Source organism: Euzebya rosea (assembly GCF_003073135.1).
In the GTDB taxonomy this organism is placed as follows: domain Bacteria; phylum Actinomycetota; class Nitriliruptoria; order Euzebyales; family Euzebyaceae; genus Euzebya; species Euzebya rosea.
Genome location: NZ_PGDQ01000022.1, coordinates 1 through 57,671, shown reverse-complemented (window position 1 = coordinate 57,671; position 57,671 = coordinate 1). Strand labels below are relative to the sequence as shown.

The 57,671-nt window shown below is 70.7% G+C and carries 39 protein-coding genes (1 of these 39 running past the window's edge); 9 read left to right on the top strand and 30 right to left on the bottom strand.

Annotated features, from left to right (window positions below; all coding sequences use genetic code 11):
- The 3 genes from CUC05_RS22225 to CUC05_RS22215 form a co-directional block, all read left to right on the top strand.
- Nucleotides 1-89: the 3' portion of a flavodoxin family protein gene (locus CUC05_RS22225; RefSeq protein WP_108668340.1), read on the top strand. It extends 646 nt beyond the left edge of the window; only the last 89 of its 735 coding nucleotides appear in the window; its start codon lies beyond the left edge, outside the window; its stop codon occupies nt 87-89.
- Nucleotides 90-129: 40 nt separating this feature from the next.
- Nucleotides 130-1,347, top strand: coding sequence for a hypothetical protein (locus CUC05_RS22220; RefSeq protein ID WP_108668339.1), 1,218 nt, complete (start codon nt 130-132; stop codon nt 1,345-1,347).
- Between the two features lie 175 nt (nt 1,348-1,522).
- On the top strand, nt 1,523-4,141 hold the full coding sequence (locus tag CUC05_RS22215) for a cell wall-binding repeat-containing protein (RefSeq protein WP_108668338.1): 2,619 nt from the start codon (nt 1,523-1,525) through the stop codon (nt 4,139-4,141).
- Between the two features lie 72 nt (nt 4,142-4,213).
- On the opposite strand, the gene CUC05_RS22210 is transcribed toward CUC05_RS22215, so the two are convergent.
- The 13 genes from CUC05_RS22210 to CUC05_RS22155 all read right to left on the bottom strand — a co-directional run bounded on the left by CUC05_RS22210 (nt 4,214) and on the right by CUC05_RS22155 (nt 28,277).
- Entirely contained in the window at nt 4,214-5,533 is a 1,320-nt protein-coding gene (locus CUC05_RS22210) for a phenylacetate--CoA ligase family protein (protein ID WP_108668337.1), read from the bottom strand.
- Between the two features lie 13 nt (nt 5,534-5,546).
- Nucleotides 5,547-6,113 (bottom strand): hypothetical protein, encoded by a 567-nt coding sequence (locus tag CUC05_RS22205; RefSeq protein ID WP_108668336.1) that lies wholly within the window; start codon nt 6,111-6,113, stop codon nt 5,547-5,549.
- Nucleotides 6,110-7,891, bottom strand: coding sequence for a vWA domain-containing protein (locus CUC05_RS22200; protein ID WP_205712493.1), 1,782 nt, complete (start codon nt 7,889-7,891; stop codon nt 6,110-6,112). The genes CUC05_RS22205 and CUC05_RS22200 overlap by 4 nt, the downstream gene beginning before the upstream one ends.
- Nucleotides 7,888-8,895, bottom strand: coding sequence for a hypothetical protein (locus tag CUC05_RS22195; protein WP_108668335.1), 1,008 nt, complete (start codon nt 8,893-8,895; stop codon nt 7,888-7,890). Before CUC05_RS22195 ends, CUC05_RS22200 begins: the two co-directional genes overlap by 4 nt.
- Nucleotides 8,892-10,475 (bottom strand): AAA family ATPase, encoded by a 1,584-nt coding sequence (locus tag CUC05_RS22190; RefSeq protein ID WP_108668334.1) that lies wholly within the window; start codon nt 10,473-10,475, stop codon nt 8,892-8,894. The genes CUC05_RS22195 and CUC05_RS22190 overlap by 4 nt, the downstream gene beginning before the upstream one ends.
- A gap of 128 nt (nt 10,476-10,603) precedes the next feature.
- Nucleotides 10,604-10,759 carry a DUF6131 family protein gene (locus CUC05_RS25195; RefSeq protein ID WP_170128087.1) on the bottom strand — a complete coding sequence of 52 codons (156 nt, stop codon included), beginning with the start codon at nt 10,757-10,759 and terminating at the stop codon, nt 10,604-10,606.
- A 104-nt stretch (nt 10,760-10,863) separates the two neighbouring features.
- A complete protein-coding gene (locus tag CUC05_RS22185; RefSeq protein ID WP_108668333.1) occupies nt 10,864-11,760 on the bottom strand; it encodes an HpcH/HpaI aldolase/citrate lyase family protein in 897 nt (298 codons plus the stop codon).
- A gap of 1 nt (nt 11,761) precedes the next feature.
- Nucleotides 11,762-12,286, bottom strand: coding sequence for a type II toxin-antitoxin system PemK/MazF family toxin (locus CUC05_RS22180; RefSeq protein ID WP_108668332.1), 525 nt, complete (start codon nt 12,284-12,286; stop codon nt 11,762-11,764).
- Between the two features lie 112 nt (nt 12,287-12,398).
- Nucleotides 12,399-17,474 carry a cell wall-binding repeat-containing protein gene (locus CUC05_RS22175; protein ID WP_108668331.1) on the bottom strand — a complete coding sequence of 1,692 codons (5,076 nt, stop codon included), beginning with the start codon at nt 17,472-17,474 and terminating at the stop codon, nt 12,399-12,401.
- A gap of 168 nt (nt 17,475-17,642) precedes the next feature.
- The gene (locus tag CUC05_RS22170; protein ID WP_108668330.1) at nt 17,643-20,423 is read right to left on the bottom strand and encodes a hypothetical protein; all 2,781 of its coding nucleotides are present in this window, start codon (nt 20,421-20,423) and stop codon (nt 17,643-17,645) included.
- A 155-nt stretch (nt 20,424-20,578) separates the two neighbouring features.
- A complete protein-coding gene (locus CUC05_RS22165) occupies nt 20,579-23,368 on the bottom strand; it encodes a hypothetical protein (protein ID WP_157965885.1) in 2,790 nt (929 codons plus the stop codon).
- Between the two features lie 198 nt (nt 23,369-23,566).
- The gene (locus tag CUC05_RS22160) at nt 23,567-26,332 is read right to left on the bottom strand and encodes a hypothetical protein (protein ID WP_157965884.1); all 2,766 of its coding nucleotides are present in this window, start codon (nt 26,330-26,332) and stop codon (nt 23,567-23,569) included.
- Between the two features lie 133 nt (nt 26,333-26,465).
- Nucleotides 26,466-28,277 (bottom strand): hypothetical protein, encoded by a 1,812-nt coding sequence (locus CUC05_RS22155; RefSeq protein WP_157965883.1) that lies wholly within the window; start codon nt 28,275-28,277, stop codon nt 26,466-26,468.
- 130 nt (nt 28,278-28,407) lie between these two features.
- Between CUC05_RS22155 and aztB the strand changes: the two genes are divergently transcribed.
- From aztB to CUC05_RS22140, 3 genes are read left to right on the top strand one after another with little or no spacing between them, the layout of a single operon-like run.
- A complete protein-coding gene (gene aztB, locus CUC05_RS24970; protein ID WP_157965882.1) occupies nt 28,408-29,253 on the top strand; it encodes a zinc ABC transporter permease AztB in 846 nt (281 codons plus the stop codon).
- A 54-nt stretch (nt 29,254-29,307) separates the two neighbouring features.
- Nucleotides 29,308-29,940 carry a TetR/AcrR family transcriptional regulator gene (locus tag CUC05_RS22145; RefSeq protein ID WP_108668325.1) on the top strand — a complete coding sequence of 211 codons (633 nt, stop codon included), beginning with the start codon at nt 29,308-29,310 and terminating at the stop codon, nt 29,938-29,940.
- Between the two features lie 14 nt (nt 29,941-29,954).
- Complete coding sequence (locus CUC05_RS22140; RefSeq protein ID WP_170128088.1) at nt 29,955-31,094, top strand: acyl-CoA dehydrogenase family protein; 1,140 nt, start codon at nt 29,955-29,957, stop codon at nt 31,092-31,094.
- 12 nt (nt 31,095-31,106) lie between these two features.
- On the opposite strand, the gene CUC05_RS22135 is transcribed toward CUC05_RS22140, so the two are convergent.
- From CUC05_RS22135 to CUC05_RS22100, 8 genes are all read right to left on the bottom strand, one after another.
- A complete protein-coding gene (locus CUC05_RS22135) occupies nt 31,107-32,534 on the bottom strand; it encodes a response regulator (RefSeq protein ID WP_108668323.1) in 1,428 nt (475 codons plus the stop codon).
- Between the two features lie 71 nt (nt 32,535-32,605).
- The gene (serS, locus tag CUC05_RS22130; RefSeq protein WP_108668322.1) at nt 32,606-33,880 is read right to left on the bottom strand and encodes a serine--tRNA ligase; all 1,275 of its coding nucleotides are present in this window, start codon (nt 33,878-33,880) and stop codon (nt 32,606-32,608) included.
- Nucleotides 33,881-34,003: 123 nt separating this feature from the next.
- Entirely contained in the window at nt 34,004-35,611 is a 1,608-nt protein-coding gene (locus tag CUC05_RS22125) for a cell wall-binding repeat-containing protein (RefSeq protein WP_108668321.1), read from the bottom strand.
- 103 nt (nt 35,612-35,714) lie between these two features.
- Nucleotides 35,715-36,656 carry a mechanosensitive ion channel family protein gene (locus CUC05_RS22120; protein ID WP_108668320.1) on the bottom strand — a complete coding sequence of 314 codons (942 nt, stop codon included), beginning with the start codon at nt 36,654-36,656 and terminating at the stop codon, nt 35,715-35,717.
- 3 nt (nt 36,657-36,659) lie between these two features.
- Nucleotides 36,660-37,949 carry a murein hydrolase activator EnvC family protein gene (locus tag CUC05_RS22115; RefSeq protein ID WP_108668319.1) on the bottom strand — a complete coding sequence of 430 codons (1,290 nt, stop codon included), beginning with the start codon at nt 37,947-37,949 and terminating at the stop codon, nt 36,660-36,662.
- Between the two features lie 184 nt (nt 37,950-38,133).
- On the bottom strand, nt 38,134-39,048 hold the full coding sequence (gene pheA, locus CUC05_RS22110) for a prephenate dehydratase (RefSeq protein WP_157965881.1): 915 nt from the start codon (nt 39,046-39,048) through the stop codon (nt 38,134-38,136).
- Nucleotides 39,045-39,689 (bottom strand): DUF4446 family protein, encoded by a 645-nt coding sequence (locus tag CUC05_RS22105; RefSeq protein WP_157965880.1) that lies wholly within the window; start codon nt 39,687-39,689, stop codon nt 39,045-39,047. The genes pheA and CUC05_RS22105 overlap by 4 nt, the downstream gene beginning before the upstream one ends.
- Before the next feature lie 83 nt (nt 39,690-39,772).
- Nucleotides 39,773-41,524, bottom strand: a complete 1,752-nt coding sequence (locus tag CUC05_RS22100; RefSeq protein WP_108668316.1) for a cation:proton antiporter domain-containing protein — start codon at nt 41,522-41,524, stop codon at nt 39,773-39,775.
- Nucleotides 41,525-41,696: 172 nt separating this feature from the next.
- Between CUC05_RS22100 and CUC05_RS22095 the strand changes: the two genes are divergently transcribed.
- Nucleotides 41,697-45,068: a cell wall-binding repeat-containing protein gene (locus CUC05_RS22095; protein WP_157965879.1), complete on the top strand. Its 3,372-nt coding sequence runs from the start codon at nt 41,697-41,699 to the stop codon at nt 45,066-45,068.
- Between the two features lie 5 nt (nt 45,069-45,073).
- Here the strand turns inward: CUC05_RS22095 and CUC05_RS22090 are convergent, their stop codons facing one another.
- A complete protein-coding gene (locus CUC05_RS22090) occupies nt 45,074-45,355 on the bottom strand; it encodes a hypothetical protein (RefSeq protein WP_108668314.1) in 282 nt (93 codons plus the stop codon).
- Nucleotides 45,356-45,508: 153 nt separating this feature from the next.
- On the opposite strand from CUC05_RS22090, the gene CUC05_RS22085 reads away from it, so the two are divergent.
- On the top strand, nt 45,509-46,306 hold the full coding sequence (locus CUC05_RS22085; protein ID WP_108668357.1) for an NAD kinase: 798 nt from the start codon (nt 45,509-45,511) through the stop codon (nt 46,304-46,306).
- A 12-nt stretch (nt 46,307-46,318) separates the two neighbouring features.
- On the opposite strand, the gene CUC05_RS22080 is transcribed toward CUC05_RS22085, so the two are convergent.
- The 8 genes from CUC05_RS22080 to CUC05_RS22045 all read right to left on the bottom strand — a co-directional run bounded on the left by CUC05_RS22080 (nt 46,319) and on the right by CUC05_RS22045 (nt 55,567).
- Entirely contained in the window at nt 46,319-47,731 is a 1,413-nt protein-coding gene (locus CUC05_RS22080; protein ID WP_108668313.1) for an LVIVD repeat-containing protein, read from the bottom strand.
- A gap of 63 nt (nt 47,732-47,794) precedes the next feature.
- Entirely contained in the window at nt 47,795-48,109 is a 315-nt protein-coding gene (locus CUC05_RS22075) for a hypothetical protein (protein ID WP_108668312.1), read from the bottom strand.
- Between the two features lie 174 nt (nt 48,110-48,283).
- Complete coding sequence (locus CUC05_RS22070) at nt 48,284-49,573, bottom strand: Glu/Leu/Phe/Val family dehydrogenase (RefSeq protein WP_108668311.1); 1,290 nt, start codon at nt 49,571-49,573, stop codon at nt 48,284-48,286.
- A gap of 40 nt (nt 49,574-49,613) precedes the next feature.
- On the bottom strand, nt 49,614-51,095 hold the full coding sequence (locus CUC05_RS22065; protein ID WP_108668310.1) for an FHA domain-containing protein: 1,482 nt from the start codon (nt 51,093-51,095) through the stop codon (nt 49,614-49,616).
- Complete coding sequence (locus tag CUC05_RS22060; protein ID WP_108668309.1) at nt 51,092-51,913, bottom strand: serine/threonine-protein kinase; 822 nt, start codon at nt 51,911-51,913, stop codon at nt 51,092-51,094. Before CUC05_RS22060 ends, CUC05_RS22065 begins: the two co-directional genes overlap by 4 nt.
- Before the next feature lie 60 nt (nt 51,914-51,973).
- Nucleotides 51,974-52,429, bottom strand: coding sequence for a hypothetical protein (locus tag CUC05_RS22055; protein WP_108668308.1), 456 nt, complete (start codon nt 52,427-52,429; stop codon nt 51,974-51,976).
- Between the two features lie 13 nt (nt 52,430-52,442).
- Entirely contained in the window at nt 52,443-54,035 is a 1,593-nt protein-coding gene (locus CUC05_RS22050) for a hypothetical protein (protein WP_108668307.1), read from the bottom strand.
- A 122-nt stretch (nt 54,036-54,157) separates the two neighbouring features.
- Nucleotides 54,158-55,567, bottom strand: coding sequence for a cation:proton antiporter (locus CUC05_RS22045; RefSeq protein WP_170128086.1), 1,410 nt, complete (start codon nt 55,565-55,567; stop codon nt 54,158-54,160).
- Between the two features lie 153 nt (nt 55,568-55,720).
- Here CUC05_RS22045 and CUC05_RS22040 point away from each other — a divergent pair, with 153 nt between their 5' ends.
- Nucleotides 55,721-57,397: a hypothetical protein gene (locus CUC05_RS22040; protein ID WP_108668305.1), complete on the top strand. Its 1,677-nt coding sequence runs from the start codon at nt 55,721-55,723 to the stop codon at nt 57,395-57,397.
- The last annotated feature ends 274 nt before the right edge of the window (nt 57,398-57,671 follow it).

Below are 57,671 nucleotides of genomic sequence, written 5' to 3'. Positions count from 1 at the left end.
CCGGTGGCATCCCTGCGTACGGCAACCAGCAGTCGGCGTGGGCCGACGGCGAACGGTTCGGCTTCCCCGACAACCCCGAGTACCGCTGATCACCTGACCCTGCCCTTGCCGGCCGCGATACTGCCCCCCATGGGACACGGAATCGTGGTGGACACCGATGCGGGACCGATCAAGGTCGATGCGCGCGACGTCGCTGACTGGGAGGGGCGCGCGATCGGCGACCCCGACGACCCGGTCTGGCGGTCGATCGCCGAGCGGTACGTCGACGCGCACCCCCGCCCCTCCGCACGGTTCAGCGACGGCCAGCGTGTCGCCATCCTGCGATGCCTGGCGGCAGGCCCCGCCGACACCAAGTCGGTGCTGCGGGCCATGCGCCAGGTGGGCTGGGTCGGCGCCAGCGACCTGGAGAACCGTCTGCGTGACCTGCGGGCCACCGGCAAGCGGGGTGGTGACCATGCCGCCGCGCTGCCCGTGGTCAGCGACGGCGACGTGCACCGGCTGACCCAGCCGCTCCCGCTGCTGGACGACCTGCAGCGCACGGCGCTCGGGCACCTCAAGACCCTCGTCGCCCGCCAGCCGACCCCGCTGGTCGGCCACGCCATGCAGGTGCTCGACGGGCTGCTGCCGGGCGTGGGGGCCACGTCCGGGGCCGTCGGCAGCCGCACGATGCGCCTGGGCACGGCGGACATGCAGCGCTTCGAACGTGCACGGACGACCCGCACGCCGGTCACCGTGGAGTACCACTCGATGAACTCGGGCCGCACCAAGACCTACCTGCTGGTCCCCGTCACCTACGTGCCCACCGGCCCGGCGATGAAGGCCATCTGCGTGGAGGTCGACGACGACGGCACCCCGGGCGAGGAACGCCAGTTCGCCCTCGAGCGCATCCAGCGCGTCCGGGATGCGGACATGCCCCCGCTCGCCGAGCCGGTGCAGCTGCGCACCGAACCGCTGCACCTGGTCGTCATGCACGACCTCTACCGGATCATGGCCGATCGCAACCAGTTCAACATCAGCCAGTTCGAGGCGCGCGAGCTGCCGGACTCCGACCACTGGGAGGTCTACGGCGAGTTCCCCGTCGTCCTCGGCTGGGACGTGATGGAGCAGATGTGCGCCTGGGCAGGCAGCGTCGTGGTGTACCAGCCCCTCTGGCTGGTCAACGCGGTGATGCGTCGGCTGCAGGCCGGACTCGCGGCCATGCAGGACAGCGAGCTGCGGCTGGAGAAGCCCCGCCCGGGGGAGGCCTTCGACGACCTCGAGGACGCGCTGTACCGGGTCGAGCCGGACCCGGGTGTCGAGCGAGTCGGCCCGACCAAGCTCGCCCCTCCCCAGCAGCGGCTGCGCTGACCAACGGCGCGCTGACGAACGGGCGCTGACGCCCCCGGGACTGGTATCGGATGTGCACGCGGCACGTATCAGGTCCGATGTGCGAGGATCACGTATCGGCGACGGGCACGAGGGTTGCCCGTTTCCGGACGTCCTTGTCCGTGATCGCCGGTTTCGTACCCCGAGGGAGCCAGACATGTCTGCATCGTTGTTGTCCACGCGAGTCCGAGGCGTGGTGATCCTGTTGGCGGCCCTGCTGGTGCTGCCGCTGGCGATCCCCGCCGCCGCCGATGTCAGTGACACCATCTCGGTGATCAAGGAGGGCGAGACGCTCGACACCGTCGAGATCGTCTCCCGCCTGGCCGAGGCCACCTTCGACGGCCCCACCCAGCGGGTGCTCATCGGCCGCGAGGACCAGTTCGCCGACAACATGGCGAGCGCGGTCATGCAGGCCGAGGCGCCCCTGCTGCTCGTGCCCACGGAGGGTCCGATCTCCCAGCGCGTGCGCGACCTGCTGGCCACCTACGACCCGTCGGAGGTCGTGCTGCTCGGCGGCGAGGCGGCCCTGTCGGCCGATGTGGAGCGGGAGCTCGCCGCGGACTACCAGGTGACCCGTCGGTCGGGCCCCACCCGCTTCGAGACCGCCATCAACATCGCCGAGGTCGAGGCGCCCACCGCCAACACGGCCCTGCTCGCTCGTGGCTTCGCAGCCGAGGGCAGCACCGATGCGTCACAGGCGTTCGCGGACTCCCTCGCTGCCGGCGGGTGGGCCGCGGACGAGGGGTGGCCGATCCTGCTGACCCCCACCGACACCCTCCCGGGCAGCGTGCGGGCCTACCTCGAGCGGTCCTCCATCGACACGATGATGATCATGGGTGGCACTGCCGCGATCTCCGAGACCGTCGAGAACGAGCTCGAGGAGATGGGCATCGCCACGACCCGGGTCGCCGGCCCGACCCGCTTCGACACGGCCATCGCGGTCGCGGAGATGCGTGGCGTGGACAACGCCAGCGACGCCGGCCGGGTCATCCTCGTCGAGGGCCAGGCCGAGGACGCATGGGCCGGGGGCTTCGCCGCTGCCGCCCACTCCGCGGAGTTCGACGCCCCGATCGTGCTTGCCAACGGCGACGGCCTTCCGGGCTCCACGACGGACTTCCTGACCCCGCCCGGCGGGTTCGCCCAGACCGACTTCTTCGACAACGCGGTCCTGACCTGCGCGACGCTGCCGTCCACGTGCGAGCTCGCCCGTGTGACCCGGGGGCTGCCGCCACAGGCGGACGTCACCTTCACCCCGGCCAGCGGCGCCACCATCCCGGTCGGCAGCACCGTGGAGATCGCCATCGTCGGCGAGAACGCCGAGGCCGGCACCGCCACCGGTGACTGCATCGCCGACACCCCGGTGTCCGGCACCACCGACGTGGCCATCGCCGGTCCTCCGACGACGTCGTGCGTCGTGACCGTGACCCTCGACCTGCCCGGCGGGTCGACCCAGGTCGACACGGCCACCTACACCATCGTCCCCGCCGACGGCGGCATCCTGACCGCCAACCTCGGCGAGGCCTACGCCTACGTCCCCGGCCTCGAGGAGGTCCTGGTCACCATCGGCACCGACGACACGTTCCTCGTCGACGGGCAGCCGGCCAGCGAGGCGGTGTTCCTGCAGCAGGCCACCGTCGGTGACGTGGTCAGCAACAACGGCAGCGGGTTCGCGCAGGGGGGTGTCGAGCACTCCCTGGTCAACATCGACCCGCTGGACTACACCAGCGGCGTCGTCGGCAACGTGGACCTCATCGGCGGACAGGCCGACATCATCGAGCCCGTGTCGGGCGTGGAGCTTCGAACCTTCGACCTGCCCGGCGGGCTGTACACCGTCGACGGGGTGAACGCGCCGCTGTCCAGCCTCGAGGAGGACATCAACGAGGGTGACACCGTCGTCCTCGGTCAGACCGCGGCCGAGGTGCCGACCATCGACCTCACCAACGCCTCGGTGTCGGGCCCGGTCTTCGACTTCGCCACCTTCGACGGGTCCTTCGGCCTGCAGATGCGCATCGACTCGGGCGGGCTGCCGGACTCGCCGATGCTCGGCGACGTGCCCTTCCACAGCAGCGACCTGCGGTTCGAGGCCAACGACGGTCCGTCGTACGACTACGAGGTCGACGGCGTCGCCGCGGACTACTCCCAGTTCGACCTCGCGCTCAGCGAGGGCGACGTGCTGACCTACTCGCGGCAGGACGACGTCGAGGTCTTCAGCCTGGTCAACGCGATCGCGGCTGGTACCACCGGTCTGGCGACCCAGTTCTACGACCTCAGCGACGCGGGGCAGGTCGACCTCCTGGTTCCCGGCCAGGGCCCGGTCACGCGGACCATCGACCTGACCGGTGGCACGTACGTCGTGGACGGTGTGCTGTCGACGATCGGTGACCTGCAGGAGGCCTGGTCGCCCGGTGACCGGGTGACGGTCGTGCCGGCCTCCAGCGAGACGCCCCAGCGGGTCGAGCTGGTCAACCAGTTCCTGTCGGGCAGCCCGACCGACGTCCAGACGGCCGCGACGTCGCCGTCCTACGACGTGGTGACGGCCGACGGCACCGTGTACAACGACCTGCCGTACACCGGCGACCCGTTCCGGGACGGCGGTAGCGTCCAGAACCGCTACTACGTCGACGGCACCGAGGTCACGCCCGACGTGTTCGAGACCGCGCTGGCGGACGCCGATCCCGACGTCGCGACCATCGAGGTCAGGCGGGCCGGCGACGACCTGCCGGGGGGCGGGACCGTCGGCGTCGCCAACCAGCACCGCCTGGCGCCCACGGGCTGATCGGCAGCGGATCGTCGTTGGAGAGGGGCCGGCCCACGGGCCGGCCCCTCGTGCGTCCGGACTCCCCCGCGTTCAGTCCGTCGAGTAGGGCACGACCTTCGCACGGTCCGTCGGCACGGCGACGACGGCGATCGGGCTGCCCGGGAAGAGCTCGCCGAGGAGGGTCAGGGCGCGTGTGGCGTCGGGGCCGTCGGGGTCGTCGAGCCCGAGGATCAGCCCACCGTCGCCGTCCTGGTGGAGGGTGAGGCGTGGCAGCGCCAGGGGACGCAACGCCACGGTGACCGAATGGCTGTTGACCCGACCGCCGTCCAGGGTCCTGAACACCACGACGGGCCTGCCCTCGACGTCGTCCAGCACGGGTGCGGTCGCGTCCGGCGTCCAGCGGAGGGTCGCCCGGTCCCCGGTGCGGTAGCGGACCAGCGGCAGGGCACGGTTCATCCCGCCGGTCAGCACGATCTCACCCTGTTCGCCCTCCGCTGTCGGCGATCCGTCCGGCCGCAGGGTCTCCACGAACAGTCGTGGCTGCACCAGCCGGTGGGGTCCACCCGCGGTCGTCGACACCGCGACCGGTCCCGTCTCGGTCAGCGACAGCACGTCCAGCACCGGTGCGCCGAACCGTGTCTCCAGCCGTTCGCGCAGCCCCGCCGACAGCGCCGACGCCGTCGACACCAGCAGCTGTGGGTGGATGGACGGATCGAGCTCCAGCAGCACGTCGAAGGCCACCGGGTCGCCGGTGATCACCCGGGGGTCGTGGTCGGCGAGGAACGTGCCGATGTCGGCGGGTGTTCGCCAGCGATCGGCGTGCAGGGAGATCTGGGCCGTCAGGGTCCCGGTGGTCGAGGACCACGACGGGATGACGTAGCCCCCGACCTCCTGGCTGATGACGGTGACCCAGTCGAGGTGGTCCGGCCTGAGGTCGACGTCGACGATCCAGGAGGCGGCATGGCGCAGCAGCGGGTAGTAGGAGGCGGTGGTGACCGGGTGGCTGGGGACCGTCATCGGTGCGCTGGCCGTCCCGGAGGTCGAGTAGGCCAGCAGCTCGTCCAGGGCGATGTCGTCGGGGACGTGGGCGGCGGGGTCGGCGGCCAGGTCGGATCGGCTCGTCGGGGTGATGTCGCCGAGGTTCGGCGGCCGGGGTCCGCGTCGGGCGAGGGCGGGGACGTGGCCCCAGATCCGCTCGAGCCACGGGTCCAGCCACGCCGGCTGCCGGCCGGGGTGCCACGCCGGGGGGTGCGTCCTGACGAGGGCGGCGAAGGCCTGCACCTCGCGTCGCATCGCCGGGGTCAGGCGATCCTCCCGCGGGTGGGTCCAAATCGGGGAGCCGGGCGCTTCGACGAGCGTCCGGTAGGCCTCGGCCCCTGACGGGGTGATGTGGTCGGGCAGGGTGCTCATCGGCGACGACACCTCATTCCCTGGTGGCCTTGGCGGCGGCTTCCTGCGCCCGCTTGCGGGCCAGCGCCTGCCGGACCTTCGCGGTGTGCGCTTCGGCGGCGCGGGCCTCGGCGATGACGCGCAGCCGCGTGGCGGTGTCCAGCGTCGCCAGCCGGTCGGCGGCCTGGGTCTCGGTCTCACCGGCGGGGACCACACCGGCCGCGCGCAGCAGCAGCCGGGCCAGCTCCTCCCGTCGATCGTCCTCCCCGACGAAGTCCTCGGCACGCACGTGTTCGGCGACGGTGTGCAGGTCCCCGCCGAGCAGGCGCAGGACGGCGTGGGTGCTGGTGATCGCGCCGACCTGCGGATCGGCCACCAGCCAGGCGACGACGGCGCAGGTCCGCAGCCACCCCACCTGCGCCTCGGACGGGCGTTGCGGCGTCAGCGCGTCCAGCCACTCCTCCGACAGCGGTTCGTGTCCCAGGTCGGCCAGCACGTCGGAGAGGACCGCCGCGACGTCGACGGGGCCGAGGAAGGCCGAGGGGGTTTCGGCCAGCCGCCTGGTCAGGCGCTGGACGGGCGGCCCGGCTGCGGGGCTCACGCCGGCGTCCCGGCGTAGGTGGCCCGGGCGAAGCGTCGCGCGAAGGCGACAAGGCCCTCGAGGTCGTCGACCTCCTCGATCGTCCAGCCCAGGTCGCGGGCCTCGTCGATCCCGGCGGGACGGCCGAACAGCTCCAGCACCCATGTCCCGCCGCCGCGGGCCCGACGAAGCGCGGTTGCCTGTACCTCGCGCCCCGGGGTGCCCTCCTCGTCGTCGTTGAAGATCGTGGTCACCCCGTCATCGGAGACGACCAGGATGTGGGCGGGTCGGTCGTCGTCCCGCCGGTTTCGGTAGGTGTCGCGCAGGACGTGGAGGGGGAACGCGGTGCCCCCACCGATGTGCCCGAGGACCACCCTGAGGATCGCGTCGCGGTCCTCGGTGAACCCGTCGGTGGTCTGGAACTGCTGGGCGCCGCTCCACAGGGTGGCCTGGACCCGGGCACCGGCTCGCAGCGCCGAGAGGACCAGCACGGTGCCGGCCAGCGCCGGGTAGGACAGGCGTTGCTGGGGGTTGGGCATCGAGCCGGACGAGTCGATGTAGATGTCGAGGTCGACCGGTACGGGGGCCGGCGGCGCCATGTCGTCGACCCCGTGGACGCGCTGCACCGTGGTCACGCCCGGGATGACCGTGGGGCTGGTCAGGACCGTCTGCAGCCAGTCGATGTCGGCGAGCGGTTCGCCGGGCGTCCACGGTTCGAAGCCCTCCGGCAGGACCTCGCCGGGCGTCGTGTCGGGACGGGTGGGGAACGGGACGAGGTGGCGCTGGGCCAGCTCGCGGTAGTAGCGGACGGCCACCTCGTGGCCGGTCAGGTCCATCCCGAGGGCCCGGAGGATCTCGCCGTACTCGAACGGTTCGCGGTGCTGGCCGGCGGAGGCGGTGCTGCCCGGGTCGACCCGCGGCGGTCCGGTGACGTCGGCCGGGGCCGTGGCGTCGCTCGTGGTTCGGCCGAGGCCGTTGAGGGCGGGGTCCAGCGCCGGGTGGATGGCACCGGCCTCCTCCTCCGGGTCGGGGGCGGCCAGCCCCGGGGGGATCCGTGCACCGGCACCGGCGGTGGTGGCGTCGTCCCATACCCCTGCGGGGTCGAGCGAGCCGTCGCCGTCGGCCTCGAGGTAGCCGAAGCAGAGTGCGGCGAACCGGCCGGCGCCGTCCGCCCACTGGCTGGCGTAGCTGCGGACCAGGCGGGCACAGAGCTGGGCATCACCCTCGATGCGCGACGCCAACGGCGTGCCGGGGTCGGCGTCGGTCAGCGTGCCGCCCTGCAGCGCCCAGAGGATCTCGTAGGTCCGCAGGTACATCCGCCACAGGGGCGTCGGTGTCGACCTGCTCGCCGCGGCGATGGCCCGGTACAGCTCGTGGACGGCGAGCCCCCGGTCGCGCTGCAGGCGGTCGTTGATCAGCAGGTCGGCGTAGAGGTTGGCCAGCATCGGCGCGGTGTGCTCGACCCCGGGGAGCGCCACTCGCATGCGTGCGATCACCCGGGCGGAGGTGGTGACCGACGCCGGCGCGGCGATGTGGTGGCCGATCTCGTGGCCGAGGACCTCCAGGGGTCGGTCGGCCAGCCCGAGGGCGACGATCCGCTGCAGGTCGACGACGACGGACTGGTCGGCCAGCCTGATCATGGCGAAGCTGTCGCGCAGCCCCTCCCGCCGGGCCGCCGACGAGGTGGTGCACAGGGTCGGGGGGCGCAGCCTGGTGAAGCGGCTCCACAGCCCGAGCGCGTCGGACCAGCGGTCCTGCCATGCCTCCACCAGCTCGGTGGGGACCGCACGACCCCTCACGCCGACACCCTGTCGGTCCGGCCCGTGACGGCGATCCGGTGGCTGGCCGAGGTGGTGACGGCGAACGTGTCGTCGGTGGCGGCGAGCGAGGTGACCCGCGGGATGGGCGTGGGGGGCCAGTGGTCGACCCTGCCGGGACCGACGGGGACGGTGCCGTGGGAGGCGCGCAGGAGGGTGGTGCCGAACGCGTCGGCGTGCATCCGCCAGACCCCGTCGTCGGGGCCGCCGGTGGCGTGGATGGCGCCGTGCTGGTCGACCCACACGCGGGGCGGTCGGGTGAAGGGCCCCCCGAACCCGACGAAGCCCCCGACGGGACGCCCGACCACGTACCCGTGGTCGTCCCGGTCAGCGGGGGCCGGCGGGCGGGACCAGCGGTCGGTCGGTGTCCACGACGCGAGGTCGACCTCGTCCAGGCCGACGGCCATTGCAACCACCGAGGGCGGGAGCCCATCGATCGCCGCCAGGGCGGTGTCGCGCTGGTGCGCCATGCCGCAGGTCCACGCCGCCACCCGCCCGGCTGCCAGCCACGGACCGACGCCGGCCATCCCCTCCCCCGCCAGCCTCGCGCCGAGGGCACCGATCCGGTCGACCCACCCCGCGACGTCGACCCCGGGCGTCGCGGCCACCGACAACGTCGCGTTGGTCACCGACCCGAGCACACGGACGGGGTCGGCGGCGACCAGACCGGCCATCTCCGGCAGTCGCGCCCAGACGGCTGCCACCGGTTCCTCGGCTGCGTCGCCTCCGCGGCCGACGACCTCCACGCCCCGGCTGGTCAGCGTCAGCGCCGCCCGGTAGGCGGCCTCCACCGTCGGGCCGACCGCGGTGTGGTCGACCCGGTCCACCGCTTCGGCAAGGGCGTCGACCGGTCCCCGCAGGGCGTCGGTGAACGCCTCCTCGGCGAAGCCGCCACCGAGCAGCCGGGCCTCGACGGCCAGGGCGTTGAACCGGTCGCGCCGATCCCTCAGCACGGTCCCGAGCGCCGACCCGACCGCCGACGTCACCCCCGCCACCGCAGCCAGGCCAGGTAGTTGGTGTAGCGCTGATGCAGGTACTTCAGCGCCAGGACGTCGTCGTAGACCGTCCCGTAGAGCTTCTTGCCCCTGGCCCACGACGCCAGCAGGCCCTCGATGCGGGTCAGCCGCTCGCGGGTGACCGACTCGGTCAGCCCGTCGATGCCGGCGTCGAACTCCGCGAGGAGGGCCGACACCGGATCGTCCTCGTCGCGACCCTGCCGGTCGAAGTCCGCGCACGACAGGTCGAACAGCCGCCGGATCCAGCCGACGCGGTCCGCCCGCAGCGCCGCGTTTCCCTCGGCCTCGAAGAACGGCGCGTCGAGGTCCGGCACCAGCCGGTCGTGCAGCACGAACCCGAGCACGTGGCGGACGTCGTCGAGCTGCACCGCCGCCATCCCCCGGAACCACGCCATCGCCTTGGCGAACGTCATGATCGTCATCAGCGCGCGGACCGACAGGCCGTTGAGGGTCTGCACGCCGAGGTCGGCCAGCCGGTCGGTGCCGGTGTCGTCGTCCAGCAGGTGCCGCTCGATGCCGGCCAGGCGGATGGTGTCCTTGGTCTGGTACTCCAGGACCGTGGCGGCGGACTCGGCGAACTCGAACTGGCTGGCGAAGAACTCCAGGCGACGGCGGATGCCCTCGGGGATCGGCACGGCCAGGATCTCCGCGTGCATGCGGTCCTGCTCGTCGCTGGTGAAGACCAGCTGCTCGGGAACCACCTCCGCTGGCCGGTAGCCGGCCTCGATCCGGTCCAGCAGCGCACCGAGGAACCGCGGGTTGAACGCCAGCGCCTTGACGGTCACGTCGATGCGGTCGCGAAGCGCCTCGATGACCTTGTAGGTCCCTCCGCCGGCGTCGTCGTTGGCGGTCAGGAACCACGCCCCCTCGGGGCATTCCTTGACCTGGTCCAGCATCTCGGCGTACCCGTCGCCCATCAACGTCAGCAGCGCCGACTGGGTTCGGGTCGGGATGCGGTTGTACTCGTCGACGATCCGCACCCGCATGTCCAGCCACGACCGCCAGGCGATGCGGATGTCGGCGGTGGAGGTGGCGCTGACGAGGTCGGCCGGCAGCGGGTTGCCGAGCAGGTCGGCGATGGTCATCTGCGGGTGGCCGTGCTGCATGCCGCGACGGACGTCGGTCAGCGAGTGCCCCGCGAGCACCCCGAGCAGGGTGGCCGTGGCGGTCTTTCCCCGGCCGGGGCCCCCGACCAGCAGGCATCGGGCGCGGACGGCGAAGTTGAGCAGCGGCAGCAGCACGAAGGAGGAGTAGCTCTGCCCGCTCGGCAGCGTGACCTCCGTGGCGGACTCACCGAACCGCCAGGACGGCGAGGGTCCGTCGTGGAAGTCCAGGTCGTAGTGCGGGCTGATGACGGCCCGGTTGACGATCCAGAAGTAGGCCTGGCGGAGCTTCTCGTCCAGCGGCAGCGTGCCGGCGTCCCCGGTGGCCTCCACCGGCAACGGCCCGTCGGTGTAGAGGTCGGCGACGTCGAAGGCCCGGCCGTCGGGACGCGCCCGGCGGGGGTTCGTCGGTGCCTGGGCGACGTGCTGCAGCCGTGTCCGGTCCATGGGTGCGACACGCTAACGCACGCCGCGGCCCGGAGGTGCGGGTCCGGACATGACGCGGCCCCGACCGCAGATGCGGTCGGGGCCGAAGCCGTGCGGGGGCGCTGGATCGTGTCCGCGCCGCGCCCGTCCTAGTAGTAGTGGGCCCGCCCACCGATGGCGTGGCCGAGGCGGCCAGCCAGGAACAGGACCACACCGACGACCAGCAGGATCGTACCGATGGTGGTCAGGATCGGGATACCGGCGAGGACGCCGATCAGCAGCAGGATGATGCCGAGGGTAATCACTTGATACACCTCTTTCGTTCGGGGAACTGTCAGGACCGGTCTGCTGCATGGGATGCCCCGTGCGTACGCCACTCAAACAACCCGGACTGACACCGACTAACCAGTCACTCCGGTCGAGCGCCCTCGATGCGGTCGACGAGCCGGACGATCGCACGTGCCCGCTGCACCAGTCCGGGGTCCAGCAGCTCGTCGTCGACCATCAGCAGGCCCGAGCGGTGCACCTCGGCCTCCCCGAGGCTGGCGACGATCTGGCGCGCCCAGTTCCGGGCCGCTCGGTCGGGGGTGAAGACGTCGTTGACGGGACCGACCTGTGAGGGGTGGATCACGGACTTGCCGAAGAAGCCCAGGGACTTGGCCCGCTTGGCGCTGGCCACCAGGCCAGCGACATCGTCGATGTGACCGAACACGCTGTCGATCGGCATGCCCTTCCCGGTGGCCCGCGAGACCATGACGATGTGGGAGCGGACGTGCAGCGTCGCCAGGTCGTCGTTGCCCGAGGCGGAGATGTCGGCGACGAAGTCACTGGCCCCGAACGCGGCCCGACGGGTCCGGGTCGTGGCCTCGAGGACGGGCCCCAGCAGCATCGCCCCCGACGCCGTCTCAACGGTCGGGTAGAAGCCGATCGTGCCCGACGCCATGCCGGCCGCGGCCTCCAGCTCCACCACCAGGGCATCCAAGCTGCGGACCTCGTCGACGGACTGCACCTTCGGCAGCCGCAGCGCGGTCACGCCGGGCTGGACCACCGCGCGCACGTCGTCGATGTCGAACCCGTCGGCCCAGCGGTTGACCCGCACGTGCACGTCGCACGTGGCCCCGCCCGCGCGGTCGGCCACGAAGTCGGCGACCGCACCTCGAGCAGCGACCTTGTCCTCCGGCGCCACGGAGTCCTCGAGGTCGAGGATGACGGCGTCGGCCTCGGAGGCGATCGCCCGCGCCATGGCGCGCGGCTTCGTCCCGGACGCGTAGAGGTACGTCCGGTGCAGTCCGGGTTCGGTACTCACCTCAGTAGGCCTCCCACGCGGCGACCACGTCGTCGAAGCGGTCCTTGTCCAGCACCGCACCCTCGCGACGGATCGCGTCGGGATCCAGCCGCAGCAACCGATCGAGCTTGATCCACGACGGACGTCCGCGGCTGTCCCAAGGGCCCGTCCCCAGCGGATGGTGATGGCGGTCGTCGTGTGCCCGCGAGGTCAGCGCCAGGGCGGCCACGTCGTCCTCGATGTGGCCGATGACCAGCAGGGGACGGTCCTTGCCCTGCGTCGGGTCGTCCTCGTAGGGCACCCAGGCCCAGACGACCTCGCCCGGGTCGGCGTCGTCGTCGCGGGCGGGGGCGTAGGCGACCCTCGGCCTGGCGGTGGCGGTGTCGACCTCACCGCGCCGTGCATCGACGTGCGGTGACGGCGAGGGAGCATGCGCGTGGGCACCAGGTGTGCGCGCAGCGTCGCGGCGGTCCCGGGCCGCCTTCCGCAGGGCCGGGACGACCACGTCCCGGGCGATCCGTACCAGTCGCTTCAGTCGTGGATCCATCTCGCCAACCGTACCGTCCGGGCCCCTCGGGTGGCGGGGACGAGGACCTGCCGGTGGCGCCCTGTCCCCGGACACGCCGAGGAGGGATCGCTGCGACGCGTGCGGTCCGGCCCTAGTCCGCTGTTGGCGGTGCCGCGTCGTCCAGCGCCGCCCTGACGTCGTCGCTGACCGCGACGGGCCCGCCGGCGAGCATCAGCCCACGGAGGCCGGAGGAGGACGACAGCAGGTCGACGACGACATCGGGAACGACCGACCGCGGCGTCAGCACGAGCGGGCTCCCGTGGCGGGCCGCGATGGGTCCGGCAGCCAGCGCGTCAGGCGAGGTCACGCCGTCACCGTCGCCCGAGGCGACCAGCGGGCGGCGCATGTCGAGCTGGCCACCGGCGGCCAGCTGGCCAGCAAGGGCAACCGCCGTCTCGTAGCGGGTGAGGCCCGCGACGCGGTCGACGGCGAACCCGGCAGCCCGGAGCGCCTCGGCGACGGCGTCGTCGATCGCCGCAGTCCCACCCACGATGGTCACGTCGGTGATCCCCAGCTCCAGGAGGGCGCCGAGCGCTTCCTCGGCCAGGCGGTCGGGGTGGGTCAGCAGGATCGGCCGGCCCAGTGCGGCCGCAGGGGCGCTGGCTGCCAGGGCGTCAGCGAAGTTGACGGCCGTGGCCAGGTAGGCGTGGTCGTCGACGGACCCGGTCCGCGTGGCGATCGCCGCAGCGGTGTGGAATCGCGTCGGCCCGTCGACACGCACGACGTCGATGCCCATCGTGCCGAGGGTCGAGGCGACCCCGTCGGACACCGCTGCGGTGCCACCGGCCAGGACGACCTGGTCGACGTCGAGCCGCTCGAGCTCGAGGAGCGTCGTGGTGGGGAGGTCGTCGGTCCGGGTCAGCAGCACCGGTCCGCCGACCTGGGCCGCGAGGGTGGCGGCGGCAAGCGCGTCGGGGTAGTCGTCAGCGCGGGCCAGCACCGCGGCGCCCGCGGAGGCGAACTGCGTCTGCGACAACCCTGCAGCGGTGGCGAAGCGATCCGGTGTGATCGCCGGGTCCGGGCCGTAGACCCGCAGGGTGGCCCCGTCGGCTTCCTCGAGGCCGAAGGTGCCGACCGTCACGAAGGACGCCCCTGCGGACTCGCGTCCCACGCGGGTGCCGAGCTCGTCGTGTGCACCGGTGTCGTGGAGTCGACTGATGGCGACGCGCTCGACGACGGCCTCCGCGAGGAGGTTCTCGACCCCCCGCACGCTGGCCTCGACGTACCCGTCGAAGGCATCGATGGTGGTGAAGTCGTCGTCGTCGGCGACGAGCGCGAGCTGGTACAGCGATGTCACCGACTGGAACCCGTCCACGGGCACGGTCTCGCGTCGCACGATGCGGCCATAGGCCGCCTCGCCGATGACGCCAGCCGGGACGATCACGGCGAAGCGCCCGTCGCAGGACAGGACACCGCCCCCGTCGGGGGTCACGTTCGGCGCTGCCGGGAACGGGCAGTCGACCTCGATCCCCGAACCCGGCGGATAGCCGGTGCCACCGTCGGTCCCGTCGCCGTCGGGGCCGGCCCCCAGCGTCACGCTCACCGCACGCGGCTCGCTGCGGAGTCCACCGGAGCCGACGACGGTCACGGTGTAGGTGTGCAGGCCTGGCGCGAGGTCGGCGTCGGCGAAGAAGCGCTCCCCGCGGGGCAGGACGGTGACGACCTCCCCGTCACGCGCGACCTCGTACCCGGCCACCATGGCAGCCGGGTTGCGCTCGTCGACGAAGGACAGGTTCGCGCCCCCCGCGGCGTTGGGTCCCGCGACCAGGCCGGTGACGGGGAAGATCGTGCGCAGGTCGACCGACAGCTGACCGGCCACGAGGGGCCGTCCGTCCGGGGCGGCCCAGCCGCCGTCGCCGGTGTACTGCACGATCGTCGAGCCGCTCTGCAGCTCGTCGTTGAGGGAGAGGGTGATGAGGGTGCCGTCGGCCGTCGTGGTGCGGACACCCGGGCCGTTCAGCAACCTGAACCCGGCGGGTCCGTCGGCGGTCGTGGTCACCGGTTCGGACGTGCGCACGGTGATGGTCGACAGGCCGTCGGTCTCTGCACTCAGCAGTCGTGGCAGGGCGGTCAGGCTGGCGTTCTCGTAGTCACCGACGTTGCCCGCGACGTCGGTGCCACGACCCCGGATGACGACGCCACCCATGGTCGCGAGGTCGACGGAGTCGGGGATCGTCCAGGTGTAGGAGCCGGAGCGGCCGTCCTCGCTGCTCGGCCCGTGGTTGGCCGGCGTGATCGGTCGTTCGTCCCCGTCGGCGTCGATCCACACGAGGTCGACGTCGACGACCCGTTCGTCGAAGGCGTAGAGGATCTCGATCTCGGTCGCGCCGGCGTCGTAGCCGGCGACCAGCGACACGAGCTCCGGCGGCAGGGAGTCCTCGACGATGGAGAACGTGGCAGGTGCCTCGGCCTCGTTGCCGTTCGGGTCGATGACCTCGACCCGGAAGCCGTTCTCGGTGTTGGCGTGCAGCGGGACGGTGAAGCGGAAGCGCCCGTCGGTCCCTGCGGTCCCCTCGAACAGCGCGCGGTCCTGCTGCTGGGCGAACACCATCGGCGCGGTCCGGAACACGCGGTAGGTGTTCGGCAGCGCCGAGCCGTCCGTCGTCCCGTTCAGGGTCCACGTGTAGGGGCACCCCTCGACGGGCTGGCCCGACTCCGTGCCGGTGGTGCAGTCCGTCCCGTCGGGCGCATCGGCGGCGGTGCTGACCGGTCCGGCCGGCACGCCGCTGATGGTCGGGTCGGCGGGCAGGAAGTGCTCCTCCGCGATGGTGTTGCCGGGCAGCAGGATCCGCTCGTCCCCTGCGCCCCGGAGGCTCCCGAGGCTCTGGTCGAAGGCGATCCGTGGCGTGGCGTTGGGGTCGCCCGGTGTCGACGGGAACGGCTGCACGAACGTCAGGGTGACGACCGAGCCGGCGCGGTTGGCCGACAGCGGGGTGCGGTCCGGGGTGTCGGTCTCGCCGGGCTGCTCGATCCCGTCGCTGGCAGCCCAGTCGAGGGCGATCGTGCTGCCGGCCAGGTCGACGCCGAACTCCAGCTCCACCCGCACGTCGCCGGTCCTGTTGGCGACGAGCTCGACGCGGTCGGGCCCGATGGTGCCGGCGAGGACCTCGACGGCGCCCTCCGCCACGTTGCCCGCGTTGCCGGCGAGGTCGTGTGCCTGCACCTCCACGAACAGGTCGCCGGCGTACCCCTCCGGCACCGGCACCTCGAACGACGACCGGTTGGCGGTGGTGTGGGTCTCCGTCGACCCGTCCGCGAACGTCACGACGACGTCCACGCGGTCGTGGTTGGCCTCGGTCAGGTCGTAGTCCAGGCGCAACGGCTGCCCTTGCGGATGCTCCTCCTGGGGGTCGCCGCCGAAGAGGCCACCGATGCCGCTGCTGGGAGGCGGCGGATAGGTCAGGTCGAGGACGGGGGCCGTGGCGTCGTGCACGATCTCACCCGACAGCGCCGCGCTGCTCGTCTGGCCGAAGATGTCCCGGGCGCGGGCGGAGAACCGGTACAGCCCGTCGGCGCCCAGCGGCATGTCGACCGACCAGCTGCGGTCCGCGGCGACCTCAGCGGTGTCGGTTACGCTGCCGCCGACCTGCTCGACGGCGACCTCGGTGATGGTGCTGGCGTCCTGCGCTGGCCGGAGCGTGCCGGACACGGTGACCTGCTCGGCCGCGATGTACCGCGGGTCGCCTGACGGCTGCTGGACGATGGGCGGCAGGATGTCCGGCAGCTGTCCGCCGAGGGGGCGGGTGAACTGCTCGAGCGCGTTGGTGGCCTTGTCCCGGTACCGGGTGTCGGTGGGCGACCAGGACACCGAGGCCGCGGCGTTGACCGGGGCGGAAGCGGTCAGCCGTCGTGTTGCCCCCGTGCCCGTGGCGGTGACGGCCTGGTCCAGGATCCGCCACCGTCCGGCGTTGCCGTCGGGCGTGACCGGCTCGGACAGGGTCACGACGACCGTGTTGGGGTCCTGGGGGTCGATCACGGCGTCCAGGACGAACGGGACGATGGTGTCCAGGTGGTAGGCGGTCGGGTTGAAGTCGCCGTCCTCGCGTTCGGACGCGGTCTGCTGGTTGCGGTCCTCCGAGGAGTTGCCCGACGGGTCGGTCGCGACCGCGAGGAGGGTGAACACCCGGTCCTGGGTGGACTGCCCGCTGGGCCGCGGCAGCGTGGCGCTGACCGTGGTGCGACCCAGCAGGTCGACGGATGGGCTGGCCGGCTCGATGGTCAGCTGCTGGCGCTGCCCACCCACGATCCCGAACAGGGTCAGCTGGTGGTTGGGGTTGAGGTTGGAGAGCTGCACCTCGACGGGGTTGCGGTTGCCGACGACAACGACGGGGCTCCCGTCGCCGTTCTCGCTGGTGGCGACCCCGTTGACCCGGTCGATCTGCGGCACGGCCGGGCGGATGTTGTCGGTCGTCGTCATCGTGCGCTCGGCACCGATGTTGGTGATCGGGTTCCCCGCCCGGTCGCCGTACCGTCCCCGTACGCTCTCGGGGTCGTAGGTGACGGTGTAGACGACGTCCTCGCCCCCGCCGCTGGCCAACCTGAGGATCCTGGTGCAGCCGCTGTCGAGGTTGGGACAGTCCCGTTCCTCCTGCTGCACCGCGGTGACGGGCACGTTGGTCCCCGATGCGGTCCGGACGGTCCAGTCAGCCGCGGAGTCCGACTGGGGGATGCCGCCGACGGTGGAGCGGACCACGACGGGTTCGGAGAAGATCACGACGATCTCGTTGGACGACCGGGTCACGGCGGCGACCCAGCGGGGCGCGTTGTAGTCCACGTCGAGGGTGTTGCTGCGGAACACCTGCCCGTTGACCACGATCTCGAGCTGGACGGCGTCGACCTCGCCGTGGTTGATGGCGCACCCGCTCGGATCGTCGAACAGGCAGTTCAGCGTGCCCTTGCCGCTGAGCGACCCGTTCTGGACGATGATGTTCTCCTCGGGCGACTCCGCCGCGGTGCGGTTGCGCCCCGCGATCTGCTGCTCGGCCTCCACGGAACCGTCCGGTGCGAGCGCCAGGAAGACCGCACGGCTGATCTGGCCGTCGGGAAGGCCGGACCCGCTGAACTCCAGGGTGCTGCCGCGACGCACCGACGGCTTCCCCGCGGAGTCGGTGATGGTGATCTGGCCCTGCGCGAGCACGGGAGTGGGCAGGAGCCCGAACCCGAGCACCAGGACGGTCGTGACTGCGAAAAACCGTAGGAAAGTCAATGTGTCCTTGCCCATGCCCCGTGACTGGCCTTCGATGGTACTGCCTTGCCCCATGGGGAGTCAGGTCACAGACGTCCACGACCCGGCCGCTGGTACGGCCGGGTCGTGGGTTCGTGGGGCAACGGTGACCTAGCTGGCGAAGATCACGTCGGTCGCGCTGCGGTTGCCGGCGAGGTCCTCGTACACGTCGAGGGCGTCGGTGCCCTGGAAGAGGTAGGACACGCCGTACAGCGGGACACGGTTGTCGATGCTCAGGCCCGACAGCACCCGGGTGCTGGCGGTCTCGCCCTGCTGGACGTCGAACACACCGCGGTAGAGGAACTCGTCCTGCTGCTGGCCGGCGTCGGGGTTGCGCTGGACCGTGGCCCAGTCCTGGTTGGCGTTGCGACCGCCGGCCAGGCTCTCGTTGTAGCCGACGGTGACCTGGCTGGCGTCACCCGACAGGGTCGAGGCGACGATGGCCGGGACGGTCTGGTCCAGCACCATGGTCAGGTTCAGCGGGATCGCCGAGAACTGGCTGCCGGGTGCGGCGTTGGGGTTGAAGAAGGTGATGCGACGGGTCAGCTCGCAGTTGGGGCCGACCAGGGTGCCGGTTCCGGCCCCGGTGTCGCAGCCGTTGGTGTTGGTCGGGAGCGGGATGTCGATGGTGGTGAACCCGTCCCCGTCCACGGTCGGTGCGGTCTCGGTGAAGAGGCGGTTGCCGAGCTCGTCGGTGACGACGATGTCGTAGGCAGCGGAGGCCGCACCCACGGTGATGTGGGGGGTCTGCGTACCGGGCTGGCCACCGCGGTTGACGTGGAACACGAAGTCGTTGTTGTTGGGGTCACCCAGCGGGCCGACGGTCTCGTAGCTGCCGTCGTTGGCGTCGGTGTCGTAGCGCTGCAGCTGGTTGAACAGCGGGTTGGCGGGGGCGATGCGGGTGAAGGTCACGTCCTGCAGGAAGTCGACCAGGTTGTTCGCACCGTCGTGCAGGTCGTCGGCCAGCAGGCCGCTGCCGTCGTAGGTGACCTGGTAGGGGAAGTTCGGGTCGATGGTGCTGAGCAGGCCCAGGATGCGGATGTTGTCGGGGCCGGCGACACCGGACTGGCACGACTGCCCGTTGGAGTAGAAGACCGCGACGACGGTGGTCTCGTCGACGTCCCAGGAGGAGGGAGCGCAGCCACCGGCGATGACGGACGTGCCGTCGGCGTCGTTGTAGTCGTTGGTCAGCTCGACCGAGACGTAGTAGCGGCCGCCGGTCTGGCCCAGCGGGTCCACGGTGTCCTCGGCGTTGCCGTCGACCAGCGCGGCCTCCTTGATGACGGGGACGGCGTTGTCGATGTCGGCGTCGGCGAAGGCGCCGGAGCCGTTGCCGGCTGCGTCGGTCAGGTCGGCCTCGAGCGTCACCAGGCCGAAGTCGGGCAGGGGCATGGACGCGGTGCCGTTGTTGGTGGGGACGCTGTCGGGCAGGACGAACGTGCCGCTGAAGGCGGTCCCGGAGCCGTTGACGGTGACGGGGATCGGGTCGGAGGTGGCCATCGTCAGGTTGTTGCGGACGCGAGCGGTGACGGTCAGGTCATCGGGGAGGACGGTGTTGCCCTGCTCGTCGGAGATCTCGCCGTCGAAGTCGAGGGCGTCGCCGGCCTTGCCCTGGAGCTGCCCGGCCGGGAGGTACAGGTCGAAGCGTTCGATGATCGGCGCGATGTTGTCGATCAGGATCAGGTTCGCCAGCGGGATGGTCTGGCTGTAGGCGAAGCCGTTGGAGTCGGTGCCGCCGGACAGGGTCAGGGTGCCGTTGAGGACGCCGGTCGGGACGTCGGCGTTGATGGTGATGGGGGCGAACTCGAAGGTGGCGACGGAGTTCTTCGCCCAGGGGGTGCCGTCCCAGCTGATCGTTGCCGGAGCGGTGTAGGGGCCGCCCGGTCCGGTCAGCTGCAGGCTGGCGGAGGCGCCGGTGACCGTCGGCAGGTTCAGCTTCTCCGCCTCGAGGGTCAGGTCGTAGGTGACGCCGCCGTCGTGGTTGCCGTTGCTGTCCTTGCGGGATGACCGCACGACGGGGTCGGACAGGGAGTCGAGGTCCACCTCGAGGTAGGCCTCCCCCTGGACGGTGAAGCTGCCGGTCAGTGGCCCGGCGGTGGCGCCGGCCGAGGCGATGCTGACGGACAGGGCCTCGGCGGCCTGCTCCGGCGTGATGCCTCGCTGGGTGGAGAAGGTGAAGGTGACGTTGGTGTCCTTGGTCGTGCCCTCGACCGCCGTGGCGCCGATGCCGGCAACGGTGACGGCGGGGCGCGCGATGGAGTTGATGGTGGGGACGACCGAGATGCCGTTGCGGGCGAAGCTGCGGGCCGTGAAGCGCGCGGTGATCGTCTGGCCACGGGTGGCCACCCCGTCGCCGACGACGCCGTTGGCGACCTCGACGATGGAACCGGAGACCAGCTGCAGGACCTTGACGGTGACGTTCAGGCCGGGCAGGCGGTCGAAGGTGCCGTTCGCGCCGCCGTCACCGGAGACGTCGACGACGAAGGCCTGCGTCTGCTCGGCGCTGTTGGGTGCACCGACCCGTCCGGTGAAGGGGATGTCGAGGGTCGCGCCGGGAGCCAGGCCCGTCAGGCCCAGTCCGCCGCCCACCGGCGTGAAGTCGTAGAAGCCGCCACGATGGGACACGCAGTTCCAGCCGGAGACGGCCGGGCATGCCTCGTCGAGCAGGATCGCCGGAGGGGTGACCCGGATGTAGTCGATCGTCTCGGTCGGGGCGAACAGGGGCGACTCGCCGTTGCGGACGGTGACCGTGAAGGCCTTGTCCGTGCCGGGGAAGACGGTGGACCTGTCGATCGAGGCGGACGCCGCGGGGGCTGCCGAGGCGATCACCGCGGGCAGCAGCCCGAACGCCATCACCGCCAGTCCGACGACCGCAACCAGACGCTTGAACATCGCACACACTCCCGGAAGTAGGGGGGAAGAAACTTGCTTCACCCCGCTCAACGAGCGGGGGCCCCGTGCGTTACGTGGAAGTCCGGGTCAGTCCGAAAAGGCGACGACCCGAGCCCACGTGGGTGGGTCGGGCCGTCGCGCGGGTCCGGGACCGGCTAGCTCTGGAAGATGACGTCCTCGAGGGTGCGGTTGCCCGCGAGGTCCTCGTAGAGGTCCAGCGGGTCACCGTTGTAGAGGAACGACACGCCGTACAGGCCGACGCGGGAGTCCAGCATCAGGCCGGACAGCACGCGGGACGACGCGTTCGCCCCGTTGTCGACGCTGTTCACCGGCCGGTAGAGGAAGTCGTCCTGCTGCTGGCCGGCGTCGGGGTTGACCTGGACGGTCGCCCAGTCCTGGTTGGCGTTCCGGCCGCCGGCCAGGATCTCGTTGTACCCGACGTCGACCGCGTCGCTGCCGTCGAAGGCGGCGGCGGCGATCCGGGGGACGACCTGGTCGAGCACGACGGTCAGCTTCAGCGGGTCGACGCTGAACTGGGAACCGGCCTCCGCGAAGGGGTTGTGGAAGGTGACGAACCGGGTCAGGTGGCAGTCGTCGCCCACGACGACGCCGGTTCCGACGCCGGTGTCGCAGTCGGCGATGTCGGCGATGACCGGCAGGTCGACGGTCACCTGGTCGTTGTCGTCGACCTCGGGGTCGGCGACGACGTAGAGGGTGTTGCCGGCGCCGTCGCGGACGTGGACCTCGTACACCGAGGAGGCCGCACCCACGGTCACGTGCGGTGCCTGCGTGCCGGTCGCGCCGGCCACGCCACCACGGTTGAGGTGCACCATGCGGTCGTTGTTGCCGGGGTCGCCGTAGACGGTGACCTGCTCGAAGGACCCGTCGTCGGCGTCGCTGTCGTACCGCTCGAGGGTGGTGAAGACCGGGTTGCGCGGGGCGATCCGGGTGATGGTGTCGATGGCGTCCTGCAGCAGGGTGTTGTCGGCGCCGTCCTGGAGGGCGTCGCTGAGCAGGCTGCCGTTGTCGTAGGTCAGCTCGTAGGACCGGTCGGGGTCGAGGTCCTCGAAGACGGTGATGATGCGCTTGTCGTCCGGGCCGGGCTGGCCGTTGCGGCAGGCCGACCCGTCGGAGTAGTAGACGCCCTCGACGGTGGCACCGGCGAGGCGCCAGGTGGAGGCGTTGCAGCCACCGGTCAGCAGGCTCTCGCCGTTGGGGCCGACGTAGTCGTTGGCCAGCTCGACCTCGACGTAGTAGCGGCCCGCGAGCGGCCCGGAGGCGATGTCGGGGGCGTCGGTGGCAGTGCTGTCGGCCAGCGCGGCGAGGACGGCCGCCGGGTCGGCGTTGTCGATGTCCTGGGTCAGGTCGGCGTCGCTGGCGTTGCCGGCGACGTCGGTGATGCTGGCGGACGCCGCGAGGGAGGAGAAGTCCGGGACGGCGACGTCGGAGCCGCCGAAGCCGACCTCGTCCGGCACGGTCCAGTCGACGCTGAAGCTGGTCCCGCTGAACTCGGGCTCGGCGTGGATCTCGAAGGGCTCGCTCTGCTGCAGGGTCACCTTGTCGGTCACGGTCCCGCTGATGACGAAGTCCAGGGTCGGCGAGCTCTGCGGGTCGACGATGTCACCGGTGAAGGTGATGACGTCACCCGACTTGATCTGCAGCTGCCCCGAGGGGATCTCGACCTCGAAGTCCTGGATGAGCGGGGCGAGGTTGTCGATGAGGACGATGCTCGGCAGCGAGATCGTCTGGCTGTAGGGGTGCCCGTTGCTGTCGGTCCCGCCGGACAGGGTCAGGGTGCCGGTGAGGGCCTCGGTGTCGATGTCGGCGTCGATGGTGACCCCGGCAGCGGTGACGGTGGCCACGCTGTTCTCGGCCCACGGGGCGCCGTCCCACGACAGGGTCGTGCTGGCCGCGGCGAACGGGCCGGTGGTCGCGCCCTGCAGGGCGAACGTGGCCGTCGCGTCGGCCACCGTCGGGATGTTCAGCTTGTCGAGGTCGAAGGTGAAGTCGTAGTCGAAGCCACCGATGTGGGCGCCCGTGCCGTCCTTGCGGGACGACCGCACCACCTCGGGGGCGACGCTGTCGAGGTCGGCCTGCAGGTAGGGCTCGCCCTGGATGGTGAAGGTGCCCGTGATCGTGCCGGCGTCGCTGGCGCCGCCCGTGTCGAGGCCGACGGTGACGGTCGGGGTGGCCGAGCGAGGGGTCCGACCACCCGTGGTGGTGTAGTCGAAGGCCACGTCGGTGTCGACGGCGTCACCGGCCGTGCCGAGCGCACCGATGCCGGGGAGGGTGACGGGGGCACCGGGGGTGCCGTCGATCAGGGGCGTCACCGTGATGTCCTGCCGCGCGTAGGACGTGGCGGTGAACCGGGCATCGATGGTCTGCCCGCGGGTGGCGGTGTTGTCCGCCGGGGTGGACGTCTCGAGGATGGAGCCGGCCACGAGGTCGAGCACGTGCACCGTGAGGTCCAGGTTGGCGTAGCGGTCGAACGAGCCGTTGGCGCCACCTTCGTCGGAGATGTCCACGACGAAGTTCTGGGTCTGGTCGGCGCTCTGGGGGGCGCCGATGTCAGCGGTGAAGGTGATGTCCAGCGATCCACCGGGGACGATGCCCAAGCGCCCCTGAATGTCGGGGGTGCCGGTCGGCTCGAAGTCGTAGAACCCTCCGCGGTGGGAGACGCAGGACCAGCCCGACACGGTCGGGCAGCTGTCGCCCAGCAGCATGGCCGGCGGGGTGACCCGGACGTAGTCGATGACGTCCTGGGCGCTGGTCAGCGGGTTCGCGTCGTTCTCCACCGTGATGGTGAAGTCCTGGCCTGCCCCCGGGAAGACGTCGGTGGCATCCAGCGACACGGTCGCGGCAGGTGCGGCCATGGCGCTCAGCGCGGGCAGCAGCCCGAGCGCAAGGGCGATGAGCCCGACGACTGACAAACACTTCTTCAACATGATCTGCTCCCGTTCCCGTCTGGGGTGGTCGGCTCCCGCCCGTTCCGGACGTCTCTGGTGCGGGGGTTCGACGGCCGGTGACGTCATTCCTCCCGCGAGTGCCGGACAATTGCGCGGATCGCGACAAACCGCCCCGCGGGGGCAGGAAAAGGGAGAAGGCCCGGACCGTTCGGTCCGGGCCTCCTGATGTCGAGGTGCCTAGCTCTGGAAGATCACGTCGGTCGACGTGCGGTTTCCGGCCAGGTCCTGGTACAGCTCCAGCGGAGCGCCGTTGTAGAGGAACGACACGCCGTACAGGCCCACTCGGGAGTCCAGCAGGAGGCCCGACAGGACGCGGCTGGCACCGTTGGCACCGTTGGCGACGTCCTGCACCGGACGGAACAGGAAGTCGTCCTGCTGCTGGTTGGCGTCGGGGTTCACCTGGACCGTGGCCCAGTCCTGGTTGGAGTTGCGTCCGCCGGCCAACGCCTCGTTGTACCCAACGTTCACCGCGTCGCTCCCGGACATGGCCGCCGAGGAGATCTGCGGCAGGACCTGGTCGAGCACGACCGTCAGCTTCAGCGGCTCGAGGGAGAACCGCGATCCACTGGCGGCGTTGGGGTTGAAGAACGTCACGAAGCGGGTCAGCTCGCAGTTCTCGCCGACGATGGTGCCCTGGCCCTGGGTACCGCTCTCGCAGTCACCAAGCAGCGCCGGGATCGGCAGGTCGAGGGTGGTCTGGTCGTTGTCGTTGACCGTCGGAGCCGGCACGCGGTACAGCGTGTTGCCCGCCTGGTCGAGGACGCGGACCTCGAACGCGGTGGATGCGGCACCCACGGTGACATGCGGGACCTTGCTGCCCGATGTCGCCGCGGGACCACCGGCGTTGACGTGGACGACCCGGTCGTTGTTCTCGGGGTCGCCATAGACGGTGACGGTCTCGTAGGAGCCGTCGTTGGCGTCGGTGTCGTACCGCTGCAGCTGGCTGAACAGCGGGTTCGGCGGGGCGATCGTGGTGATCGTCTGCGCCACGAAGTTGAGGACCTCGTTGGCGGCACCGTCGAACATGTCGTCGTGCAGGAGGACCCCGGAGTCGAACTCGATCTGGTACGGGAAGTTCGGGTCGAGGTCCGACAGCAGCGCGAGCACGCGCTTGTTGTCCGGACCGGCCACACCGTTCTGGCAGCGGGCACCGTTGGAGTAGTAGACCCCGATGACGCTGGTCTCGTCCTGGTCCCACGACAGCGGGTTGCAGCCACCAGCGATGAGGCTGGTGCCGTCGTCCTTGTTGTAGTCGTTGGTCAGCTCGACCTCGATGTAGTACCGAGCGCCGGGGAAGTTGTCCTGCCCGTCGAACTGGTCGTCCTGGAGGGTGGCGATCCGAACCGTCGGAACCGCGTTGTCGATGTCGATGTCCCCCGATGCGGTGCTCTGGTTGTTGGCGACGTCGGACAGGGACGCGTCGGCAGTGAAGAGCGCGAACTCGGGAAGGGGCGTCTGGACGCCGCCGAAGGGCACGGTGGCCGGCATCTGGTAGGACACCGAGAAGCTGTCACCCGTGAACGACGGGTTGGCGAAGACGGTGATGGGGTCGCTCTGCTGCATCGTCAGCTTGTTGGTGACCGTACCGGTGATCGCCAGGTCCAGGCTCGGGCTGTTCTGGGGGTCGTCGATGTCGCCCGACAGGACGATCGTGTCGCCGGCCTTGACCTGGAACTGTCCGGAGGGGATCGCGATGTCGAAGTTCTGGATGATCGGGGCGATGTTGTCGATCAGGATCAGGCTCGGCAGCGGGATCGTCTGGGAGTAGGGGAACAGGTTGTCGTCGGTGCCGCCGGCCAGCCGCAGGGTGCCGTTGAGCACCCCGGTGTCGACGGCGCTGTTGATCGCCACGTTGGCGACCGTGAAGGTCGCGATGGCCCCCTCGGCCCACGCGCCACCGTTGGACCACGTGATGGTGGCCGGCAGCTGGCCCGCCGGCGCGCCGGGACCACTGAGCTCCAGCGTTGCGGTCGGTGCCGTCTGCATCGTCGGGATGTTCAGCTTCTCCGCGTCGATGGAGATGTCGTAGCTGAAGCCGCCGATGTGGGTGCCGTCGTTGTCCTTCTGCGAGGAGCGGACCACCTTGGGCTGCACCGAGTCGAGGTCGGGCACGAGGTAGGCCTGGGCCTCGGCGGTGAAGTTGCCGGTGAGCGGACCGGCAGAGGATCCGCTGGACGTGACCGACGCGGTGATCGGCAGGTTCGCCGTCCGGGGGGACAGCGCGGCCGTCGTCGACACGGTGAACGGGACGGGGGTGCTGGTCGTGCTGCCCTCGACTGCTGCGGCCCCGATGCCGGGCAGGGTGACGGCCGTCTGTGCGGCACCGTTGACCGTCGGGGTGATGGTGATGGGCTGCCTGGCGTAGCTGATCGCCTGGAACTGGCCACCGACCGTCTGTCCTCGGGTGGTGATCCCGTCGGTGTTCGGCGACGTCTCCGCGATGGAACCAGCGAGCAGGTCGAGGACCTTGACCGTCAGGTTCAGCGCCGGGAGGCGGGTGAACGTGTTGTTCGCCCCACCCTGGTCCGACACATCCACCACGAACGGTTGGGTCTGGTTGGCGGTGTTGGGTGCGCCGATGTCACCAGCGAAGGTGATCGCCAGTGACTGACCGGCGGCGATGGTGCCGCCGCTGAGGTCATAGAACCCGCCTCGGTGGGAGGTGCACGTCCAGGTGCTGGCGGGCGAGATCGTGGGGCACCCCTCGTTCAGCAGCAGCGCCGGGGGAGTCACGCGGACGAAGTTGATGCGCTCCAGGGCCCCCAGGGACAGGGGGTTCGCGTCGTTGCGGACGGTGAGGGTGAAGGACTTGCCCTGTCCCGGGAACACGCTGGCGGTGTTCAGCGTCGCTGAGGACGGCGGCGCGGCGGACGCGCTGAGGGCGGGCAACAAGGCGTACGCCATGACAACAGCCGCCAGCAGTGCCAGTGGCTTCGTGAACATCCTGCGGCTCTTCATGGCCGGGTCCCTTCGAGTGGTGGCGACCCGTCGACGTGCGGGTCCTCGCAGGGATGGTTCGCCGTGCACTGCGGCGGTTCCTGCTACCACAAACGAGTAGTTTTCACGAGGAACCGTTTCAGGAACGTGCACCGGGCGGCGTCACGGGCCCGAACCACTCGTCGTTGGCGTTGGGTGCCATTCCCCACAGGATCGTGGCCGACACCGAGCCGAAGTCCGGGTTGAGCAGGACGACGAACGCGCGCTCGTCCGCTCCAACGTGCACCTGACGCCTGCTGGGAATCTTTTCCACGTGCACGGACCCGTGGTCGGTCACGGTGATCAGGTGGGCGTCGACCGGACCGCGGAAGTCCAGCGACGCCGACCCCGTGATCTCTGCCGCCATGACGCCGCCGTCACCCAGCGTGCGGTCATAGCGGTTGCCGACGGGCAGCTGGCGAACGTGCCATCGGGCGAGATGCGCACCCCAGTCCCGGTACTCCGAGAACTCGTCGGATGGGGACCGCCAGCCGTACCCCTGCCCCGTGATGGCAGAGACCGCGAACGTCAGCAGGTTGCTGCTGAGCGACCGACCGGAGGCGGTACCGAGCCCGCCGACGGTCTTGCTGAAGTCACTTCCCGTCGGCCCGCCGGTGGCTGACTCCTCCAGCAGGCGGACGAGGCGATCGATGCCGTTCCGGCCGTACCAGGACATCCAGAACAAGCAGGCGTCCTCGGCATGGCCGTTGAACGGTCCCTCGCCGAAGGCCTTGTCGGGCGAGTTGCCCTGGAACCCGTTGCATCCCTGCGCCGATCGCTGGTACAGCGGGCTTCCGGGGATGTAGGACGCCTCGGAGTACAGGTGGAGCGACTCCTGCATGCGAGCCGTCCCCTCGGCGAAGGCCGGGGACAACGACTCGTTGCCGGACAGCTCGGCGTACCCGTGCTGGACGTTGTGGAAGATCTCGTGCCCGAGGATCGTCCTGAACCCGAGGGCCTCCTCGGTGTAGTGCATGCCGAGCTGGGACTGGAAGTACACCGCCTGGCTGGAGAGGTGCACGTTGAAGGTGTCGGTGGCGACCGTGCACGCGATGCAGAACAGGCTCAGGGCGTCGTCGACGAAGACGGTGCCCTGGGCGCCGGGCAGCCGGTTGTCCAGCCCCCAGAGCAGGAACTCCTCGTAGTTGTCGAGGCTCCAGTCCCGGACCGAGCGGTAGAAGTCCGCTTCGCGGATCCCCGTGTCGTCCTCCAGGTCCGGGCTGATCGTGGTGTCGCCCGCGGAGACCAGGATCTCGAAGCCGTCGGAGGCGGTGCCCCGCGTGACGATCTCCGGCTGGTCGAGTGCGGAGAGGGGGTCGTCAACGGCGTGGACCAGGCCATCGCCGCCGCGACGGAAGCCCATGGACGCGCCCGGCAGGGCGGTCAGTCCCCCGTGGTCGGGCGCCACCGGCGGGACCGCGAAGTCCACGGCGGTCCACCGGGCCTCGCGCAGCCCCTCCTGGTCCATGACCACGGTCCACTCGGCCACCACCCCGTTGGTCCGCGCGTGCGAGACGGCGTGCACCGTCCCGTCGACGGTGCGCACGTCGGACCAGCGGAGGTCGACGAAGTTCGGCGTGGCCAGCACGGTCGCCGCGGCCAGCGCACGTTCCTCCGTCGTCAACGTCGCACCCGCGGCCAGCCAGGTGTTCACCGCGGTCGCATCGCACCAGGCCTCGCCGACACCCAGGAGCCTCGTCCGACCGCCGCCGATCAGGACCGGATCGTCGACGACAATGGTCCGGCGACCCGCGACGACCTCGATCGTGGCGTCGGTGACGGCCGCGCTGGGGACGCACGAGGCGTCCGATGTAGCCACGGGCAGGGGTGCTGCGCCCGCGCTGGTCGCGGTGGCGACGAGCAGGGCCACGAGCAGGGTGGCGACGGCGGTCCGGGCATGGACGCTGGACAACACGACAGTCCTCTGGGAAACCAACATGGGGGGTCGGCCGATGCTTCGACACGGCAGCCCCGGAGTCCTGCACGAACACGCCGTTCCGCTGTGGGCGCGTCCGCCCATCGCGCATACCCTCCCCCTGCACATGGACTTCCTGCTCGAGCCCTTCGCGGCCGGCTTCACCCAGCGAGGGCTGGTCGCCGGCCTGCTCGTCGCGACGATGTGCGGCACCGTGGGCGTCTGGGTCGTGCTGCGATCGCTGGCGTTCATGGGCGACGCCCTCGCCCACGGGGTCATCCCGGGCATCGCCGTTGCCGCGCTGGTGGGGGTCGACCTGACCATCGGCGCCGCCATCGCCGCAGCCCTGACGATCGGTGGCGTGTCCTTCGTCAGCTCCCGGGCGCGGCTGCCCGAGGACACCGGGACGGGACTGCTGTTCGCGGGGATGTTGTCGCTCGGTGTCGCGATCATCTCGCGGTCGGGGTCCTTCGCCGTGGACGTCACGGCGTTCCTGTTCGGTGATGTGCTGGGCGTGACGTCCTCCGACCTGATCCTCCAGGGCGTCGCCGCGACGATCGCCGTGCTGGCGTCGGTGCTGGGATACCGCGCCTTCCTCGTCCTGTCCTTCGACGAGCGCAAGGCCCAGCTGCTGGGCCTGCGGCCGGCCGTGGCCAGGGCGGTGCTGCTGGCCCTCATCGGCTTGGTCGTGGTGACCGCCTTCCGGACCGTCGGCAGCCTGCTGGTGTTCGGGCTGCTGGTCGCCCCGGCCGCCACGGCCACCCTGCTGGTGCGCCGTGTCCCCACGATCATGGTCGTGTCCACGGTGCTCGGGTGGGCCGCGGTGGTGATCGGCCTGGAGCTCAGCTACCACCTCGACCTGGCCGGCTCGGCCGCCATGTCGGGCACGTCGGTGGCGATGTTCTTCATCGTCCTGACGGGTCGCGAGGTCGCCGACCGCATCCGCTCGGGACGGACTGCCCGGGCCACCTGAGCAAAACCGACCAAGTTGACTGTTTGGTGGCGCGCTGCCTAGGCTGCGCGTCAGATGGCTGCCGCCGACGCCCCGAACGTCCCCCTCCAGCAGCGCGCGCTGCGCACCCGCGCGAAGATCCTCGACGCCACCGTCGAGAGCCTCGTGGACGACGGCTACACGGCGACCACCACCGCTCGGGTGCAGGAGCTGGCCGGGGTCAGCCGTGGTGCCCTGATCCACCACTTCCCGTCCAAGCAGGAGCTGCTGATGGACGCGGTCGCCCACCTCGCGGTCAGGCGCGGGCGGTGGTTCACCGAGCAGGCCACGAAGCTGGACTCCCCGGCCGATCGTTGCGCCGCCGGCATGGGGTTGCTGTGGTCGACGATGAGCGGACCGCTGTTCGCCGCCGCGACCGAGCTGTGGGTCGCCGCCCGCACCGACGACACGCTCCGCGACGCGCTGGTCGTCCACGAACGGCGCCTCGGCGCCGACGCACGGACGGTCATCGCCGATGTGCTGGGCGAGCCGCACCCCGAGGACCCCACGTTCAGGGCGGCCCTGGACCACGCCCTGCAGACGTTCCGTGGCGCGGCGCTGACCGCGCTGCTGCGCGACGACGCCCGGTGGGAACGCCGGATGGTCCGCGCCACCACCGACACCTTCTGCCAGATGATGAACCACGACCCCCAGAGGACCCGACCATGAGCACGATCAACTGGATGCCCCGCACCGGCCTGGACGAGGAGCACCTGCACTTCCAGCAGATGGCCCGCCGGTTCATGGAGAAGGAGGTCGCGCCGCACAACGAGGAGTGGGCTGCGGCAGGACAGGTCGACCGTGACGTGTGGCTGGCCGCCGGTGAGGCCGGGCTGCTGTGCATGGCCGCCCCCGAGGAGTACGGGGGCACCGGGGTCGACGACTTCCGCTTCAACGCCATCATCAACGAGGAGCAGGTCCGCGTCGGATCGTCCGGCCCCGGGTTCGCGGTCCACACCGACATCAACCTCCCCTACGTCATGCGGTACGGCAACGACGAGCAGAAGGCCCGCTACCTGCCGAGGATGGTCAGCGGCGAGTGCATCACCGCCATCGCCATGACCGAACCCAACACCGGATCGGACCTGTCGGGTATCAAGACCTCGGCGGTTCGCGACGGTGCGGACTACGTGGTCAACGGCGCCAAGACGTTCATCTCCAACGGGCAGATGGCCGACATGGTCATCACGGTGGTCCGGACCAGCGACGACCCCCACAAGGGCCTGTCGCTGCTGCTGGTCGATGCCGACACCCCCGGCTTCGCCCGCGGGCGCAACCTCGACAAGGTCGGCATGAAGGCCCAGGACACCTCCGAGCTGTTCTTCGACGACTGCCGGGTGCCGGCCAGCCAGCTGCTCGGCGAGGAGGGCATGGGGTTCCTCTACCTCGTCGGCAACCTGCCCCAGGAGCGACTGTCGATCGCTTGCACCGCCGTGTCGGCGGCCGAGGCGATCTTCGAGGAGACCCACGCCTACATCACCTCCCGAAAGGCGTTCGGACGCAACGTCGGGTCGTTCCAGAACAGCCGCTTCGTCATGGCCGAGCTGCGCACGAGGATCGAGCTCGGGCGGGTGTTCATGGACCGATGCCTGGACCTGCACAACGCCGGCGAGCTGTCCATCGAGCACGCCGCGATGGCGAAGTGGTGGACCACGGAGATGCAGGTCAACGCCATCGACCGGTGCCTGCAGCTGCACGGCGGCTACGGCTACATGACCGAATACCCGGTGGCCCGTGCCTACGTCGACAGCCGCGTGCAGACCATCTACGGCGGCACCACGGAGATCATGAAGGAGATCATCGGCCGCGGCATGGGCCTGTAGGCCCCCGCCGAGTCAGGGGGACCGCGTCGGCGCCACCGTCGACCCGTGGGCGAGGATCGTGCCGACGACGTCGGCCACGGCCTCGCCCTTCTCCACGTAGGCAGCCGCGCCTGCACTGAGGCTTCGTTCGGCCAGGTGGTCACGGGCAAAACCGCTGAGCATGATGACGGTCGAGCCCGGCGCAGCCTGCCGGACCAACGGCAGCGCGGTGAGACCGTCCATGACGGGCATGGCGACGTCGAGGAGCACCACGTCGGGCTGGAGGGCTGCTGCCTGCTCGACCGCTTCCCTCCCGTCGCCGGCCTCACCGACGACCACGAAGCGGCTGTCGCGTTCCAGGTTGAGCCGCAGGAGGAAACGCAGGTCCAGCGCGTCGTCGACGAGGAGGACCCGGATGGCCCCGGCACGGCCGGACCCGGACTGCTCGGCCGGGGGCAGTGGCTCGTCGAAGAGGGTCTCGAGCATCGCCGCCGACTCCCGGACGAGGTCGCCGGAGCCGAGCGGCTCGTGACCCTGGTCCAGCAGGTCGACCATCATGTGCCGGGCATCGGCCAGCACGCGCGACAGGTACTCCCCGGCGGCCTCGCCTCGGCCCGCCTCCAGGGCCAGCAGGGCGCTGGTCAACCGCTGGATGACGTTGTCGTTGATCTCCACGGCCTGCCGTCGTCGGCGGCGGGTCTCCTGCAGCCGCATGTCGAGCTGGACGACGTCCTCGATGCTCTTGCGCAGCGCTTCCTCTGCACGGACGCGGACGGTGACGTCCAGGCACGACCCGCGCATGCGGATGGGGTTGCCGTGTTCGTCGGTGTCGACGGTCCCCTGGCTCTCCAGGACCCGGACGTCACCGTCGGGGCGCACGATCCGTTCGGTCATCGCGTAGGCCTCGGTCGTGCGGTAGGCCTCGGCGTGGATGGCGCGGATTCGTTCCTGGTCGTCGGGGTGGATCATCCCGATGAACCGGTCGTAGGTGATGGTCTCCGACTGCGGCTCGAGCCCGTAGATCCGGAACAGCTCGTCGGACCACGTCACGGCCCCCTTGACGATGTCCCACTCGTAGTCGCCCATGTGGGCCAGGGCCTGGGCGGTGTCGCTGCGCTCCTGCACCTCTGCCAGGCGCGCGGCCAGTCGCTGTCGGTCCCGGTTGACCGCCACGATGCCGACCAGGGTCTGGATCACGTCGGGGTCGTCGATCCGCCTCGCCCAGCCCACCTGCAGGGTCTCGGTGAAGCCCGGGAGCGGAAACGGCTCGAGCTCGCCGTCGGTGTCACCGACCCTGGCGATCGTCCGCGAGCTACCGGGGTCGCTGACGTCGACCAGCGACACACCCGTGACGGCCATGCCCTGCATCACCACGTCCAGCAACGCTGCCGGGGTGGTCGACAGGCTGGCCTGACGAGCGACCCAACCCAGGGATGACTCGGACGGGGGCGGCAGGGTCACGGTGCTCCTGGAGGTGGGGGATGTTCTGTGCAGACCACCCCCTCGGACCGCAGTCCGCCCTGCTTGTCATGCTATCCCTGGGTGCGTACGGGGACGAGCCGTTCCTTGCCCATCATTTGGACTAGTACCTCGGGCAGCACGATGGACCCGTCGGCCTGCTGGTGGGTCTCCAGGACCGCGATGATGGTGCGGCCGACCGCGCAGGCGGTCCCGTTGAGGGTGTGCACCGTGCGGGTGCCGTCGTCGGTGCGGTACCGGGCCTTCAGTCGACGGGCCTGGTAGTCGGTGCAGTTGGATGCCGACGTCAGCTCTCGGTAACGACCCTGTCCGGGCAGCCAGACCTCCTGGTCGTACTTCCGGGCCGCGGAGTCACCCAGGTCCCCCACCGCGATGTCGACCACGCGTCCGTGCAGGCCCAGGCCGCTGAGGACCTCCGTCTGGATGGCCCGCAGCCGTTCGTGCTCCTCCCAGCTGTCCTCCGGCGTCACCCAGCTGAACATCTCGACCTTGTCGAACTGGTGCACTCGGAAGATCCCGGAGGTGTCCTTGCCGTAGGTCCCGGCCTCGCGACGGAAGCAGGTGGAGAAGCCGCCGTAGCGCAGCGGCAGCTGGTCGGCCTCGAAGATCTCGTCCATGTGCATGCCGGCCAGCGGCACCTCGGCGGTCCCGACGAGGTACAGGTCGTCCTCGGGGACCTTGTAGATCTGATCGGCGGACCCGGGCAGGAAGGCGGTGCCGAACAGCGCCTCCTCGCGCGTCAGGACGGGCGGGATGACCGGGGTGAACCCGTGCCCGGCGATGATGTCCATGGCGTAGCGGACGAGGGCGAACTCCAGGAACACCGCGTCGCCCAGCAGGAACGCGAACCGGCTGCCCGAGACCTTGACCGCCCGCTCGATGTCGAGGATGCCGAGGGCCTCACCGAGCGCGACGTGGTCGACGGGGTCGAAGTCGAACGCCGGCTTGTCGCCGAACTGCTGGACCTCGACCGCATCGTCGTCGTCGACGCCGTCGGGGGCCTCGGGGTGCGGGACGTTGGGGATGGTCAGCAGGATGGCGTTCTGCTCGGCCTCGAGTGCCGCCTCGTCGGTCTCCAGGGCCTCGATGCGGGCGCTGAAGGTGCCCGACTCCTCGATGAGGGCCGGACGTTCCTCCGGGGTGGCCTGTCCGATCCGCCGACCGAACTGCTTCTGCTCGGCCCGCAGGTCCTGCGCCTGGGTCATCAGCGCACGGCGCTGCTCGTCGATCTCCAGCAGCCGGTCGATGGTCTCGGAGGAGACGCCTCGCCTGGCAAGCGGTGCGCGGAAGTCGTCGGGGGCGGAGCGGAGTGCCTTGAGGTCGATCACGATGAGGGAGGGTATGCGGTCCCCGGACCGAACGCGACGCCCCGCCCGACCAGCGGTCGAGCGGGGCGTCGAGGTGGGACCGTGACGGCCGGACCAGCGGTCGGGCCGTCACGGAAGGTGTGTCTAGTTGCCGCCACCGAGCAGGCCACCGAGCAGGTCGTCGACGGGGTTGCCGCCGTCCGAGCCGTCCTCGTCCCCGGATCCACCCGACCCGTCGGATCCGCCGGACCCACCGCCGAGCAGGCCACCGAGGGCACCACCGACCAGGTCGGTCACGTCCTCACCGACGCTGCCGGCAGCCTCCTCGAGGGCTGCCTGGGCGGCGGCAGGATCGCCGCTGGCGACCGCACCGAGCAGGTTCTCGAGGGTCTCCGTCGTGGCACCCGCCTGCTCGAGGGCCTCGGTGAGGCTCTGCAGGACACCCGGCAGCAGGCCGGCCAGCCCCAGGTCGGTCAGCAGGTCACCGAGGATGGGCAAGCCGCCGATCATGTCCAGCAGCCCGGAGACGAGCTCGAGCGCGCCAGCGACGTTGCCCACCATGAGCAGCGCCACCGCCCGGCACGCGAGGGAGTCCACGAAGCTGGCGCAGATCACGGCAGGACCGCCGTCGAGGAGGTTGGCGACCATCCCCTCCAGCACGAAGGTGAGGGTCTCCGCCGGGATCGTCAGGCCGTCCACGAGCAGGACCGGCGCGGCGTGCTCGGTGCCGTGGGCGGTGGCGGCGAACCCGGGCGCCCACACGTCGTCGCGGGCACGGCTCTCGGCCAGGATCAGGCGGTCGGCATCCGCCGACGACGTGAAGCCGCGGGCGTTGGCGATGGCGACGGCAGTGGCGTAGCGGTTGTCACCGGCCACACGGCTCGCGGACAGGCCGAGCGCCGTGACGGCGTCCTCGGTCGCCTGCGACACGGCCCCGGTGCCACCGATGATGACGACGTCGGTGATGGTGCTGCTGGACAGGTACTCGGCGGTCGCCGGGTGCAGGCCGTCCGACGGCGTCATCAGGATCGGCCACCCGTTCTCCGCGGCGTAGGGGCCGGCCGCGAGCAGGTCGGCGTAGGCCTGGTCGTCGGGCTGTCCGGCGTCGGGGTAGGCGCGGACCAGCAGCGCCGTGGTGGCGCCGGGGTTGGTCGCTCGGGCGGTTTCGACGGCCGTCTCCACTCGGGTCGGGCCGCCGACGCGAGTCACGGTGAGACCGGCGATCTCCAGCTTCTGGACGACCAGCGGGTTCAACGCGCGGTCACCACCGAGGATCGTGATGTCGGTCATGCCCAGCCGCATCAGCTCCAGGCCGGTGCGCGGGTCGAGGTCGTCGGAGTCGGTGAACAGCAGCGGCGCGTCGTTGACGCCCTGGAAGGCCCCGGAGGAGAACCCGTCGGCGAAGAGGTCCTCTCGCGACAGGATTGCGGTGCCGGCACCGTCGGGGAACGTGGCCTGGGAGAAGGCCACACCTGCGTCGATCGCGTCGTCGCCGCCGAGGGCGAGCGCGTTGACGAGCGGGGCGTCCGCGAGCGTGTCGTCGATGGTGGCCAGGGTCGTCAGCACCAGCTCCGACACGGGGTTCAGGATCGGGTCGAGGGCGTTGAGCCCCTCGAGCTCGCCGACCTCGCCGAGGAGGTCCTCGACCGAGGGCAGCTCGGTCTGGGCACCACCCGGCAGGGCGGTCGTGACGAGCAACAGGACGAGGAGGGCTGCGGGCAGGGCCACGCGCAGGGCAGGACGGCGAAGCATGGGGGCTCCTGAGGGAACGATCGACTGCGGACGTACGCACTGTCTCGTGCCCGACCGGTGTGCGGCACCCCTCGAAATGACCGTATCCGGGGCCCTCGATTGACTAGTCCGGACGCTGCCCCACGTCCACGGGGCCGTCGACCACTAGGGTGCGGATGGGCCAGGGGATCGTCATGCCGGCGCCCTCGACGGCAGTCTTGACTGCGGCGAGCACCCGGTCCTGGGTGTGGCGCACCGAGCGGATGCTCGGCTCGGTCCAGTACCGGACCTCGAAGTTGACGCTGGAGTCGCCGAGCTCGGTCAGCAGCACCTCGGGCGCGGGGTCCTCGAGGACCCCCTCCAGTCCCACCAGCGCGGCGCGGATGACCTCACGGGCCTCGTCGTGGTCGTCGCGGTAGTCCACGCCGACGGTGACGGTGCTGCGCCGCTTGCCCGCACCGGTGAGGTTCACCAGCGGGTTGGAGTACACCTGCCCGTTGGGGATCAGCTGCCTCGTGCCGTCGTAGCCGATCAGCGCCGTCACCCTGAAGTCGACGTCGTCGACGGTGCCCTCGAAGTCACCGGTGATGATCTGGTCACCCGCCCGGAACGGCTTGCGCATCAGCAGGATCACGCCGGCCACGAAGTTCTCGAGGATCCCCTGCACGGCCAGGCCCACCGCGAAGCCGAGCACAGCCAGGAACGTCACGACGTTGCCGATGGCCACGCCCATCGTGGACAGGGCGAACAGGGCCGCGACCATCACGAGGATCGTCTTGAGGACCCGCGTCAGCAGCCGGCTGACGACCGGGTCGGCGTTGGTCTTCTCCAGCGTGTGCCCGAAGCCCCGGCTGACGACCCGCGCCACGACGTACAGCACGAGGAAGACGACCAGGCCGATCATGATGATCGGCAGGCTCTGCAGCATCCCGGTCCACAGCGACTGGAACTTGCTGACGATGACCTCGAGCGCCTCGCCGGGTGTCGACGGGGCGTTCTCGAGGATGTTGTTCAGCTCGTCGCTGATGACGTCCTCGGCCTCGGACTGGGCAAGGAAGATGTTCATCGTCTAGCCGCACACCGCCCTGAGGAGGGGATAGGGGTTCACCGCCGCTCCCCCACCGGGGTGCAGCTCGAAGTGGATGTGGGGAGTCGTACCACGAGCGTTGCCGGTGTCGCCGTTGTGGGCGATCAGCTGTCCGGCGCTGACGCGCTGCCCCGACGACGCGACGAAGTCCTGGAGGTGGATGTAGTAGTACAGGTTCCCGTCGTCGCCCTGCAGGCCGAGGAAGAGCCCGGCGATGCCGCCGGACCGGGTGAAGGCCACGGTCCCGTCGACGATGGCGAACACGTTGCCGCCGCGGGCCCCGAAGATGTCGGTGCCCTGGTGGCTGCGCCCGCCCGACCTCGGTGCGCCCCAGGTGTCGGTGAACGACCGCGGGTTGTCCTGTGGGCAGGCCTTGCCGTCGCTGCTGACCGGTGCCGAGCCACCGCTGGAGGATCCGCCGCTCGAGGACCCACCTGAGGCCGAGTCCCCGGAGGACCCGCCGCTGCTGGCGTTCTGCGCGGCCTCCGCGGCCGCGGCTGCCGAGGCAGCGGCCGCCGCCTGGGCCCGGCGTTCGGCTTCCTCCGCCGCGGCGATGGCGCGCTGGCGTTCCTCTTCCTCCGCCTGCTCCGCCGCCGCAGCGGCAGCAGCGAGCTGGGTGGCCTCGTTGGCCAGCCGCCGGGCCTCGCCCTCGGCGTCGGCCAGCTGCTGGGCGACCTCCGCCTCGTAGCCGGCGGCGACGAACAGCTCGCGGTCCAGCGCGGACTGGGCCTCCTCGGCGTCGGCGCGAAGGGCATCGAGCTCCTCGGTGACCCGCAGCAGGTCGGCCTCGCGGGCCTCCAGCTGGGTCGTCACGTTGCCCAGGACCTCCAGCCGGGCCCGGTCACCCCGCGACAGCGCCTCCAGGTAGTGGGATCGCACCCCCACCTCCTGGGCGGCCTGCGCGTCGAGGGCGACGATGAAGCTCTCCGCAGCGCCCTGCATGTACAGGGTGCGGATCTGGGTGGTCAACGAGGCGCGGGTCTCCGCAGCCTCGACCGACAGGTCCGCGACCTCGCGCTGCAGCCCGGCCTGCTCGTCCTCGACCCGCTCGATCTCGATGAGCACCTCGTCGACCCGTGCGGTGGCGTCGGCGAGCTCGCCCTCGACCTCCTGGCGGACCTCGGCGGCACCCTCGAGCTCCTCGGCGATGCCGGCCTCGGCGTCACGTGCACCCTCGAGCTGGTCCTCGACCTGTTCCTGCTGTTCGCGGAGCTCGGTGGAGGACTGGGCATGGGCAACGTCCCGACCGCCCCCCGGCAACAGCAGGGCCACGAGCGCGACGACGAGCGTCCCGACGAGCGAGCTGATGGGCGCTGTGAGGGGGGAAGGACGGGTCCTCGCGGAACACCGACTCACACGCATGTGACGCAAGCCTGCCCCGGTTGGGGAGCCAGCACAACACGGCGGCACCGTCCGTCCGCGCAGGACGGGACGCCCCCGAACGCAGAACGCGACCTCAGGAGTCGATGCGGTCGATGATCGTCCGGAACCACAGGGACGCCTCGGCGTAGGCGTCCTCGGAGTCCGGCCCGTTGGCCTCGGCCACCAGCCGGTCGGCCCGCGGGTAGGTCCCGAGGATCCGCACGTCGGCGACGTGGCGGTGCACCGACCGCAGCGCCTCGGCGACCCGGGCCTCGGTCACGTGCCCGGCCAGGTCGATGAAGATGCAGTACTCGCCCAGCTGCTGCTTGGTGGGCCGTGACTCGATCTTGGTCAGGTTGATCGACCGCAGCGCGAACTCGTCGAGGACCCGCATCAGCTGACCCGGCCGGTCCTCCCCGAAGAAGATGACGAGGGAGGTCTTGTCCGCCCCGGTCGGCATCGACATGCGGGTGCCCAGCACGACGAACCGCGTGGTGTTGCCGTCCCGGTCCTGGATGTCCTTGGCCAGCACGTCGAGGTCGAAGCGGTCGGCGGCCAGGGCCGTCCCGAGCGCCGCGACCGTCCCGTCGGCGCGCGACACCTCCTCCGCGGCGTAGGCAGTGGACGCCGATGGCACGAGGCGGACGTCGGGCAGGTTGGCGTCCAGCCACTCGCGGCACTGGGGGATGGCCATCGGGTGGCTGCGCAGCTCGACGATGTCCTCCAGTCTCCTCCCGGGCCTCGCCAGCAGGTTCATCGAGATCGGGATCGTGATCTCGCGACGGATGTAGACGCCGGGCTCGCCGAAGGCCAGCGTGTCGAGGGTCAGGTTGACCGACCCCTCGATGGAGTTCTCGATGGGCACGACCCCGACCGCTGCGTCACCGTTGCGGACGGCCCGGACGACCTCGGGGATCGTCGTCATGGGCAGGCGCGGCACGCCGGGCGCCGCGAGCTCCGCAGCGGCGGCGGTGAAGGTGCCCTCCGGTCCGAGGAAGACGACGGTCACTGCGGCGACTGCCCCACGGGGTCCGCGGCGTGCCCGTCCCAGCCGTCGTCGTGTTCCAGGGACTGGTCGGCGACTGCGGTCACGCGGGTGTCCCCTGCGGCCGGCACGACGTCGTCCTCGGTCGGCAGCATGGCGACGACCTCCTGGACACGGCGGGCACCGCTGGCCATGGCCTGCTCGATGGCCTGGACCTCTTCCTCCGACAGGTTGTGCGTGGACGATCCACCCTGCACGGGCTTGGCGTAGGTGCGGGTCTGCACGCGCCCGTTCATCGCCGTGATGACCATCCCGTCACCGTGCTCGTCCAGCAGCGCCATGGAGAACGACAGCCGCCCACCCATGTCGTCGAAGGCGTCGTAGCGGACGGTGCCGATGCGGCTGAGGGTCCGCGAGACCAGCCCGCGCAGCTGCTTGGCCTGCGACTGGTGGCGACGGACGACCTGCTGCAGGCGTTGCACCTCGTCGATGTGCATGCCGATCAGCGTGACGACGTCCTCGCGACGTCCGCGCGCGAACCGGCTGTAGGTGGCGCGCACGCGACGTTCGCCCTGGATGGCCATCACGCCCACGACGATGGCACCGATCGACGCCAGGATGGCGACGATCAGCAGGGTGCCGACGGTTCCGGGGCTGAACTCCACGGGCCCGATTCTAGTGGCGCATGGCCGTGGTCCCCGCGCCCCACCCCGCCCGGCCGTCCGAGCGCGCGGCAGGACGTCCCCGCTCAGGCCTCCACGGGGTGGGTCGACTCGGGGTCGTCGTCGGGGTCGTCGACCCCGACGACCCGATCCGCTTCCCCGCGTGCCCCCTCGTCGTGCGCACGTGCCTGCTGGGCCCGACGCAGGTAGACGCTGGGCACCTTCTCCGGGTCCGAGGGGTCCACGGGGTACACGAGCACCGGCACGTCGACGTCGCGCACGACCCGCTGGGAGATCAGGCCCCAGCGGCTGGGTTCGAGCAGGGACGTCCGGGCCGGTTCGCCCATCACCACCAGCTCGGCGTCGTGGTCCCGCACGGCGGCGACCAGCGACTGGGCGACGGCCTCGGAGACCTTGTGGACCTTCTGCACCGTGATGTTGCGTTCGGCAGCAACGGCCTCGACCAGCTGCAGCACCTCGGGTTCGGCCCCCGGTTCGACGGTGCCGGGTCGCGAGATGTGGACGGCGATCAGCTCGGCACGCATCGTCCCGACGAGGTCCAGCAGGAAGGGCAGCCGCGGGAGGATGATGTCGACGGACCCGACGGGCACGAGCACCCGGTCGAACGAGCGGTGGGACAGCACCTCGGGGATCGGTTCGATCGCCTCGCCGGAACCGCCCTTGCCGGTCTCGCCGGAGGATCGGATGGCCCGCCGCGCGGCGATGGGCCCGGCCAGCTCGAAGACCACGATGGACCCCAGCACCACACCCGAGACGGTGCCGCCGAGCTCCGGCGCCTGCTCGACGACCAGGGCGACCAGCGCGATGGCCATGCCGGCGTGAGGCAGCAGCGCCGCACCGGTGCGGAAGCCGAGCTTCCAGTCACGACCGGCGAGGCCACCGAGGGCCGCGCCGCCGAGCTTGCCCACCGCCCGGGCGATGGCGTAGGCGGCGCCGATGACGCCGACCTGCGTCAGCTCGTCGAGGTGGATCTCGGCGCCCGCCACCACGAAGAAGACGAGGTAGATCGGCGCCTCGAGGGTGCGGATCGCCGCGAAGAGGCGGTCGGCGAGCCACGGCGCGGTGTTGGCGATGTACAGGCCGGCGATCAGCGTGGAGACCACCACCGACCCCTCGACCGCGACGGCGGCGCCCACGATGCCGGTCAGGACCACCAGGAGGAACAGCAGCAGCTCACCCGAGGTCTCCAGCGCCGTGGAGAACATGCGCAGGATCCACCCGCCGACGAGGCCGATCAGGGTCGACAGCACGACCAGCTGCCCGAAGACGAGGATGGTCTGTGCGGTCTCGGCCTGTCCGGAGCTGGCCAGGATGAAGGGGAAGGAGAGCCCGAACAGCAGGGCCGTGGCGACGTTGGTGACGCCGACGGAGGACAGCAGCAGGTCGGTCGCCGGACCCTTCGCGCGCTGTTCCTTGACCGTCGCGGCGACCGTCAGGACCCCCGTCTCGGTGGCGATCAGGCCCAGCACCAGCGCCGTGGCGGTGTCCGCCCCCGCAGCCTGCACCGCGAAGAAGGTCAGCACGCCGGCCAGCAGCACCTGCGCGGTGTTGATTGGGACCAGCAGCAGGCGCTGGGCACGCAGGTCGTCCAGCCTGAGGCGGTCGCCGATCAGGAAGATCACGGCACCCAGCGCAACCTGGGTCAGCAGCTCGAGGGACTTGACGTTGTCCTCGTTGATCAACGACAGGCCCTCGGGGCCGATGGCCACCCCGAGCGCCAGGAACACCACGATCTCGGGGACGAAGCGCTTGAACAGGTGCCCCACGAGGATCGCGACGCCCCCGAGGGTCGCGATGATGAGCAGCGAGTAGTCCAAGATCCTCCCAATGCCGCCACCGGTTCTGTGGATGGTGACGGCGCAGAGCGTCCAAGTCTAGGGGGCCCCGGAGAGGTCGCCGTGACGCCCGCCCGGGGCCGACGGCTGTCAAGGATCACGCCGGGATGTCGATATCACCGGTGTGACGACGACACACGACCCTGCACGCCGCTTGGGGAGGTGGTCGACGCTGCCCCTGATCGGGCTCGTCCTGGCCCTGCTCCTGACGGCTGCGCCAGCCATCGCCCAGGACCGCCCGCTGGAGGTGGTCCGCCACGCCGGCCCATCACGCACCCACACCGCCGTGGAGGTGTCCCGCGCGGTCAACGGCGACGGCAGCGACACGGTCGTGCTGGCCCGCGCCGACGACTACGCCGACGCCCTGGCCGCCGCCCCACTGGCTGCCGCGCTCGACGCGCCGGTCCTGCTGACCGGCATCGACGCCCTCGACGCAGCCGCTGGGGAGGAGATCCAGCGGCTGGGGTCCCGCACCGCGATCCTCGTGGGCGAGCTGTCGGCCACCGTGGCCGGTCAGGCCCTGGACGCCGGCATCGCCTCCGTCCGACGCATCCGTGCCGACGACGGCTGGTCAACGCTCGCCGAGGTGGCCATCGAGGTCGCGTCGACCACCGGCGCCGTCCATGGGCTGCTGGTCGAGGGCGCCAACGCCGACCCACAGCGCGGCTGGCCGGACACCCTGTCGGCGTCCGCCTGGGCCGCCGAGCTCGGGGTGCCGATCTTCCTGACCACCACCGACGAGCTGCCCGCCGCGACAGCCGAGGCCATCACCGCCAGCGGCGTGCGCAGCCTGACGGTGATCGGCGGGACCGCTGCGGTGTCCGCTTCGGTGCAGGCCACGGCGGACGCCCTCGTCGAGGGTGACGTCGACCGGGTGGCCGGCGACTCGCGGTACGACACCGCCATCGCGGTCGCACGTCGACAGCTCGACGAGCACGGCTACACCCCCTCGGTGTGGGTCGCGTCGGGCCGCAGCTGGCCGGACGCGCTCGTGGCCGGCCCCGCCGTCGCACGTGCCGGTGGCGTCCTGCTGCTGAGCGACCCCTCGTCCCTGCGCCACTCCCCCCAGACCGCCTCGTTCGTGAACGGCCAGCGAGGCGTCGCCTCGACCGCGCACCTCGTCGGCGGCACCGCCGCGCTGTCGGAGGAGGTGGAGGAGTCGATACGGACCGGCCACGTCCCCGCCGGCGAGGCCATCCCGCCGCCCGCGTCGGACATCGATGGCATCGACATGCCGCCGGCGGTCCCTGCTCGCAACACCGCACCGCCGATCGAGGGCGCGCTGCCGTGGTCCGACCCGGCGACGTGGGGTGGACGAGTCCCCGCTGCCGGCGACACCGTCACCATCCCGGCCGACCGGGCCGTCCTGCTGGACGTCCAGCCCCCCGTGCTGCGCGGCATCCAGGTCGACGGGACGTTGGCCGTCGCGGACGTCGACATGACGATCGAGGTCGACTGGATCGTGGTCGAGGGTCGGCTTGCCATCGGCACGGAGGCCGCCCCGCTCACCCGTCGCGTCGACGTGGTCCTCCATCCCCGCCAGGGCGACGAGATCGCCGGGGCCGGCTTCGGTCCCATCGCCGTGCAGGGCGGCACGCTGGACATCCACGGACAGGCCCCTGCGCACCCATGGACACGGCTGGCCCGCACCGCGGTCGCCGGCTCCACCCGGCTGGAGCTGCAGGACACCCCCGGGTGGGCCGTCGGTGACCGTGTGGTCGTCGCGGCCACCGGCCTGGACCCCGACGAGGCCGAGGAACGCACGGTCGTCGGCGTCGACGGTCGCACGGTCGAGCTGGACCGTCCGCTGTCGTTCACTCACTGGGGCCAGACCGACGAGCTCGCCGGCGCCTCGATCGCCCAGCACGCCGAAGTCGGCAACCTGTCCCGCAACGTCCGGATCCGCTCCGCCGACGAGGCCGGATCCACCGGACAGGGCGGCCACGTGATGGTCTTCAGCGGATCGGTCCTGCACGTCTCCGGCGCGGAGTTCGTCGGCCTCGGCCAGTCCGGACGCCTCGCGCGCTACCCCATCCACTTCCACATGATGGGCAGCGCCTCGGGCAGCTACGTCCGCGGCGCGTCGATCCACCACTCCTTCAACCGGTGCCTGACGATCCACGGCAGCAACCACGTCGAGGTGCGCGACACCGTCGGCTACGAGACCCAGGGGCACTGCTACTTCTTCGAGGACGGTGTGGAGGTCGGCAACGCCCTGTGGTGCAACCTGGGCCTCTCGACCCGCCGACCCGAGGACGGGCGTCGGATCCTGGAATCCGACGACACCCCGGCCACGTTCTGGGTGACCAACCCGGCCAACCACCTGGTGGACAACGCCGCCGCGGGCTCCGACGGGCATGGCTTCTGGTACGACCTGCCCGAGGCTCCCACGGGGCTCAGCACCGGTGTGGACATGGACATCCGCCACCTTCCCTTCGGCACGTTCCGTGACAACGTCGCCCACACCTCACGCGGGACCGGCTGGAAGCGGGGCATCGGGGTGTTCGTGGAGGACTACGAACCGCCGACCCCGGCGGTCATGGAGGGCACCGTCGCGTGGAAGAACGGCAGCTTCGGCATGTGGTCGGAGGGCGTCGAGACCCAGGGTGCGGTGTTCGCCGAGAACGACATCGCCTTCCTCGGGCTGGACTCGGTGCTGCGTGACTCCGTCGTGGTCGGCGCCACCTCCAACGCGGGGGACCGCACGTGGCGCCAGACCGGCGTGGGCTTCTACCACTCCGCCTCGCGCATCGAGGACGTGACGTTCGTCAACTTCGCCGAACGCGACCATCCGTGGCAGCACCCCAGCGCCGCGATGGAGTTCATCGCCCACAACAACAACCAGGTGTCGTCGGTCGTCGGCGCACGGTTCGTCAACGCCCATCCGCTGCGCGTCGTGCAGCCACCCGACGACGACGGATCGGTCGACGATCGGTCGGCTGCCGTACGCGACGTGGACGGGTCGATCTCGGGGGCGCCGGCGCTGCTGGCCTCCGACCACCCGCTGATGCGCGACGCGGCGTGCACCTGGCGCGAGGACCTCCGCGCCCATGCCTGTCCCGCCGAGTACGAGCGGACCTGGACCCTCGTCCGTGACCTGCACGGCCGCTCGTTGGGAGGGGCCTGGTTGTCACGGTCCGACGGGGTCGAGGGTGCGCTGGACACCGACGACGAACCCGAGCGCGGCCACGGCGACCTGCTCGTCGATCGGGCCTACCGGCTGCGCACGGGTGCTCCCACGTCGGACCACCTCGAGGTCATCATCGCCGGCATCGTCGAGGGCCATCTCGACCTGACGATCCCGTGGCCGCACGCCGAGGCCCACGTCTACGACGGCTGGGGGCGGTGGCAGGAGGTCCCGGCCGTGGGATCACTCGCCGCCGCGACCGACGTCGGCTACGTCCACGATCGCGCAGCCGGGCTGCTCCACGTCCGCCACACCCTGGACGACATCGCCGACAAGGGCACCTGGCAGCGGCTGGAGCTGTGCGCCGAGGCGTTCTGCGGCAACTCCGGCCCGGGATAGGACACTCAGGCGGTGCTGAGGATGGCGTCGACGGCGATCGATCCGCCGAACAGCAGGATGGCCAGCAGCCCTGCGGCCGCCCCGACCGTTGCCAGCTGGCGACCGAAGCCCCGCGTCTTGCCGACGTAGAGGCCGACGACTCCCGCGATCAGCCCGGCGAAGGCCAGGATCGGGACGTTGTCGGCCATCCCCTCGGGGCCCGGACGGAGCACGCCGAGTGCGGCGCCGGCCGACAGCGCGATGGCCAGCAGGCCGAACGCGGCCGACGGCAGCTCGTCGGTGTCCATCCTGGAACCCCCATGCCGGCGCGGTTGCCGAGCGGTCGATGTCACGGTGTGTACGGCTGAATCTACTCCCTCGGGGTCCGGGTCCCTCATCGGCGGGACGGATCTGGCAGGCTTGGCAACGTGGCCTACCCGACCGGACCCCAGCACGCGTCGATCGATCCCGATCCCGATCGCCCTCCGGCCGTCCCCGAGGCCATCGCGTTCGTGGCGTCCGGCGCGAAGTCGGCCCAGGAGGCCAGGACCGAGCTGGTCGACCGCTACGGCAACGTGCCCCCCGACGAGGCCGAGGTCATCGTCGCCCTCGGCGGCGACGGGTTCATGCTCGAGTCGATGCACCGGTACATGGCGCTCCAGACGCCGATCTTCGGGATGAACCGCGGGACCATCGGCTTCCTGATGAACACCTACGAGGCCGAGGACCTGCCCCACCGGTTGGCCCGCGGGCAGCACCAGATCCTGCGCCCGCTGCGGATGACAGCCAACTCCGACGGCGGCAACCGCCTGGACGCGGTGGCCTTCAACGAGGTGTCGATGCTCCGCCAGGAGCGGCAGGCCGCGAAGCTGCGGCTGTTCATCAACGACCGGGAGCGCATGGAGGAGCTGATCTGCGACGGGATCATCGTGTCCACCGCCGCGGGGTCGACGGCCTACAACCTGTCCGCGCACGGGCCGATCATCCCGATCGGCTCACCGCTGCTGGCGCTGACGCCGATCAGCGCCTTCCGCCCGCGTCGCTGGCGAGGGGCCCTGCTGCCGTCGTCGGTCAAGATCCGGGTCGAGGTCAACGAGCGGTGGAAGCGGCCGGTCAGCGCGGTCGCCGACCACAACGAGGCCCGCAACGTGACCGACGTGGAGATCCGCGAGGACCCCGACTCCCACGTCGAGCTCGTCTTCGATGCCGACCACAACCTCGAGGAGCGGATCCTCACCGAGCAGTTCGCGTTCGGCTGAACCCACTCCCCCTCAGCTGGGGAGGGGGCAGCCGAAGCCGGTGTACCAGTCCTCGAGGACGGTCGGCCGCTGGATGATGGCGCGTTCGAAGCGGACGCCCGGCATCGTCACCATCTCGGTGTCGTCGGGGTCCACCTCGTCGTCGTAGCTCAGCACGTCGACACCGCGCTGGTAGTCCGCGGTCAGCACCGTGTCGTCGTCGACCCAGTAGGCGGCGGAGGTCGAGCCGCCGGCGGGGATCAGCCAGCCGGTCTCGGTGATCCGTCCGTCCTCCTCGACCTCGAGGAACCGGACGCCGTACTCGTACCAGCCCATCGCCAGGAGGCCGCCGTCGTGGAACCCGCCGGGCTGGGTGGTGAACCAGTGGGTGCAGTACTGGCTGTAGGCGGATCCGCCGTCGACGAAGGTGCCGGGATCGGGCCGGTACTCGTCCCCGATCCCGTTGGCCGGGTCGAAGGTCATCTCGACGAAGTCCGCCTGCCCGTCGGGCACGGGGTCGGTGTCGGTGCGCTCCCACTCCATGGTCATGAACGCCCCGTCGCCCTGATCGCAGGCGAACGGCAGGGGAGCCGTCTCGCCGCCGACCAGCACGAACCGGTCGAAGGCGTCCCAGTCCGGCTCCCATCCCTCGGCGTTGGGGTCGGCCGGGTTGTCGGGCAGGTCACCGTGGTAGGGCCACAGGTTGGCGTGGATGAAGCGGTTGTCGGTGAAGCTGCCGACGCCGATGACCTCGGGGGCCTCGGGGGTGGTGCGGACGTCCAGCAGGAACATCGGGTTGGAGGAGGTCAGCAGGATGCCGGGTACGACCTCGGTCACGTCGTGGGTGGACCTGCCGAAGGAGTGACCCCGAGCGCGGACGGCGTCGGTCCAGTCGCCGATGTCCTCGGGCGCGGTGGGGTCGGTCAGGTCGATGATCGAGCCGGCCGAGCCGTAGGCGTAGGTGCAGTCGCGGGCGCACTCGAAGGTGTGCTCGTCCATCCCGGGGAGGGTGCCGATGACGGTGGGCTGGCCGCCCGGGTTGTCGTCCAGGGAGACGTCGACGACGTTCAGCTGGATCGACGGGGTCAGGTCGCCGAACTGGCCGACGAGGGCGATCTCACCGTTGGAGGGGACGTCCTCCTCGGTGAAGTAGTACTGCTGCGGGATCGGGACGAACCCCTGCGGGATCGGCAGCGACGGGTTGCTGATGTCGTAGACGGTCAGGCCGTTCTGGTCGGTGACGAACAGCTGCTCGCCCACCACGCGCGCCCCGGCCGTGCCGGAGTTGATCGGAATGTTGAGGTCCAGGTTGGTGTTGCTGGTCCCGAACCACGCCGGACCGATCGTGCCGATCAGCGGCCCGGCGGTGGCGGTCACCGGCCCCGTGACGAGGGCGAACAGGAGGGCGGCGAAGCTGCCGAGCAGGCGGGCGCGAAAGGTGGTCATCGGGTGGGTGGTTCGTCACCGACCCGGCGATCTCCTGCACCGACCGGGTTGTTGGCCCGTGGCTCAGGCGGCCGCGTGGGTCGTGGGTGCCGTCTGTGGGATCGGCAGGTCGGCGAGCGCCCGACCGACCTCGACGGTGATGGTCCGCGCCGAGATGTGCAGTCGCATGTCCAGCGGCTCGACCGCGGTCTGCTCGGCCAGCATCCGTTCGACGGTCGCCTCCAGCGCGTCACGCATCGCGCCCACGGCCCACCGGGTGACGGCCCTGTCGAGCAACGTCGACGCCGCAGCCGGACGTCGCGCAGGGTCCGACGGAAGCCGGCCACCCAGCACGTCTCCGCTGCCGTGTCGGGTCAGGTCGGCGGCGAGGATGCGCATCGGAGAGCCTTTCGTTCCGGTCACACCGCGGGAGTGCGGTGGTGTCTTCGGGAGCTACAACGACACTCCCCGATACCTGTGACTCCCGAACATCCGATTTCCTCGTGGGTTGTTCGCCACACGAAAGAACCTCGTGCGCTGGGCAGCGCACGAGGTCCGTCCGATGGCGTGGCCTCAGCGGTTCCCGAGCGGGGCGTAGTCGGCCTTGTGTCCCGTGGCGTCGACCGCTCCGCCGATGCGCTCCAGCGCCTGCGCGTAGGCCGCGATGCGCAACGACACGCCCTTCTCCTCCGCGAAGCCCCAGAGGCGTTCGGCCTCGGTGACCATGCGCTCCTCGAGGCGGCTGCGGACCTTCTCCGCCGTCCAGGCGTAGCCCTGGCGGTTCTGGACCCACTCGTAGTACGACACGGTGACGCCCCCGGCGTTGGCCAGGACGTCGGGGACCACCACGATCCCCTTGTCGTGCAGGATCTGGTCGGCGTCGGGGGTGATGGGGCCGTTGGCCAGCTCCACGATCATCTTCGCCTTGACCGAGTCGACGTTGTCGACGGTGATGGCGTTCTCGAGTGCCGCCGGCACGAGCAGGTCGACGTCGAGGGCCAGGAGCTCGTCGTTGGTGATGAGGTCGTGCTCGACGACCTCGCAGACAGTGCCCTCGCAGTACACGCCCTTCAGTGCCCTCGACTCGCGCTTGGTCTTGGCCACCGACGGGATGTGCAGGCCGTCGGGCTTGTGGATGCCGCCCTGGGAGTCGCTGACCGCCACGACCTTGTAGCCCGCGGCGTGCAGCAGCTCGGCCATGGTCATGCCCGCGTTGCCGAAGCCCTGGACCGCGGCCGTCGGCGGGTCGCTGTCGAAGACCTTGCTGCGCAGCGCCTGGGTGACGAAGAACCCCCCGTCGGCGGTTGCGGTGTCACGACCGAGGGACCCACCGAGCGCGAGCGGCTTGCCGGTGATGACGGCGGGCGTCCTGCCGCGCTCGATGATGGAGTACTGGTCCATCATCCAGCCCATGATCATGGCGTTGGTGTAGACGTCGGGGGCGGGGATGTCGATGTCGGGACCGATGGCGTCGTGCACCCCGTCGATGTAGCCCCGGCTGAGCCGTTCGAGCTCGGCGGTCGACATCTCCTTGGGGTTGACGATCACGCCACCCTTGCCACCGCCGTAGGGCAGGTCGACGACCGCACACTTGATCGTCATCCAGAACGCCAGGGTCTGGACCTCGTCCAGCGAGACCTGCGGGTGGAAGCGGATGCCGCCCTTCGCCGGGCCGCGCACGTCGTTGTAGCGGACGCGGAAGCCCTGGAAGGTCTTCAGCGACCCGTCGTCCATCCGGACCGGGATGGAGACGGCGAGCGCGCTGCGCGGGTGGCGCAGCCGCTCGACGGTGTCCTCGCTGACGTTGGCGTGTCGCAGCGCCTCGTCCAGGATCCCGGTCGCACTCTCGAACAAGTCAGCCATCGCGGCGTCCTTCCCTCATTTGCGGCCGGGACCCGGTTGGTCAGGACGCGGCCTGGTTGATCTGGTGGTGAGACTCGAAGGTCATCACCCGCTTGCCGAACGCGATGCGCGTGCCCGGGGCGATCTTCTCCGGCGTGTCGGCAACGAGCCGCTTCCACTGCTGCCCGTTGCGCGGCAGCACGTAGGTGCCGTTGGCCGACCCACGGTCGACGACGAAGACGTCCCAGTCGACCAGCGTGATCTCGGCGTGCACCCGCGACAGGGACCGCTCGGCGTCCTGCAGCTTCAGCGGCCGGGCCTGGTCGGCCTCGACCTTCGGGTCGCGCTCGGGTTCGCGGCCGACAACGTAGTCGCTGTTGAGCGTGAAGGTCGACCCGTCGTCGGCGACGACCACTCCGAGCGGCGGCCGGGGCCGCTGCACGAGCACGTGGGTGCGGTGCAGCATGGAGACGCCGGTGACCGCACAGAACAGGGCGTCGGGGTGGTTGAAGTAGCCGGCCGGGGAGAGCACGCCGAGGACCAGCGGCGCGCCGTCGTCCTCGACCTCCTCCTTCGGCGTCTCGGCGCTGAGCACGGGCAGCGGCTCGCGCTTGGCCTCGGCCCCGATGTCCATCAGGGACACGCTCTCGAACGGCACGTCCTCCTCCGGCAGCTCCTGCTGCTCGGCGGAGGGTTCCATGTCCGCGTCCCGGTTGGGGGCCTGGATGAGCGTGGGAGGTTCGTCGTCGGCGGGCATGCCGTCGGGCACGGGGGCGGGTGCCGGTGCCGGTTCCGGTGCCGGCGTGGGTGCCTGCATGGCCGGTTGGGCCGGCGCAGGTGCGGGAGCCGGGGGCTGCGCGGCAACGGGCTGTACGGGGGCGGGCTGCTGCACCGGCGCGGGCTGCTGCACCGGCGCGGGCTGCTGCACGGGCGCGGCCATCGGCTGGACCGGTGCAGGGGCCGGAGCCGGTGCCGGTGCCGCTTGGGCTGCGGGCTGCGCCGCGGGCTGGGCGTCCGGCGAGTCCGCACGGGCCCCGACGGTGGGCCGCGCCATCTCCGCCCCGTCCAGCAGCAGCGTGGCGCCGCTGCCGGGCACCAGCCCACCCTGGAAGCGGAACCGGCTGTCGACCTCGCCGACCTCCTCACCGTCGGGCAGCAGGGTCATCGAGGCGAAGCTGCCGTCGATGATCCGGTCGACCCACGTGGAGGCGTCGAACCCCGACAGCCGCGTGCGCCCGCCGTCCTGGTCGACCTCGAGGGCAACCCCCTGGTGGAGGATGACCGCCCACCCTCGTTCGTTCGGTGCACAGGCACCGAAGGGAGGGACGTCGTCGGGCTCGGCCTGGCTGAGGATGCCGACCAGCCGCCGGGCCATCTGGCGGCCCGGCAGGTCCTGGCCCTCGCAGGCCTCGCGCATGGCGTCCAGCAGGTCCTGCTGCACACCGTCGCTGCCCCCGGGGAGGATGGCCATGACCCCCGCGCCGTAGCGGGCCACGATGCCGTTGCCCTGCCGGATGATGACGTGCACGCCTTCGTCGCTCATGCGTTGACCAGTCCTTCCACCTCGTCGAGGTCATCCGCCAGTTCCTGGGCGGTGCCGTACCGCTCCATCCGGTCGGCGGCCAGGCAACGTCGGAGTATCGCCTGCACCGGTTCGGGCAGGCCGTCGCCCTGCACGTCGGGGGTGGCCGTCATGATGTGCCGCAGCGCGGCGATCAGGTTGGACTCGGGCAGGTTGGCGAACACGCCGTGTCCGGTCAGCCCCCAGTGCAGCGTGGCACCGAGCGACCAGATGTCGGATGCACGTGCCGAGGTCTCGCCCCGGACCAGCCCCGGCTCCATGGTGGCCAGCGAGGACACGCCGAGTCCGGTCACGGTCTGCCCCGGCGAGACCACGTGGGCCAGGCCGAGGTCGGCCAGCACGCCGGTGCTCTGTCCGGTGAGGAAGACGTTGGCAGGCTTGATCTCGCGGTGGACCATCCCGGCCTCGTGGAGGGCGTGGGCGCCGCGGGCGGCGTCGGCCATGACCTTCACGACGTCGATGGGGTTCATCTCACCGCGGCGGCTGGCGAGGGATCCCATCGGGTAGAAGGCCATGGCGAGGTACAGGCGTTCGCCGTGACGGCCGACGTCGTACATGGGTGCGAGCTGCTCGCATCCCGACGCGGCGGCGGCGTAGACCTTGACCTCCTCGACCACGCGCTCGAACTCGGCGTGGTCGGTGGCACGGTCGAAGACCTTGAGCGCCACGGGTTCGGCACCGCCCAGCCCGAGGCGTTCTGGTGGCATCGCCTTGTGGACCTGGCCATGGCTGCCCCCGCCCAGCGCCTCCATCGTCTGATATCCGGCGATAAGACTCATCACTGCTCCCTCGACGTCGTGCCCGAACGCGCCGCGGCGGTCCGGACGATGGCCGCGACCCTACACAAAGCGGCCACCCTCGAAGCGCCACCTGATGAAGAAGATCCTGTGCGGCCCGTTGATCCAGGTCCACGTGACCAGGACGGTCGTGATGAACGACCAGAGGAACGGCCCGGTACCCACGCCGCTGTCACCGCCCCCCATGCCGCTGCCGGCGATCAGGCCGAGAAAGCTGGAGGACACGACGAAGAACACGAGCACCCCCTCGGGGATGAACTGCAGCAACCCGAACATGATGGGCCAGTCCTTCTCCCAGCGGGTCTGCTGCAGTGCGTGCCACAGCAGCTCCCAGAGGATGCCGAGGCCGGCGGTCCACAGCAGGACCTGGATGGTGGCCCACCAGTTGTCCAGCCAGCCGCCGTCGAAGAACAGCACCAGGAACGCGTTCCAGATCGGGCCGATGACGAGCAGCAGGAACAGCTTGCTCTGGATGCGGCCGCTGATGGTCGGAGTCATGGTCGTCCCCCTCCTAGATGGTCTTGTTCCGGGCCCACTTGAGCCATTGCGAGAAGCTGCGTCCCGGACCGATCCTCGAGCAGAAGCCCTGCTTCTGGAGGTCCAGGTAGATCTGCTGGGCGGTGTACTGCAACCCGAGGAAGGAGTCGACGCCGCCGTAGTAGGAACCGGCGGTGGACGCCCCACCGGCGTACATCTTCCCGGCGCCCGACCGGGTGCCCCTGATCTCGAAGTTCGGCTCGCAGTCCAGCCGGCCGATCACGTTCTCCCCGGCGCCGCCGTGGTCGAGCAGGTCGGCCAGGACGCGGTGGTCACGGGGCGACCCGACAAGGCCGGTGCAGTCGATGATGTAGCGCACCGCGATGTCGGTGACCGACCCGTCCTGCCCCTTGACCGTGGAGACCACCGACTCGCCGTCGGGGCCGGGCACGACCTTGTCGACGGTGCCGACGTGCTGGCGATAGAAGCCCTGCTGCAGGCCCCGGTCGATCTGCTCGCGCCAGTCCTTGCGACGGGGCGTGTGGGCGCCGCCACCGATGTAGTCGATGAAGTCCTTGCGCTCCTGCCCCTCCAGCTCCAGCAGCTTGAAGCGGTGCTGGCCGCCCCACGAGGCCTTGGTGACGTTGAAGCCCTGGTAGGCCCACCCGTGGCGGACCTCCTGCTTGCCGCCGCCCCACTTCTTGTCGATCTTCGGCTGGGTCCGGTAGGTGCGGAACAGGTGCATGATCGTCGTCTGCGCACCGTGGTAGTCGCGGTCGTCGACCAAGCGCTGGAGGATGCGGCTGGCGACGATGCCGGCACCACGGATCATGACGACGCCGGGTCGACGCTTGAGGTCCTCGTAGACGTGTTCGTGCGGCTCGTAGGCGTTGACGACGGTCCGGTAGTCCTCGTAGGTCTCGCGGTACGCCTGCAGGTCGCGCAGGTACCGCAGGCCGGGGTAGCCGACAGAGAGGTGCACGAAGTGACTGCGGTAGGCGATGCGCTTGGTGCGGGTGGTGCCCGTCGGCGGGGTGAGGATGGTGAAGTAGCCGCCCTCCTGCCGGCGGCGGACCATGCGGACCTGGCCCTTGGCGAGCATGCCCTGCCAGCGGATCCGTGCGGCCTCGCGGTCCATGGAGGAGAACACGTCACCGGCACGCGGGGTGTAGAAGTCATCGATCACCGGTTCGGTGAAGACGTTGATCCACGGCCGCAGGTTCTTGTCCTTCCAGCCCTCGCGGATGGCGTATCCGGGGAACCCCCAGATGTTGTCGGGCGTGGCCGCGGAGTCCGACCGCAGCCGCTCCTGCGACGGGATCTGGGAGTTCTTGCAGAGGAACTGGTAGGTCTGGTACGGCCGGTCGATGTTGGTGAGGACCTTGATGTTCTCCAGCGGGACACCGGCGATGCGCAGGTAGTCCGCCATCACGAACGACCCGATCCCGCCACCGACGGTGACGAACGGCACGTCGTAGATCGGGATGCCCGCGTCGGCCAGCATCTGATCGGTCCACCAGTCGGTGGCGATCATCTGGTCGGTCAGGTCACCGCCGCCTGCGCCGCCGCCCTGGACGGGCTGGCCGCTCTGTGGGTTGAACGTGATCGTCTCGCTACCGTCGACCATGGGAAGGTGCCTCTCTCCAGCCGTTGTGTCGCCCCTCGAGGGAGACCTGTCGAAACATAGAACGCGGGTGGGGTCCCGGGACGGACAAACCGGTGACGAAACCGAGCGAGGGGGTCGTCATGTCAGACCGCGACCTCCTCGGACGGCACGCGGTTGAAGCGGTCGAACAGCGGACCGGTCATCGCGGTGGTGATCAGGGCCATGGTGACCGCGGCCACGTTCATGACCGGGCTGATCACCTGTCCCTGCAGGCCGACCAGGCCCACCACGAGCGGCAGGAGGCCCCTGCAGTTCATGAGGATCCCGAGGAGGTTGCTGTCCCGGCCCGACAGCCCCGCCACCTTGCCGAGGGCCGCCGCACCGCCCCACTTCGCCACGATGCAGGCAAGCACGAACACCAGCAGCCCGGGGATGGCGTCGACGCTGAGCTTCGTGAAGTCGGCGTTGAGCCCGGCGAAGGCCAGGAAGATCGGCAGCAGGATGACCGCGACGGTGTCGAACAGCTCCACCGTCATGTCGCGGATCAGTCCCTGGCGGACCGGCAGGACCAGCCCGGCCATGAAGCCGCCCACGATGACGTTGATCCCGAGGATGTGGGCGACCCACCCGGACGTGAACACGAGGATGAGGATCCAGGCGAACATGCCGTGGGAGAGGGCTTCACCGGCACCTGCCGGCGCGAACTCGTCCACGCCCGACCACGTCTTCTTGGCGTTGATCAGGCCGATCTTCTGGGCGCGCGCCTCGTAGGGCTCGCCGACGTAGCGCTCCAGCAGGGGCCGGACGACGACCATCATCAGGACGAGGTACAGCACGGCCAGGCCGAGCTTCGTGCCCAGCGTGCCGGTCGACGTGCCGGCCGAGACCCCCGCGGCGACGGCCACGAGCATGAACATCAGCACGGTGACCACGGCAGCAGCGGCAACCCCGACCGCCGCCAGGGGGCTGGCCGACAGGCCCTTCTCCTGCAGGATCCGTGCCATGACCGGCAGCGCCGTGATGGAGATGAACGCGCCGATGAAGAGGGCGAAGCCGGTGCTCGAGACCGTGTCGACGTCGAAGACGAAGGTCTCGTTGTACAGGATCGGGCTGATCAGGAAGCCGACGACGATCGGGATGGCAACCACCCCGACGGCGACCGTGGCGATCTGGGCCGCCTTGCCCTTCAGCAGCCGGAAGTCCAGCTCGAGTCCCACGAGGAACATGAACAGCAGCAGGGCCAGCTGGCCGATCCCGTTGAGGACCGCCCGGGCCTGCGGCGGGAACAGGCAGCTCGTGATCGAGGCCGGCTCGATGGCCGCACCTGCCGCGTTGGTCAACGACACCCCGCACGCCAGGAACTCGGGTGGCGAGTCGAGCCCGAACAACGTCGGGCCGAGCAGGCTCGGCCCGAGGAGGACACCGGCGATGATCTCGCCCACGACCGCCGGTTGCCCGACCTTCTTGGCGGCGAGGCCGCACAACCGGGCGGCGATCAGGATGACCGCGATGTCGAACAGGATGAACGCGACTACCTGCCCACTGGTTAGCATCTTCGCGCTCCCTCTCAGCGGCGATGTGGAGGCGGAAACGTATCGCACGCAGGGGCGTGTGCGCATCGCACTTCACCAGGCTGTCATCGGTTCGTCCCCGCGCCGTTCGTCGTAGGCTGGGCGCCGCCCGCGCCACCACCAGGAAGGCACCCGATGCCCCCGATGTTCCGTCCCCGGACACGGCGCCGGTTGTCCACCGTTGTGCTGGTCACGGCGCTGGTCACGGCGCTGGTCGTGGCGGCGGGGCTGGCGACGGCTGCGGACCCCCCGACCCCCGGTCGCCACGACGAGCACAGCCGGTTCACCGACCGGTCCGCCGGCTTCCCACCCCAGCCACGCGACGCCACCCACGTGCGAGCCGTCCCGGGTGATCCGGCCACCCCCGCCACGGTCCGCGCCGAGGTCACCTCCGACGGTGCGGTCGGGCTCGCGCTGGCCGATCCGGACGTGCGTGACGCCGCCGGCGAACGGGTCGAGGTGGTCGGCGTCGAGCGTGTCGGTGACAAGGGTGCGCTGCCCGACGCCAGCGTGGTGACGCTGTACGGCCACGAGCCCGCGGCGTCGGTGCTGGCAACCGTGGCCGACGGAAGGGTCGTCTCGGTGGAGTCGATCCCGGCCGGGGAGTGGCAGCCGCCGATGACCGCCGACGAGCGTGCGCGGGCGGTCGAGGTGTCCCGCGACCACTGGCGGGCGGCCGGTCACGATCGGGTCGAGGTGCTGGAGGGCTACACGATCCACGCGCTCGAGCCCGACGGGCGGCCCTACCCCACCCGCATGGCCTACACGAGCTTCCACGTCGACGTCGACTCGCGTCCGGAGCTCGTGGCGTGGGTGGACCTGACCGCCGGGGAGGTGGTCAGGTCGCGGGTCGAGGCACCGCCGCAGGACGGCACGGGGGCCACCCCGTCACCCCGGCGCAGCGCGGGGGAGGCCACGGAGTACCGCGGACACCGTGACTGGCACGGGTGGTCGCTGGACTTCGACCTCAGCGGCCGCGACGACGGCATCTCGTTGTCCTCGGTCACCTACGAGGGCATCCCCGTGTTCGACCGGGTGAGCATGCCGGCGATGACGGTCTTCTACGACCATCCACCGGGGACCCAGCCAGAGGACACCTGCGGTCCGTTCGTCGACCGGCTGGGCCTGACCGGCGGGCTGACCCCGGTGTACTGGGCCGACGACGCCGAGGTCGTGATCCGGGAGTTCGAGCAGCTCGGGCAGTCCTGGCTGGAGTTCGGCATCCTCGACACCCTCGGCAACTACGTGCTGTACCAGAGCTGGTACCTGTCCGCCGACGGGCAGCTGGACGCGCACACGTTCGCCAAGGGCCTTCAGTGCGAGTTCGACCACGTGCACTACCCCTTCTGGCGGTTCGACGTGGACCTGGCGGGGCCCGCCGACGACGTCATCACCCGCCGGCTGCCCTCGGGTGAGCTGGAGGTGCTGGACACCGAGTTCGACGCGCCGGCCGATTCCGCTGTGGGCCACGAGTGGGCCGTCACGGACACGGTGACCGGCGACACCGTGCACCTGGCGTTCGACGACGGGTCGTGGAACGTGCCGGGACAGGTCGTGCCCGAGGAGCTGTACGCGACCAACGTGGTGTCGGGTCGGGTCGTCGACAGCCGCGAGCAGGGGACGTGGCGACTGCCCGCGCTCGTGGACCTGGGCTACAACGACGGCGCCTCGCTGGACGGCGCCGACATCTCGCTGTGGTACCGCGGGTTCCTGCCGCACACCGCCGAGGAGGGGCCGGAGCTGTGGCACTCCACCGGCGTGCGGATGCAGGTCGAGCTGGCCCCGCGGTACTACCCGCGCCGCCCGCGCTGACCCCGCCCACCTGACCCCGCGTGGACGACCCCCACTCGGCGGCGTGTGCGATCCCCACCCCCACCGGGCATCCAACGCACCCACCCCCTCGCGGCGTGTGCGATCCCCACCCGCCGAGGCCTGTCATGGCACACGACCGCCGACCCCGTGCCCCATCCCCACCCGCACGAGGCGTCCAACGCACCCACCCCCTGGCGGCGTGGCCGACCCCCACCCGACGGCGTGTGCGATCCCCACCTGCACGAGGCGTCCAACGCACCCACCCCCTGGCGGC

Coding starts and splice junctions, on each gene's coding strand:
- CUC05_RS22220 (WP_108668339.1), top strand. CDS start 130: ATGGGACACGGAATCGTGGTGGACACCGATGCGGGACCGATCAAGGTC.
- CUC05_RS22215 (WP_108668338.1), top strand. CDS start 1,523: ATGTCTGCATCGTTGTTGTCCACGCGAGTCCGAGGCGTGGTGATCCTG.
- CUC05_RS22210 (WP_108668337.1), bottom strand. CDS start 5,533: ATGAGCACCCTGCCCGACCACATCACCCCGTCAGGGGCCGAGGCCTAC.
- CUC05_RS22190 (WP_108668334.1), bottom strand. CDS start 10,475: ATGGACCGGACACGGCTGCAGCACGTCGCCCAGGCACCGACGAACCCC.
- CUC05_RS22180 (WP_108668332.1), bottom strand. CDS start 12,286: ATGGATCCACGACTGAAGCGACTGGTACGGATCGCCCGGGACGTGGTC.
- CUC05_RS22170 (WP_108668330.1), bottom strand. CDS start 20,423: ATGTTCAAGCGTCTGGTTGCGGTCGTCGGACTGGCGGTGATGGCGTTC.
- CUC05_RS22165 (WP_157965885.1), bottom strand. CDS start 23,368: ATGTTGAAGAAGTGTTTGTCAGTCGTCGGGCTCATCGCCCTTGCGCTC.
- CUC05_RS22160 (WP_157965884.1), bottom strand. CDS start 26,332: ATGTTCACGAAGCCACTGGCACTGCTGGCGGCTGTTGTCATGGCGTAC.
- aztB (WP_157965882.1), top strand. CDS start 28,408: ATGGACTTCCTGCTCGAGCCCTTCGCGGCCGGCTTCACCCAGCGAGGG.
- CUC05_RS22145 (WP_108668325.1), top strand. CDS start 29,308: ATGGCTGCCGCCGACGCCCCGAACGTCCCCCTCCAGCAGCGCGCGCTG.
- CUC05_RS22140 (WP_170128088.1), top strand. CDS start 29,955: ATGCCCCGCACCGGCCTGGACGAGGAGCACCTGCACTTCCAGCAGATG.
- CUC05_RS22125 (WP_108668321.1), bottom strand. CDS start 35,611: ATGCTTCGCCGTCCTGCCCTGCGCGTGGCCCTGCCCGCAGCCCTCCTC.
- CUC05_RS22120 (WP_108668320.1), bottom strand. CDS start 36,656: ATGAACATCTTCCTTGCCCAGTCCGAGGCCGAGGACGTCATCAGCGAC.
- CUC05_RS22090 (WP_108668314.1), bottom strand. CDS start 45,355: ATGGACACCGACGAGCTGCCGTCGGCCGCGTTCGGCCTGCTGGCCATC.
- CUC05_RS22080 (WP_108668313.1), bottom strand. CDS start 47,731: ATGACCACCTTTCGCGCCCGCCTGCTCGGCAGCTTCGCCGCCCTCCTG.
- CUC05_RS22075 (WP_108668312.1), bottom strand. CDS start 48,109: ATGCGCATCCTCGCCGCCGACCTGACCCGACACGGCAGCGGAGACGTG.
- CUC05_RS22070 (WP_108668311.1), bottom strand. CDS start 49,573: ATGGCTGACTTGTTCGAGAGTGCGACCGGGATCCTGGACGAGGCGCTG.
- CUC05_RS22065 (WP_108668310.1), bottom strand. CDS start 51,095: ATGAGCGACGAAGGCGTGCACGTCATCATCCGGCAGGGCAACGGCATC.
- CUC05_RS22060 (WP_108668309.1), bottom strand. CDS start 51,913: ATGAGTCTTATCGCCGGATATCAGACGATGGAGGCGCTGGGCGGGGGC.
- CUC05_RS22055 (WP_108668308.1), bottom strand. CDS start 52,429: ATGACTCCGACCATCAGCGGCCGCATCCAGAGCAAGCTGTTCCTGCTG.
- CUC05_RS22050 (WP_108668307.1), bottom strand. CDS start 54,035: ATGGTCGACGGTAGCGAGACGATCACGTTCAACCCACAGAGCGGCCAG.
- CUC05_RS22045 (WP_170128086.1), bottom strand. CDS start 55,567: ATGCTAACCAGTGGGCAGGTAGTCGCGTTCATCCTGTTCGACATCGCG.
- CUC05_RS22040 (WP_108668305.1), top strand. CDS start 55,721: ATGCCCCCGATGTTCCGTCCCCGGACACGGCGCCGGTTGTCCACCGTT.